This window comes from Mesorhizobium sp. M7A.F.Ca.MR.176.00.0.0, from assembly GCF_004023165.1.
Taxonomy (GTDB): Bacteria; Pseudomonadota; Alphaproteobacteria; order Rhizobiales; family Rhizobiaceae; genus Mesorhizobium.
The window spans coordinates 1-57671 of sequence record NZ_RZTC01000008.1; the positions used below are offsets into that span (position 1 = coordinate 1).

Below are 57671 nucleotides of genomic sequence, written 5' to 3' on the forward strand. Positions count from 1 at the left end.
TAAGACGTTGGCGTTCCCTAGAACACCCCTCATCCGTCGCCTTCGGCGACACCTTCTCCCACAAGGGGAGAAGGGAAGAGGCGCCCAGCCTCAATAAATATCGAAGTCGAAATATTTGGCCTGGATCTTCTTGTAGGTGCCGTCGGCAACGATCGCGTCGATGGCTGCGTTGAGCTTGTCGCGCAGGGCCGTGTCTTCCAGGCGCACGGCAATGCCGGCTTGCGTTTCGGTGCCCTTGACGTCGCCGACCAGCTTGCAGCAGCCGTCGCTTGCCTTCTTCAGCCAGTCCATCAGCACGAACTTGTCCGAGATCACGGCGTCAAGACGACCGTTGGTCAGGTCTGTGATCGCCTCTTCCTGGGTGGGATAGAGTTTTGCCTCCGCACCCGCCTTGCCATATTCATTCTGGGCATAGTCGGCCTGCGTGGTCGAAGCCTGGGCGCCGACCGTCTTGCCGGCCAGTGCCGATGGTTCGGTCGAGGTGAGATCGCTGTCCTTCGGCGCCACCAGAGCCAGCGGTGTCGTATAATATTTGTTGGTGAAGGCGACCTGCTTCTTGCGCTCCTCGGTGATGCTCATCGAGGCGATGATGGCGTCGAACTTCTTCGCCTGCAAAGCGGGAATGATGCCGTCCCAGTCCTGGGTGACGATTTCACACTCGACCTTCATCTGCGCGCATAGTGCATTGGCGATGTCGATGTCGAAGCCTTCGACCTTGCCGTCAGCCGTAATGGTGTTGAACGGCGGATAGGCGCCCTCCGTGCCGATCTTGATTTTCTCCTGCGCCTGCGAAAGCGAGCCGGCCGCCACCACCAGCATGGCAGCGCCTGCTGCCGATACGATCCATTTTGAAATCTGCATTTTCTTGGTTCCCCTTGCAGTGTTTCGTTTCAAGGTCAGCGTAACCAAGCATGGCGGGGCAGAGTCAGGCAAGCTGAGTCTGGTCGGGACCGAAGGCCATCAATCGATTAGGTCGATTTCAAATTCGGGTAGCCTTTGCCACTTGGCAAAAGGATTTGGATCACGCCGCCAATACTCCAGCACTTTGACTGGCTCAACACTCAGGTCGCCGTTCTCGGCATGCAAACCTGCTGGAGGCTCGCCCATTGCCAAAGTCTTCGACCGGGTCAGATGGTCGGCTCTCTCAAACTGGGCGGTGTGCCCGCATATCAACTGCAGGTATTCAGGACCACCGCGCGCCCGAGCCAATACAAGGAGGCATTCCGTTGGCCTACCATACGCGCCCATGCCTGGACGAAACGGAGCAAAGCGCGGCACGTCATGGACATCCCACCAAATCGGTTTGCTGTCGGTTAGCGATAAGATGTCGTCATAGGGGTCGTTCATTGAACTCACCGCTCTTCCAGTACGAACCATCTCCTGCCGAGTTTTCACAAGAGCTCCGCCGGATCAAGTATTCAGCGCGCGGCGCGGAAATGCTTGGACAGCTTCAGGCCCTGCGCCTGATAGTTGGAGCCGAGATCGGTGCCATAGAGGGCCTGCGGCCGCTTCAGCATATGCTCGTAGACCAGCCGGCCGACGATCTGGCCATGGTCGAGAATGAACGGCACTTCATGGCTGCGCACTTCCAGCACCGCCCGGCTGCCCGTGCCGCCAGACGCGGAGTGGCCGAAGCCCGGATCGAAGAAGCCGGCATAATGGACGCGGAATTCGCCGACCAGCGGATCGAAGGGCGTCATCTCGGCGGCGTAGAGCGGCGGCACGTGCACCGCCTCCTGGCTGACGAGGATGTAGAACTCGTCGGGATCGAGCACCAGTTCGCCGGCGCCGCTCTTGTGGATCGGCTCCCAGAAGTCGACGACTTCCTGCGCGGCGCGCTTGTCGACATCGACGAGGCCGGTGTGATGCTTGCCGCGGTAGCCGACCAGGCCGTTTTGGTCGCCGTTGAGGTCAATCGACAGGGCGATGCCGCCGCCGGAAATGTTCGGCGGCTCGGTAGCGACCAGCATCTCGGCGCGATGCAGGGCGTGCAGCTCGGCTTCCGAGAGCAGCGCATTGCCGGTGCGGAAGCGGATCTGCGACAGGCGCGAGCCGGTGCGCACGACGATCGGGAAGGTGCGGGGGCTGACTTCCAGAAAGAGCGGGCCATGATAGCCGGCAGCGATCTTGTCGAACTCGTGGCCGCGATCGGTCATGACGCGGGTGAAGATGTCGAGCCGCCCGGTCGAGCTCTTCGGATTGGCCGAGGCCGAAATGTCCGCCGGCAGCGCCAGGCTTTCAAGCAAGGGCACGATATAGACGCAGCCGGTCTCCAGCACCGCGCCCTCGGCAAGATTGATCTCGTGCAGCTGCAGCCGGTCGAGCTTTTCCGAGACCTTGTGGTTGGGGCCGGGCAGGAAGGAGGCCCGCACCCGCCAGGCCTTGTCGCCGAGCCTGAGATCGAGACTGGCCGGCTGGATCTGGTCGGCGTCGAGCGCACGCGCCGACTTCAGCGCGCCGGACTGGAACAGCGCCGATATGTCCTGATCGGGAAGAATGCCTGTCTGCCGCAAGGCTCCACTCCTGCTTGGTACAAACCTCTTAATGAAGCCGGCAATTGACGCAAGCGCGGTGCGGGTCTAAAGGGTCGTTATCCCGTGGTGATTTGGCCGGTCGGCTTGCAGCCACGTTAAACAAGTCGCTAAAGGACCGTCGGGCCGCAAGGCCGTATGGACCGGTTGCGACTTTCGCGGCCGGTTTTTTTGTGTCTGGAAGAAAAGCGATGAGCACCAAGAAGCACAACTGGAAGCCTCAGACGGCACTCGTGCACAGCGGAACGCTGCGTTCCGGTTTCGGCGAAACGTCGGAAGCGATTTACCTGACCCAGGGCTATGTCTACGAAACGGCACAGGCCGCCGAAGCCCGTTTCAAGGGCGAGGAGCCAGGCTTCATCTATTCGCGCTACGCCAATCCGACCGTCGACATGTTCGAGAAGCGCATGTGCGCGCTCGAAGGCGCCGAAGACGCCCGCGCCACCGCGTCCGGCATGGCAGCGGTGACGGCCGCCCTTCTGTGCAGCGCCAAGGCCGGCGACCATATCGTGGCGGCGCGTGCGCTGTTCGGCTCCTGCCGCTGGGTGGTCGAGACGCTGGCGCCGAGATACGGCATCGAGGCGACGCTGGTCGACGGCACCGACATCGCCAATTGGGAAAATGCGATCAAGCCGAACACCAAGCTGTTCTTCCTGGAAAGCCCGACCAATCCGACGCTGGAAGTGGTCGATATCGCCGCTGTCGCCTCGCTTGCCAATTCGATCGGCGCAAGGCTGATCGTCGACAATGTCTTCGCCACGCCCCTGCAGCAGAAGCCCTTGCAGCTCGGCGCCCATATCGTCGTCTATTCGGCGACCAAGCACATAGACGGCCAGGGGCGCTGTCTCGGCGGCGTCATCCTGTCGGACAAGAAGTGGATCGACGAGAACCTGCACGATTATTTCCGCCATACCGGTCCAAGCCTGTCGCCGTTCAACGCCTGGACGCTGCTGAAGGGCCTGGAGACGCTGCCGCTACGCGTGCGCCAGCAGACGGAAAGTGCCGGCCGGATCGCGGATTTCCTGGCCGAGCGGCCGGAAATCGCCCGCGTCATCTATCCCGGCCGCGCCGACCATCCGCAGGCCGACATCGTCAAGAAGCAGATGTCGGGCGGCTCGACACTGATCTGTCTCGACGTCAAGGGCGGCAAGCAGGCGGCCTTCGCCTTGCAGAACGCGCTCGACATCGTCTTGATCTCCAACAATCTCGGTGACGCCAAGAGCCTGATCACCCATCCGGCGACGACGACGCACAAGAATTTGAGCGACGAAGCGCGCGCCGAGCTCGGCATCGGGCCGGGCACGCTCAGACTTTCGGTTGGGCTGGAGGACACCGACGATCTGCTCGAGGACATCGCGCAGGCGCTGAAGGCCAGGTAGCGCGCGCGAGCGTCGTCACAGGATTACAGGCCGACCGCCTTGCGCAGCACTTCGTTCATGCGGGTCTGCCAGCCATCGCCAGCGGCCTTGAAGCGGTCGAGAACGTCGGCGTCGAGGCGTAGCTGTACGGCACGTTTGGGCCGGGCAAGCGGCGGCCGGCCAACCTTGCGGCGCGAAACGGCATCGGTTGGCTGCGCATCCGGATCGGCTTCGGCCGCAGCGGTGATCTTGGCATCTTCTTCGTCGGTCATCGCGGCAAGCGCCTTTTTGGCCAACGCCAAAGCGTCAGCACGTGACAGCTGGGGCGCAGCAGCCTCACGGCGTACGATCGTCTTAGAGGTTTTCGACATAGTCCGTAATTTCCTGCCTTGTGGCCTTGCGCAGCGAAATAACGCGGATGGCGTATCGTCGCTCGACATAAACCATCACATGGACGCCAGTTCCGATCAGACCGATGGCAACGAGGCGGTCCTCGCCAAAGTCCTCGCTGTCGTCGAGCCTGATAGCGGCGTTGGCGAAGTCGAAGGATGGTGCGATCGCAAAATCCACGCCATGCTTGGCCCTGTTCGTCCTGGCCTTGTTTTCATCCCACTCGAACTGCATCGCCGCCGGTGCGTTCCCATAAATTATGTATACACAAAAATAGAGCCTAACGCAACATTTCCGTATATACGATAATTATTCCAGCGGTCAAACCTAGCTGACGCCTTCAGGCGCCGGACGGCGTCTCTTCCAGCTCGGCCGTCTTGGTGCCGATGGTCATCGCATTGCCGCGCCAGTCGACGGCGCCGCCGAGCCAGCCGCGTCCCCACATCGCCGGCAGGATCAGGTCGCGCGCCATGATCGCGGCGACCATGCGTGGCGACAGGTACCAGCCCTTGGACCAGGCCAGGGCGCACTCCGGAAGGTAGAAGGCCGCCAGTACGGCAATGGCGGTTGCCCAGAGGCTGAAACCGGCACTGGCTGCGGCAATCAGCGCAAGCACCAGCGGCACCAAGGCGCCGGTCAGGATTTCGGGTGCGAAGAACAGCGGGAAAGTGACGCGGCGCAGGCGTGCCCAACGGGCCTGACGCGACCAGATCTCGTCAAACGAGCGCCGGCCAAGCGGCTGCTCGAAGGGGGCGGCGACGAGATTGACGCGCAAGCCGAGGCTGTTCACCAGCTTGGTCGCGGCGGCGTCCTCGGCGATCTCGGCGGCCAGCGCGCGGATGCCGCCATTGGCGTCGAGCATCGGCTTGTTCCAGAGCATGCTCTTGCCCTGGGCAAAGCCAAGGCCGAGCGCCTCGCCGGCATATTGCCAGCGCGCCTGCAGCGTGTTGAGGAAAGCGCATTCGACCTCGGCCCAGAAGCCGGCAGGCCGGGAGCCGATCGGCGTCGAGCAGACAAGGCCGGTGCCGGACCGCCAGGCAGCCATCAGGTGCTGGACGTAGTCTCTCGGCATCAGCACGTTGGAATCGGCCAGGACGACCCAGTCGTGCCGCGCCGCTTCCCAGCCCTTGACGCAATTGTTGAGTTTCGGATTGGCGCTGATGCGGTCGTCGCCGATAAGCAGCCGGGCTGGCACTTTCGGAAACCGGACGATCGTCCTGTTTATCAATTTGACCACCGGATCGTCGGCATGGGCAACGCAGAAAATCAACTCGTAGCGCGGCCAATCGAGCGAGAAGGCGCGTTCCAGCGTCTCCTGCGTGAACGGCTCGACGCCGCGCGACGGCACGACGATCGACACCGGCCGCGGCTTGGCGGCCGGCGGCCCAATGGTGTGGCGCCGTTTCAGACGCGAAGCGGCGAGCACGATGCTGGCGAGATTCGAGAGGATGAGGACAGTTGAAAGCGTGGCGGCTATGAGAGTGAGTTCCATCGAGATCCGGTCACTCCAGGAAAACCGGTCCACAAGATGGCCGGTTTCAACAGTTCAGCAGAGCGCCCGAGTCGCGCATCACCAGTCCGCGCACACCATCATTGTCATATGTCACTTAAATGACATTCTTTGTCGGCACCTGCCCGCGAGGTCGGCCAGAGGAGGCTTCGGTCGGTTGACCTAACCGCACAGAGCGCCGAAAGTTCCGCTGGAACCGTTTTTTGGAGCCGCTTATGTATAGCGCCGTCACGCGCAACATCGAAGTGCAGGTCAGGCCGTTCTATCTGGAGGACCGTTCGGATCCCTCGGAGAACCGCTATGTCTGGGGCTATCAAATAACGATCGACAATCAGTCGGACGACTTCGTGCAGCTTCTGTCGCGCTATTGGCATATCACCGACGGCACTGGCCGCGTCGAGGAAGTGCGCGGCCCCGGCGTCGTCGGCGACCAGCCCGAACTCAATCCCGGCGACAGCTACCAATACACGTCCGGTTGCCCGCTCTCGACACCATCCGGCATCATGGTCGGGCACTACACGATGCGCAACCAGCAGGGCGAGACGTTCGACATCGCCATTCCGGCGTTTTCGCTGGACCTGCCGGGGACGCGGCGGACGGTGAATTAGCGCCTTTCTCCCCGTTCTACGGGGAGAAATGCCCGGCAGGGCAATGAGGGGCGGCACCGAACTCGTGAGATTATCTCCCAAGCACGACAACGTCTGAGTGGACACACGCGGCCATTCGCCAAAGTTCGCGCTGCCCCCTCATCCGCCCTTCGGGCACCTTCTCCCCGTAAACGGGGAGAAGGAAAAACCCTGCTACTGAGCCGCGAATTCCGCCGGGTCGAAGTCATATTGCTTCGAGCAGAATTCGCAGGCGACGTGGATGCCACCATCCTCGGTGCTGTCCTTGATCTCCTGCGCGGAAAAACCCTCGAGGATGCCGCGGATCTTGTCCTTGGAGCACGAGCACTGGTCGGCGACCGGGACGCCGCCGAAGACGCGCACGCCATGCTCGTGGAACAGCCTGTAAAGCAGCCGCTCGGCACCGATCGTCGGGTCGATCAGTTCGGTCGGTTCGATCGTGCCGAGCAGCGCCAGCAACTCCTGCCAGGAATTGTCGACCGGGTCGTGGATCTCCTCGCGCGGATCGCCATCGCCACCCGGCAGGTCCGGGACGCGCATGCGCTCGGGCGACTGCGGCAGGAACTGCGCCAGGATACCACCGGCGCGCCACTGCTCGCGGGCACCGCCAGGACCGGGCGTCAAAAGCTTGGCCACCGACAGCCTGAGATCGGTCGGGATCTGTTCCGACTGGCGAAAATAGGTGCGTGCCGCATCTTCCAGCGTCTCGCCGTCGAGTTGGACGATGCCCTGGTAGCGCTGCGTGTGAGCGCCCTGGTCGATGGTCAGCGCCAGCACGCCGCTGCCGAGCAGCGTCTGCTGGGAAGTTTCGCCGGCCGCGACAAGCGCTTCCAGCCGGTCGGCGTCAAAACGCGCATAGGCGCGCAGCGCCGAGGGCGTGGAAAAATCCGCGACCAGCATGTCGACAGGCCCGTCGGTGCGGGTCTGCAGGATAAACTTGCCCTCGAACTTCAGCGAGGTGCCGAGCAGCACGGTCAGCACACAGGCCTCTGCCAGCAGGCGGGCGACCGGCTCGGGATAATCGTGGCGGCCGAGGATGGCGTCGAGCATCGGCCCGAGTTGGACGGTGCGGCCCCGCACATCGAGCGGGCCGACCTCGAACGGCACGACATGATCGTCGCCGGCATAGCCAAATTCGCCGAGTTTGGGGTGATGTTCAGTCACTTGATAGGTTTCCAACATGACAAAGCTCCAGGGCGCGGCCATGCCGCCCTCCGGGGCGCATGCGTCGAAACGCGCTTGATTTGCGTGATGCGGCGCAAATAGGCATCACACCCTCGCAGATCAAGCTCCCGGGGATCAAGCGCCCAGACACTTCAAGCGCCGAGACACTTCAAGCGCCGAGACACCAGGCAAGCACGGCCTTCTGGGCATGGAGCCGGTTCTCGGCCTCGTCGAAGACCACCGAATGCGGCCCGTCGATGACGTCGTCCGTCACTTCCTCGCCACGATGCGCCGGCAGGCAATGCATGAACAGCGCGTCCGGCTTGGCCTTGGCCATCAGCTTGGCGTTGACCTGATAGGGCGAGAACACATTGTGGCCGCGGGCGCGATGCTCCTGGCCCATCGACACCCAGCAATCGGTGACGATGCAGTCAGCCTGATCGACGGCTTCCTCGGGCGAGCGGGTGAAGTGCAGCTTGCCGCCATGCGCCTGCGACCAGTCGATATGCTTCTGCGCCGGCTCACTGCCCTCGGGCACGGCGACGTTGAGGTTGAAGCGGAACCGGGCCGAGGCCTCAAGTAAGGAATGCAGCACATTGTTGCCGTCGCCGGTCCAGGCGATGGTCTTGCCGGCGACCGGACCGCGATGTTCCTCGAAGGTCATGATATCGGCCATCAGCTGGCAGGGATGGGTGTCGTCGGTCAATCCATTGATCACCGGCACGGTGGCGTTCTCGGTCAATTCCAGCAGGCGCTCATGCGAGGTGGTGCGGATCATGATCGCATCGACATAGCGCGACAGCACCTTGGCGGTGTCGGCAATGGTCTCGGAGCGGCCGAGCTGCATCTCGGTGCCGGTCAGCATGATGGTCTCGCCGCCGAGCTGCCGCATGCCGACGTCGAAGGAGACGCGCGTGCGCGTCGACGGCTTGTCGAAGATCATTGCCAGCACCTTGCCTTCGAGCGGTTTGGTGCGTTCGCCGGCCTTGAGGCGCGCCTTTCGCACCACCGCATCGTCCAGCATCAAGCGCAGATCGCCTTCGGAAACGGTGGAAAGATCGGTGAAATGGCGAACTGACATCTGCAATGGTTCCGGGATTACTTCGCCGCGGCGGAAGCGATCGCCTCCGCCAGGCCCTTGGCGCCGGCGCGGATGCGGTTGAGCGCGTCATGGATCTCGGCGTCGGTGACGGTGAGCGGCGGCAACAGGCGAATGACGTTGTCGCCGGCCGGAACCGCCAGCAGGTGCTGGTCGCGCAAGGCCATGTTCACCTTGGTGTTGGGCATGGCGCATTTGAGGCCGAGCATCAGCCCGGCACCCCTGATGTCCTCGATGATTTCGGGAAACTCGTCGGCGACCGACGCCAGTCCCTGCTTCATCAGCAGCGCCTTGCGCTGGACATCTTCGAGGAAGCCGTCTTCCAGCACGACATCGAGCACGGCGTTGCCGACCGCCATGGCAAGCGGGTTGCCGCCGAAAGTGGTGCCGTGCACGCCAGCAGTCATGCCTACGGCCGCTTCATCCGTGGCAAGGCAGGCGCCCATCGGGAAGCCGCCGCCAATACCCTTGGCGATCGCCATGATGTCTGGCGTGACACCTGACCATTCATGCGCGAACAGCTTGCCGGTGCGGCCGATGCCGCACTGGACCTCGTCGTAGATCAACAGCAGGCCGTGCTGTTCGCACAATTGCCTGAGCCGCTTCAGCGACTGCGTCGGCACCGGGCGGATACCGCCCTCGCCCTGCACCGGCTCGATCAGGATCGCGGCCGTCTCCGGCGTGATCGCCTTTTCGGCGGCGTCGATATCGTCGAAGCCGACCTGATCGAAACCTTCGACCTTAGGGCCGAAGCCTTCGAGATATTTGTACTGGCCGCCAGCCGCGATGGTCGCCAGCGTGCGCCCATGGAAGGCGCCCTCAAAGGTGATGACGCGGAAGCGCTCGGGATTTCCTTTGACGAAATGGCAGCGCCGCGCCGTCTTGATCGCGCATTCCAGCGCCTCGGCGCCGGAATTGGTGAAGAACACCTTGTCGGCGAAGGTGGCGTCGGCCAGCCGCTCGCCAAGCCGGCTCTGCCCCGGAATCTCATAGAGGTTGGAAACATGCCAGAGCTTGGCGGCCTGCTCGGTGAGTGCGGCGACCAGATGCGGATGGCTGTGGCCCAGCGAATTGACGGCGATGCCGCCGGCGAAATCGAGATATCGCTCGCCCTTGTCGGTAACCAGCCAGGTGCCTTCCCCGTGGTCGAAGGCCAGGGGTGCGCGAGCAAAGGTCTCGTAAAGCGCCGAACCGCTCATTATATGCGTCTCCGGTACCGGAAAATCAAAAAAGCCGCCAAAGCGGCGGCCTGTGCGGCTTATCCCGTTTTTCGGCCATGAAGTCAACGAAAACGTCGCGTAGTGGCGCGCGGCAAGCCCTCCGACGGGACGCCGGCTCATCAGCGACCGGGCAAGTTGGGGAAAACCGAAAAAACCGATTCGTGTTGCACTTGGGACTCTTGTCACCGAGTCAGCGCATAGAGTAGTTGTAGTTGAGAAATAACTAGATTTCGTGCGGCGGACCTAATCACCAGATATATGTGGTGTCTGCCCTGGCAAATGTTGCCGGGTCGGGAGAAGGATTCCGATTGCCGCACGCTTAGAGGAGCGCGGTCTCATGAACTGGACTGACGAGCGGGTAGAACTCTTGAGAAAACTGTGGTCGGAGGGTCTGAGCGCAAGCCAGATTGCTGCGCAGCTTGGAGGGGTCAGCCGCAACGCGGTCATCGGGAAGGTGCATCGGCTGAAACTGTCGGGCCGCGGACGCTCGACCGCCACACCGGCACGCCAGAAGAAGGCAGCGCAAGGATCGACCGTCCAGAAATCGGTATCACGCGCTGCAACCACGGCACGCCATGTCACGACATCGATCGGCGCGACCGCCTTGCAGACGCAGTTCGACGCCGAACCCGTGGCACGCCATTACATCCGTCCGGTCGAGAATGTCGTGCTGCCGATCTCGCGGCATCTGCAGCTGGTCGAGCTGACCGAGCGAACCTGCAAATGGCCGAACGGTGACCCGCTTTCAGAGGACTTCCATTTCTGCGGCAACGAAGCCGCCGAAACCGGACCCTACTGCAAATATCACGCCCGCGTGGCGTTCCAGCCGGCATCGGAGCGGCGGCGGAGTCGCTGAGCGAATAGCGAATAGCGAATAGCGAATAGCGAATAGCGAATAGAAACGGCTTGCCTTCCGTAACAGGAAGCAAGCCGTTTTTGTGTTCGCTATTCGCTACTCCCTATTCGCTCTCTTCTCACAGCCAACCGTTCTTCCTGAACCGCCAGTAGAGAAACGTGCAGATGAGCGCGATAGCGCCCAGCACCACCGGATAGCCGTATTCCATCTTCAGTTCCGGCATACTGTCGAAGTTCATGCCGTAGATGCCGGCGAGCGCCGTGGGCACCGCCAGGATCGCGGCCCAGGAGGCGAGTTTCTTGGTGTTCGCCGTTTCCTGACTCTGGCCGACCAGGAGGCTGGCCTCGAAAGCGAACGCCAGCACTTCGCGCAGGCTGTCGATCTTCTCCTGGACGGTGCGGATGTGGTCGGTCACGTCGCGGAACAGCGGGTGCATGGCGGTATGTATCTGCGGCAGCTCGGCGCTGGTCAGCCGTCGGCAGACTTCGACCAGCGGAAGCGCGGCATTGCGCAGGCGCAGGAGATCGCGGCGCAGCATATAGAGCCGTTCGATGTCGGGAGCGGTCATTGGCTTCAGCAGAACCTTGTCCTCGATCGCCTCGACTTCGTCCTCGATCTGCTCGAGCACCGGCATGTAATTGTCGACGATGAAATCGAGAATGGCATAGAGGACGAAATCCTCACCCTTGGCCAGCGAATGCGGGCAGCTTTCCCAGTGCTGACGAACGGCGGCATAGGACGTCGAGGGACCGTGCCTGACGCTGACGATGTAGCCTGAGCCGACGAACAAATGGGTCTCGCCGAAGGTGACCCGGCCGTCGATCAGCTGTGCGGTGCGGGCGACGATGAACAAGGCGTCGCCATATTGCTCGATCTTCGGCCGCTGGTGCGGGTGCTCGGCATCCTCGATCGCCAGTTCATGCAGGTGAAACTGCGCCTGGACGCGCAGCAACAGGTTACGGTCGGGCTCCAGCAGGCCGATCCAGACGACATGGCCGGATTTTTTTGCCCATTCGCCGGCTTCCTCGATGGGAATGTCGGCGATGCGGCGCCCGGCCGTGTAAACGCCGCAAGCGACAATGCCGGATATCGACGCAGGCGCCGGGGTCAGGTTCCGAACATTTTCCATCACGACCTCCCGGAGCAAATCCACGGACGAGGATAGAGGCAAGGCCCGGAAAGCTTAGCGTAAATCGGATGGCGGTTCGAGAGGCGCGTTCACTTCACCGGCTGCGTCTCGGAAAGGCTGATCTTGTCGGTCTTGTCGCCCTTGGGCCGCTCAGCCGGCAACTGATCGCCGGTGACGATGTAGTAGATGGTCTCGGCTATGTTGGTGGCGTGATCACCGATACGCTCGATGTTCTTGGCGCAAAACAGCAGATGCGTGCAGGGCGTGATGTTGCGCGGATCTTCCATCATGTAGGTCAGCAATTCGCGAAACAGCGATGTGTACATGGCGTCGATCTGGTCGTCACGATCGCGCACGAAGCCGATTTTCTCCACCGAGCGAGACGCGTAGACGTCGAGCACTTCCTTGAGCTGGGTCAACGCCAGGTTGGACAGGGCCTCGAGGCCTCGGAAAAGGCTGGTCGGCTGGCGTCCGTCGGTGACGGCGACCACCCGCTTGGCAACGTTCTTGGCGAGATCGCCAACCCGTTCGAGGTCGGCGGAGATGCGAATGGTCCCGACGATCTCGCGCAAATCCGACGCCATCGGCTGACGCTTGGCGATGATGATGATCGCCTTGTCGTCGATTTCGCGCTGGCCCTCGTCCAGTACGGTATCGTCGCGGATGACCTTCTGGGCAAGGCCTGGGTCGGCATTGACGAGAGCGGTGACCGCCTGCTCGACCATGCGCTCGGCATGGCCTCCCATCGCGGCGATGCGCTTCGACAGATATTTCAACTCCTCGTCATAAGCGCTGACGATGTGCACGGACTGCATGGCAAAATGCCTTCCCACGGGGTGTTTTGATTTTGAGTCGTTTCCTCGAATCCCCGCTGATACGCTAGCCGGATGACAGAAAAAAGAAACAGTCCCCTTGAATTAGGGCGATATCAGTGCGTCGGCAAATGAACCGAGAATGCCGCGCCGTTGCCGACTTCGGACTTGATCGAAAGCCGGGCGTTGTGGCGCGTCAGTATATGCTTGACGATCGACAGGCCGAGGCCGGTACCCTTCTGGGTCCGGCTGGTCTCGACGTCGACGCGGTAGAAGCGCTCGGTAATGCGCGGAATGTGCTCCTCGGGAATGCCAGGGCCAAAGTCCCTGATCGTCACGTCGATGCCCGGTTCTGATCCGGCGTCGCTATGGGCTATGGATACAACCACGCGCCCACCCGACTGCCCGTATTTGCAGGCGTTTTCCAAGAGGTTCTCGAAAACCTGGAAAAGCTCATCGCGATCGCCAGGCACATGAAGCGGCCCATCGGCGTAGTGCCGCTCGATGGCAACGGCGTTTTCGCTGGCCAGCGGTCCGAGCGAGTCGATGACGCTGTCGACTGTCTGCCGCAGATCCACCTCGGTTCCCGGCTTCAGATAGGGTTTCATCTCGAGCCGCGACAGCGACAACAAATCGTCGATCAGACGCGCCATGCGACCGGTCTGGCTCTGCATGATCTGCAGAAACTGGTCGCGCGCCGCCGCGTCGTTGCGGGCTGGCCCGCGCAGCGTTTCGATAAAGCCGGCGATGGAGGCGAGCGGCGTGCGCAGTTCATGGCTGGCATTGGCAATGAAATCGGCGCGCATACGGTCGATCCTGCGTGCTTCGCTCTGGTCCTTGAACACCAGCACATAGAGATCGGTGGCGTGACCGACCGAGGACACACTCACCCGGTAGGCCCGTTCGACCGGCAGCTTCTCCATGTAGTCGACGACATCGGAGGCGATATCGCCTGATAGCACGCCGTCCAGCAGGGTCTGCATCTCCGGCGCCCGGAATTTCAACGACAGCGACATGCCTGGCGCGATGCCACCGAAGGCGGCGAAGGCGGCGGCGTTGGCATGGACGATGGTGGCGGTCCGATCGAAGATGATCAGCGGATCGGCGACGGCGGCGGCCAGATATTCACCAGAGAGCCGCTGCAGGCCGATGGCCTCGATGGCAGCGCCGCTGCCGGTGGATTGGCGCGCGCCAGTGGCCGGCAGTATGGCCGCTGCAAGCAGCAACAGCAGCGCCGCGAGGACGACATAGGCTGAAATCCCGGCCAAGGCATAGACGGCGACGACCGCGGTGACGCCGGCCGCAAGCAGCCAGCGGCTATGCCACAGCCGTGCGGCCATGGTTTGCGTCATGCCTCTCTGCTCTGTGTCCAGGTCAGCCATTCGCTCGTGGACCTGCCCCCATGTCTTCGCACCCGGTCGCACGGTGGCGGAAAACTTCCACTAGACCGCTTGCCGCATGACCCCGAAAATCGGGATCGATTTTCGGAAAGGATCATGCGCAAATCAAAAGTGCTACAGCGTCCTTTGCGCATCCAAACGGACGCGCGACGCTGTAGTGGCTCCCCATAGCATGAGTCCGGAAGCTGGAAAGGGTTCGTCTCGATGAAAAAAGCCAAAGAAAGTCCCGCCGCGCCAACTTCGGGGCCGCTGAAGATCAGGATCGGTGGCAAGGAGAGGGAGTTCGACATCGAGAATCCCGTGCTTCCCGACTGGGTCGAGGACAACAAGCTGACCGCTGGCGGCTATCCCTACGACAAGAAGATGAAAAGCGACGAGTATGACGAGATACTCGAGAAGCTGCAGATCGAGCTGGTCAAGGCGCAGGCTTGGCTGCAGTCGACCGGCAAACGGGTGATGGCGCTGTTCGAGGGCCGCGACGCTGCCGGCAAGGGCGGCACGATCTTCGTGGTGCGCCAGTACCTCAATCCGCGCACGGCACGCAACGTGGCGCTGACCAAGCCGACCCCGACCGAGCTTGGGCAATGGTACTACCAGCGCTATGTCGACCACTTCCCGACTTCAGGCGAATTCGTCACCTTCGACCGCTCCTGGTACAACCGCGCCGGTGTCGAGCCGGTGATGGGTTTCTGCACCCCGCAGCAGCACGAGCAGTTTCTCGACGAGACACCGCATTTCGAGCGGATGATCTCCAACGAGGGCATCCACTTCTTCAAATTCTGGCTGAACATCGGCCGGGAAACGCAGCTCGAGCGCTTCCATGACCGTCGCTACAGCCCGCTGAAGAGCTGGAAGTTTTCGCCCATCGACGTTGCAGGCATCACCAAGTGGGACGACTACACCAAGGTGCGCGACACCATGTTCGAGCGCACCCACAAGGAATTCGCGCCGTGGATCATCGTACGGGCCAATGACAAGCGGCGCGCGCGGCTGGCGATCATGCGGCGCATCCTGTCGTCTCTGCCCTATGAGGGGCGCGATCTCGAAATCATCGGCAAGGAAGATAAGAAGATCATCGGCGAAGGGCCGTCATTCCTCGGCAAGCAGGATTGACGCTTCCGCGCCGCGCGGCCTTGGCCGCGCGGCGCGGAACTTGAGGCTTTCGCTCAGGCCGCGAGCCGGGCGATGCGTTGCAATCGCCGCAGCGTGGTGTCGTCCTGCAGCGCCTGCTGGAAAAGCGAAATCTCCTGATCGATGCGGTCGCAGAGGGCCTCGGTGTTCCCTTTCAGCAGGCCGCGCGTCTGCAGCAAGGCGGCGACCGGCTTCTTGACGAGCTGTCTTGCCCGGCCGAGGGCCGCCTCCTCGACGGTGCCTCCCGGCACGATCTCCGCGACCAGGCCGAGCGCCCTGGCGTCCTCGGCGCGAAGCGTGTCGCCGAGGCAGAAGAAGCGGAAGGCACCGGCATAGCCGAGCTTCTGCGGCGCCAGGATGCTGGTCGCCGCGTCCGGCACCAGGCCGAAATCGACGAACGGCACCCTGAACGTGCTCTCATCGGACGCGATCACCATGTCGCAATGGAACAGGATGGTGCAGCCGACACCGACGGCATCGCCGTCGACGCAGGCAAGGATGGGCTTGGGAAACGTCGCCAGCGTGCGGAACAGGTCGGTGACGGCGGTAATCAGTTTCTGGTGCTTGGTGGCGTCGAGGAATTCGGAGAAGTCGCCGCCCAGACAGAAACAGCCTGCCAGGCCGCGCAGCACGACGACGCGAACCTCCTCATTGTCGGCGGCTTCATGGAAGGTCCTTGCCAGGCTTTCATAGGCTCTCCTGTCCAGCACCGGCCGGCCGTCGCTCGACGACACGGTGACGACCAGCGTGTGGTTGCGAAGTTCAGGTTGCGGGTGTGTGCTCATGGCTGTCTCCGATCTCATGACGCACGCCTTTGCCCGAGCATGTCAGGATATCCCCTGGCCAGCACGGGAGCAAAATGATTGCGGCGCGACCGCACCACATCGAGGGTGTGTTCGTTGAAGGTCAGCAAGGTGGCGACGACCTGCTGGTTGCCATAGGTGCGCTGATAGCCCAGCGGGGTCGCCAGGAAATGCAGTTGCAAGGCGCGCAGCACCCACATCGGCTCGAACTCGATGATCACCTTGTCGACGCCGCGCTTCAGCCCCCACTCGACGAAACCGGCAATCAGTTCGGTGCCGACGGTCGAAACGCCGCGACGGCCGTCACGAAAACCGGGAGCCACCGCGTAGCGGGTCAATTCCCAGATGTTTGGACCCGATGGCGGCGTTCCTTCGGAAAGATCGGTCAAGACCTCGGTCAGCAGATGTGGCCGCGTCGTCGGCAACATCCTCTGATAACCCGCCACTTCACCGCCCCTGATGACGATCTGATGGACCGCCTCGTCGTGATCGAACTGGTCAAGTTCGAGCCCGTCGGGACGCCTGAGGTCATCCCACCCCATCTCTTCGACGAATATCTTGTAGCGCAACCGATGGACGGCCTCCCAAAGGTCGGGACGTTCCATCAATTCCTGGGTTGTAAGGGAAAAAAGCATTCCGCCGTCTCCTGCGTTCAGAGGAAGATACGGCCGTGCTTTGATGAGAAAATTGCGTGATCGCGTAGGCAAAAATTCCAGGTCGGCACGGCCGACCTAACTAATGTAGCCGCGCCGTATCGCTTCCGCGACGGCCTGCACCCTGTTGACGGCACCTAGTTTGCTTTTGGCGTTAAGAAGATGTTTCTCCGAGGTGTGTTCGGAAATGCCGAGGATTTGCGAAATCTCCCATTCGGACTTGCCGACGGCGGCCCATTGCAGGCATTCGCGCTCGCGCGGCGTCAGCACGATATGATCGATGGTGTTGCTCGCCATGGTGTGGAGTTGCATGGCGCGGCCAACCGCATAGGTCGAGACCAGCGACACCTGGCCAAATTCGGCGGCGGACAATTCCACAGCCTCGCCGCCGAGCGACACCATGACGATCTGGCCGTCAAGCGTGATCAACGGAAAGGCCAACCCATCACGCAATTTGAAGGCGCCGGCATCGCCCATCACCTCGCCGCTGCTCTTGTCTATGCGGATGCCCTGCGACGCCTCGTGCCACTGGAAGGGCGCCTGCAACTGTTTCATGTGGCTGACGACCGGGTCGTGGTCGACATAGTTGCGCGCGACATAGCGCTCCAGCCACTCGCCCGGCCAATCGCAGAGAAGCACATGCTGCTTTTGCTGGCCGGCCGGCGTGCCTGGCTGCGGTACAGTTCCCGCCATCAGTGCGGTGAGGCCGAAATCCGATGTTATGCCCAGCAGCCTTTCACAGACCGCCGCCGCCGTCGCGGCGTGCTGCAGTTGGTCTATGTATTCCAGCGTGCGATCGAACTGACCCATCGCAACATCAACCCCATGTTGCCTCGTGCATTGCGGCCAATGATGCGTGCCTGATTTACACTTCGCCACCGACCACGGATTGCAAATCGCATACTTATTTTGTGGCTCCCTCTCACGAGGCGACCGAAGCTGATTTGCAAACCGGCTAAATCATATCCTGAAATCGGCGGGTTGAAATCAAAAACCATTGTGCCTGTACCATTTTCGTACCAAAACCGGTGCGAGCACGACTGTGGCGGAGTTTTATCTTGGCGTTCCGGTGGAGGTCCTTCGCCCTTGCGATGCTGATCGGCTTGCTGTCGTTCGCCGACGGCGCGCGCGCCGCGGCGCCTCAGGTTCCGGTGCTGTGGGATGCCAAGGAGCGGCTGCCCAAGCCAGACCTTTCGACGCTGCCCCGGCTGAGGTTCCTGACCACCACGGACTTCCCGCCCTTCAACTTCCTTGACGGCGCGGGAAAGCTGTCCGGCTTCCATATCGATCTGGCACGCGCCATCTGCGCCGAGCTTGGCATTGTCGAAAAATGCCAGATCCAGGCCCTGCCCTGGGCCGAGCTGGAAGGCGCACTGCGGAAAGGCGAAGGCGAGGCGATCATCGCCGGCATCGCCGCAACACCGGAATCGCGCGCGACCTACGCCTTCTCACGCTCCTATCTGCAGTTTCCAGCGCGCTTCATCATGCCGAAAGGCAAGGCGCTGACCGAGCCCATCTTTGACAAATTGCACGGCAAGCGTGTCGGCGTAATATCAGGCTCGGCGCATGGACGCATGCTGCGCGACTATTTCAACACGGTTCAGGTCGTCCCTTTCGACAGGCCGGAGGACCTCTATGCCGATCTCAAGGCCGGCAAGGTCGACGCCGCCTTCGGCGACGGCATGCGCCTGGCCTTCTGGCTGGGCGGCTCGGACGCGGCGGGCTGCTGCCGCTTTGCCGGCGGGCCCTATCTGGCGCCTGAATATCTGGGCTCGGGCATGGCCATTGCCACCAAAGCGGACAATCCGGCGCTGGCCGCCGCGATCGATTACGCGCTGCAGGAGATGTCGATGAAAGGCACGTTCGCCGAATTTTATCTGCGCTATTTCCCGGTCAGCTTTTTTTGATCCGGTTCCGGTCAGCTTTGCCGGCCTGACCTGAATCTCAACAGCGTCCGGCCAAGGACTTCAGGTCAGCGTGCGCAGCCTCGCCTTGGCCGCGCGGCCGATGGCAGCAACCGTCAGCGTGTCGAGATCGAGCTGACGCCGGATCAGCTGCAGCACCCGTACCTCTTCCATGCGCATTTCGAGGTCAACGGCGGCAACCTCGAAGGCAGCGGCATAGGCGGTGTCGCGCAGCCGCTCAGGCAAGACCTCGGCGACTTCAGCCAGCACACCCTCCAGCCCGTCCTTTTCGTGCAGGCGCTTCTGGCAGTCCTGGGCAACGCCGACCAGCCTGTCGTGGTTGAAGTCCTCGAACACCGGCCAGGAGCGGACGACCTCGCCGATCCGCGCCAGTTCGACATCGGTCATGTCGCGGTCGGAGGCCGAGGTGATGACCATCAGATAGATCAGGGCTTCATGGGGTGTCGGCAATTTTTTCTCCTTGAACCGGGCCTCGAAGTTAGGAACGCCCATTCTGCACCGCAAGGAAAAAGCGCCGCACGCGTTGACGCTCCGGCGCTGCACGCCTAGAGACCGGTTGAAAAAGCCTTGCCGCGGCCCGTCTTCGGGCCGGCAAATGATTTGGAAAACTGTGACATGACGGGATCAAACATCATCGATCTCAACCCCGAGCTGCTGGCGGCTGCGACCGAAAGCAAGGCGTGGCCGTTCGAAGAGGCCAAAAAGATCATCGAGCGCTACAAAAGCGCCGACTTCCCGCAAACAATCCTGTTCGAGACCGGTTACGGACCGTCCGGCCTGCCGCATATCGGCACGTTCGGCGAGGTGGCGCGCACCTCGATGGTGCGCCATGCCTTCCGTGTCCTGACGCAGGATAAGGTCGCGACCAAGCTGCTGTGCTTTTCCGACGATATGGACGGCATGCGCAAGATACCCGACAGCGTGCCGGACCGCGCCGCACTCGAGCCGCATCTGCACAAGCCGCTGTCGTCGGTCCCCAACCCCTTCGGCGGCGACTATGCCAGCTTCGCCGACCACAACAACGCGATGCTTTGCCGCTTCCTCGACACGTTCGGCTTCGACTACGAGTTCGCCAGCGCGACGCAATACTACAAGTCCGGCCGTTTCGATGCGATGCTCAAGCGCGCCGCCGAACGCTATGAGCAGATCATGGCGGTGATGCTGCCGACGCTCGGGCCTGAGCGGCAGGCGACCTACAGCCCGTTCCTGCCGATCTCGCCGAAGAGCGGCCGCGTGCTTTACGTGCCGATGAAGCATGTCGACGCCAAGGCCGGCACCATCACCTTCGACGACGAGGGCACCGAGACCACGCTTTCGATCACCGGCGGCCGCGTGAAGCTGCAGTGGAAGCCGGATTTCGGCATGCGCTGGGCAGCGCTTGGCGTCGATTTCGAAATGTTCGGCAAGGACCACCAGACCAATGCGGTGGTCTACGACCGCATCTGCAACATTCTGGGCGGACGGGCGCCGGAGCATTTCGTCTACGAACTGTTCCTCGATGAGAACGGCCAGAAGATTTCGAAGTCGAAAGGCAACGGGCTGACCATCGACGAGTGGCTGACCTATGCGCCGACCGAAAGCCTGGGGCTCTACATGTACCAGCGGCCGCGGCAGGCCAAGAAGCTGTATTTCGACGTCATCCCACGGGCCGTGGACGAATACTATACGTTCCTCGCCGCCTATCCCCGGCAGGACTGGAAGGAACGGCTGGGCAACCCGGTCTGGCATATGCATGACGGCAACCCGCCCGCGATCGACATGCCGGTGCCGTTCTCGCTGCTGCTCAATCTGGTCAGCGCCTCCAACGCGCAGAACAAGGATGTGCTGTGGGGGTTCATTTCACGTCATACGCAAGGCGTGACGCCAAAGACGCATCCCGAGCTCGACCGGCTGGTCGGCCATGCGATCCGCTATTTCGACGATTTCGTGAAGCCGACGAAAACCTTCCGGCCTGCCGACGAGGTCGAGCGCGAGGCGCTGGCAGCCCTCGACGAAGCGCTTGGGGCGCTGCCGGCCGACGCCAACGGCGAAGCGATCCAGAACGCCTCGCTCAACGTCGCGCGCAGGATCGAGCGCTATCAGGATCATTCCAAGCAGAGCCCGGAGGGTGGCCCCGGCGTATCGGGCGCCTTCTTCCAGATGATCTATCAGGTGCTGATCGGCCAGGAGCGCGGCCCGCGCTTCGGCTCGTTCGCAGCGCTCTACGGCGTTGCCGAGACACGTGCGCTCATTGAGCGGGCGCTGGCTGGTCAGCTGGCTTGAGCACGCCGTCGACCTCTTCCAGGATCGAACCCGGCGCCTGAGGCGCCTGGCGTGGCGCGGCCGGCATCGCCGGCATGCCGGACAGATCGGGCGCCGATCCGAAAATGCCCTTCTTCGCCGTGCGTGCCATGTCGCCGGCCTCGACATAGGGTCCGCCCTTGGCGGCGCGCGCCCAGCCATTTTCGACCAGCCACTGACCGACATCCTGCTTGCCGATCCGGCACTCGGCTGCGATCAGGTCGCGGCCACCCTCCGGCGGCACGGTGCAGACCACCGCGCGGCCGCGCAGGAAGGCGCGGAACGCCGTCCGCGCCCGGACGCCGCACGGCCAGGGCTTGCCGTCCTCGCTGCAGGTCTCGTCCTGCCTGACGATATCGATGCCGGAAACCGCGACCGAGTAGCCCTTCGCCTCGATCAGGCCGGCGGCCGGCGCAACCGGCTGGAACAGCTTTGTGCCGTTCCAGTCGTCGGGCATTTTCGGCTTGGGCGGCACGGCCAGCGCGAGCTTGCTCAACGGTTCGCGCGGCTCGACCCGTTCAAGCCCCTCGGCGGGCAGTTCCGGTGACGCGACGATTTGGGGATCGATCGCCCTCGAATGCAGCACCGGCTTTGGCGGCTGCGGGGCTGCTATGGCCGATGTGGCCGGCTCCTGCGGCACCGTCCCGGCAGCCTGCTGCGCCATCGTGTCGGCGCCCGGATCAAGCTGGTCCACCGTGATGACGCTTTCACTTCCTTTCAACGTGCGACCGCCAGTGACGACCATGGCCGCCATCACAGGCACCATCAGAACCGCCAGCGCATGATGGAGAAGCCGCACCAGCCGGACCTATTGGCTTGCCCAGACAATCCGCGCCACCCATTCGACATCGCGCATGGGAATATCGCGGTCGGGATGATCGGGATTGAGCGAGACCAGCGCAATCGACTTGACGGTCTGGCGCTCGAGCACCTTGGCCATCACCTCGCCTGATGTGGTCTTGACGACGACGCGATCGCCCTTGCGGGTGACGGCGCCCGGTTCGACGATGAGGACGTCGCCATTGCGGTAGAGCGGCAGCATGGAATCGCCTTGCACCTGCAGCGCGTAGGAACTCTCGGTCGATTGCGCCGGCAGTTCGATCAGATCCCAACCCTGCCCGACTGGAAAGCCGGCATCGTCGAAGAAGCCGCCGGCGCCGGCTTGGGCAAAGCCGAGCAACGGCACGGAGCTTCTGCGGGCGACCGAAGCGGCATGGCTGGTCGAAGCACCATTGCTGATCCCGGGCCGGCCTTCGATCAGACCGGTGAATTCGTCGAGTGAGGCGCCCGTCGCCTCGATGATCTTGGCCAGCGATTCGGTCGAGGGCCAGCGTGGTCGGCCATCCGACGACAAACGCTTCGACTTGTTGAAGGCAGTGGAATCGAGCCCCGCACGCTTGGCCAAACCCGAGGCCGAAAGCGAATAACGCTTGGCAAGAGCATCGATGGCAGCCCAGACTCGGTCGTGCGAGAGCATGCTCGCTCTCCTTCGGTGCAGGAAAAAATACCTTTCCCTTCTAGTCTTGGAATGTCGTTTTGTCCACCGGTCGTGGAGTGGTTGCAAACGTTTCCGTCGATCGCGGAAAGTCCGACTACCGGGATCGATCGACGCCCTTGGCCAAGCTGCGCAGACCCTGGTGCGATGTCATGAAAATCCGCTCCGTTTGCGTCGGTGGCCGCGGGTTCACGGCACGACCAAGTGCCGCAACGACCTCGTCAATCTCAAGAAAGTTGCGAGCCTTGCGATCGTAGACGCCGGCTGTCGTCAGGATCAACGCGGCCGTCTCGCCATTGTCGAGGACGAAGCGGTGCTTGCCTACAACCTGGGTGCCTTCCCAGGTCTCGATCGAGGACACCACTTCGAAGCGGCGCCACAGCCTGATCTCGCGTGCATAGACCGCTTGCAGTCCGCCCATCATCGGCGCCCAGCCATTCTTCCTTGCCAGCGTGATGAGGCCTGCACGAACAAACAGGTCGATGCGGCCGAGATCGGCCAGCATCATGTAGCGCGCATTGTTGAGATGGATGTTGAAATCGATGTCGGTCGGCAGGCAGCGGAAAGCCCGCCGGCCTTCGCCGCCCATCGCATAGGGGCCACGGCTGCGTGCCGTGGCCATCATGCGCACCATGCGCGCCCAGACATACATTACAGCGCCCCATGTCCTCTTGGACGCGCGAAGGTCGCTGCAAGACGCTTGATTTTACCCATGCGTCAGGCTGCCTGCTTCACGTCGCCTTTCGCATAGGGATCGAAGCGCTGGTAGAAGGTCTCGCCCTTCTCGGCCATGTCGAGCAGCAGCTTGGGTGCCTTGAACTCGGCGCCGTATTTCTTCTGCAGGTTCTTGGCGATCTTCACGAACGCCTTGGCGCCGATGCCGTCGATGTAGGACAGCGCACCGCCGGTGTAGGGCGCGAAGCCGAAAGCGAGGATCGAGCCGACATCGGCCTCGCGCGGGTCGGTGACGATGCCTTCTTCCATCACCCGCGCCGCTTCCAGCGCGATGGTGACCAGCAGCCGCTGCTGCAGTTCCTCATAATCGACCTTCTCGGGTGCAAGCTGCGGATAGAGCTCCCTAAGGCCCGGCCACAACTTCTTCTTGGCCGGCTTTGCCGGGTAATCGTAAAAACCCTTGCCGTTCTTGCGGCCGAAGCGGCCGTGATCGTCGACCATGGCGTTGATCAGCGCCATCTGCTTGGGATCGACCGCCTTGTCGCCCAGATCCCTGATGGTCTGCTTCATGATCTTCTGGGCAAGGTCGATGGCCGTCTCGTCGGTCAGCGCCAGGGGGCCGACCGGCATGCCGGCCGCCTTCGCTGCATTCTCGATCATCGGCGCGGGAACGCCCTCGATCAGCATCTTGTAGGCTTCCGACATGTAGCGCAGCACGCAGCGATTGACGTAGAAGCCGCGCGTGTCGTTGACGACGATCGGCGTCTTCTTGATGGCGCGAACGAAGTCGATGGCGGTGGCCAGCGCCTTGTCGCCGGTCTTCTTGCCCAAGATGATCTCGACCAGCATCATCTTGTCGACCGGCGAGAAGAAATGGATGCCGATGAAATTCTTCGGCCGCGCAGAATTCTTCGCCAGGCCGGTGATCGGAATGGTCGAGGTGTTCGACGCGAAGATCGCCGATGGCTTCAGCACGGCTTCCGCCTGTTCGGTGGCGCTCTTCTTCACGCTCGAATCCTCGAAAACGGCCTCGACCACCAGATCGCAGCCGGCAAGGTCGGCATAGTCCGCCGTCGGCGTGATCAGCGACAGCAGTTTGTCCTTGTCCTCCGGCTTGGCGCGGCCCTTCTTGACCTGATCCGAGATCAGGCCGTCGGAATGCGCCTTGCCCTTGGCAGCCGACTCCAGATCACGGTCGAGCAGCACCACCGGGATGCCGGCCTTGGCGGTGACATAGGCGATGCCCGCGCCCATGAAGCCGGCGCCGAGAATGCCGATCTTCTTGAACTTGGTTTCGGGCACGCCGGCTGGGCGGCGGGCGCCCTTGTTCAGTTCCTGCAGCGACACAAACAACGAGCGGATCATCGCCGCCGCTTCCCTGGTCTGCATGATCTCGGTGAAATAGCGCTGCTCGATGCGCAAACCGGTGTCGAACGGCACCAGCAGGCCTTCATAGACGCATTTGAGGATCGCGGCGGCGGCCGGATAGTTGCCGTAAGTCTCGCGACGCAGGATGGCGATGGCCGGCGGCCACAGATTGAAGCCGGCGGGCGAATAGATCTGGCCGCCGGGCAGCTTGAAACCTTTCTCGTCCCATGGCGCCACCGGCTTCAGGCCATTCCTGATCATCGCCTTGGCGGTCTCGACGAGCCTGGCCGGCTCGGCGATCTCATGGATCAGGCCCATAGACTTGGCCTTCTGCGGCGACAGTGTCTGGCCCGAGGTCAGCATCTGCAGCGCTTGCTGCTGATCGGTCAGCCGCGGCACGCGCTGGGTGCCGCCTGCGCCCGGGAAGATGCCGATCTTCACCTCGGGAAGCGCCATCTTCACCTTGTCGCTGTCGGCGGCGACACGGCCGTGGCAGGCGAGCGACAATTCGAAGGCGCCGCCCATGCAGGTGCCTTTGATCGCCGACACCCACGGCTTTCCGCAAGTTTCCAGCTTGCGGAACAGGCCGGTCATCATGCCGGCATTGTCGAACAGCGCCTTGGTCGCCCTTTCGGCGTCCTTGCCTTTTTCCGCGGCGAAGGTCGTCAGCATCTTCTGCAGCAGGGTGATGTCGGCACCGCCGGAGAAGGTGTCCTTGCCGGAGGTGATCACTGCGCCCTTGATGGCGGCGTCACCAGCCACCTTGTCGACAATGGCGTTCAATTCCCGCATCGCCTCTTCGGTGAAGACGTTCATCGAGCGGCCAGGCATGTCCCAGGTGACCAGCGCAATGCCGTCGGCGTCGATGTCGAGGGTGAAATTGGTGTAGCTCATCGTTTCTCTCCCCGTCAGACGCGTTCGATGATGGTTGCGGTCCCCATGCCGGCGCCGATGCACAGCGTCACCAGAGCCGTGTTGAGATCGCGGCGCTCGAGTTCGTCCAGCACCGTGCCGAAGATCATCGCGCCGGTGGCGCCGAGCGGATGACCCATGGCGATAGCGCCGCCATTGACGTTGATCCTGTCGTGATCGATGTCGAACGCCTGCATGTAGCGCAGCACCACCGAAGCGAAGGCTTCGTTGAGCTCGAACAGGTCGATGTCCGAGAGCTTCATCTTGGCGCGCTTCAACAGCTTCTCGGTGACGTCGACCGGGCCGGTCAGCATCAGCACCGGCTCGGAGCCGATGTTGGCGAAGGTGCGAATTCGCGCGCGCGGCTTCAGCCCCATCGCCTTGCCCGCCTTCTTCGAACCGAGCAGCACGGCGGCGGCGCCGTCGACGATGCCGGACGAATTGCCGGCATGATGGACGTGATTGACCTCTTCCACCTCAGGGTGCTTCTGCACTGCGACGGCATCGAAGCCGCCCATTTCGCCTGGCATGACGAAGGACGGGTTGAGCGAGGCCAGCGACTGCATGTCGGTCGATGGGCGCATATGTTCGTCATGGTCGAGGATGGTCAGGCCGTTCTGGTCCTTGATCGGGATGACGGAGTTCTTGAACCGGCCATCGGCCCAGGATTTGGCGGCGCGCTTCTGGCTCTCGACCGCATAGGCGTCGACGTCGTCTCTGCTGAAGCCGTATTTGGTGGCGATCAGGTCGGCCGAGATGCCTTGCGGCACGAACCAGCCGGGCAGGCCTACGGACGGATCCATGAACCAGGCACCGCCGGAGGCGCCCATGCCGACACGCGACATCGATTCGACGCCGCCGGCAATGACGATCTCATCGGCGCCCTGCGCGATCTTGGCGGCGCCGAAATTGATGGCGTCGAGCCCGGAAGCGCAGAAGCGTGAGATCTGCATGCCGGGCGCCTTAGTGTCGTAGCCGGCCTCGAAGGCGGCGGCGCGCGGAATGACCGAGCCGGCTTCGCCGACCGGATCGACGCAGCCGAAGATGATGTCATCGACATTGCCGGTATCCAGCCCATTGCGATCGCGCAGCGCTTCAAGCGTCTTGGCGGCAAGCCGCACCGCCGGCACCTCGTGCAGCGATCCGTCCTTCTTGCCCTTGCCACGCGGTGTGCGCACGGCGTCATAGACATAAGCTTCAGCCATTTGCTTGCTCCTTGGGTTTGCCTGATGTCGCTCTCAGAGAGAGCGGCCGATCAGCAATTTCATGATCTCGTTGGTGCCGCCGTAGATGCGCTGGACGCGGGCGTCGCGGAACATGCGGGCGATCGGGTATTCATTCATGTAGCCATAGCCGCCATGCAGTTGAAGGCATTCGTCGACGACTTTTCCCTGCAGGTCGCTGAGCCAGTACTTGGCCATCGACGCGGTCACAGCATCGAGGCCGCCGGCGATGTGGCGGGTGACGCAATCATTGTAGAAGACGCGGCCGACGGTGGCCTCGGTCTTGAGTTCGGCCAGCTTGAACTGGGTGTTCTGGAAATCGATGATCGCCTTGCCGAACGCCTTGCGTTCCTTGACATAATCAATGGTCAGCGCCAGCGCCCGCTCGATCATGGCAATGGCGCCGGTGCCGATCTGCAGCCGCTCCTGCGGCAATTGCTGCATCAGTTGGACGAAGCCCTGCCCTTCCTCGTGGCCGAGCAGGTTGGAGGTCGGCACGCGCATGTCGTTGAAGAACAACTCCGACGTGTCGTTGGCCTTGAGCCCGATCTTGTCGAGGTTGCGGCCGCGCTGAAAACCTTCGACCTCGTCGGTCTCGACGACGATCAGCGAGGTGCCCTTGGCGCCCTTCTCCGGATCGGTCTTGGTGACGACGATGATGAAGTTCGCAAGCTGGCCGTTGGTGATGAAGGTCTTGGAACCATTGATCTTGTATTGGTTACCATCCTTCTGCGCCCGCGTCTTGACGCCCTGCAGGTCGGACCCGGCGCCAGGCTCGGTCATGGCGATGGCGCCGATCAGCTCGCCGGTCGCCAGCTTCGGCAGCCATTTCTTCTTCTGCTCCTCGGAGCCATAGTGGAGGATGTAAGGGGCGACGATCGAATTGTGCAGGCCGATGCCGAAACCGTCGACGCCGACATGGCCGATGGCCTCGATGATGGCGCTCTCATGCGCGAAGGTGCCGCCGGAGCCGCCATATTCCTCCGGCATAGAGGCGCAGAGCAGGCCGGCGGAGCCTGCCTTCAGCCAACTCTCGCGATCGACCATCTCGTTCTTCTCGAACTCGTCGTAGCGCGGCGCGATCTCCTCCGACATGAAGCGATGCGCCATGTCGTAGAGCATGCCGACCTCGTCCGCCGCCCAAGCGGGCTTCGGAAGGCCAAGGATTTCAGCTGGGTTGGTCATGCTGGTATGATACTCCTCCCGACATGCATCATCGAAACTGAGGCCGGCGCACTGCCGCAGCGACCCCTCCCGACCCTTCGGGCCACCCTCCCCTCAAGGGGGAGGAGGACGCCGATCATCTTTAGAACGCTTCCGCCGGCAGTGCCATCAATGTGTCGGCGCCGCTCGAAATGCGGGCGAGATGCGCCGACGTCTCCGGCATGATCCGCTCCATGAAGAAGCGCCCCGTCACGACCTTGTTGTCGTAAAAAGATTGCGCGCCATTGGCGTCCGTCTTGCCAAGTGCCACCTTGGCCATCTGCGCCCACATATAGCCCAGAGCGACCAGGCCGAAGAGATGCATGTAGTCGGTCGAGGCGGCACCGGCATTGTCGGGCTTGGCCATGCCGTTCTGCACCAGCCACATGGTGGCGGCCTGCAAATCGTTGAGACCTTTCTTCAGCGCCTTGGTGAATGGCGCCATCTTCTCGTCGGAGCGGTTCTCCTCGCAGAACTCACCGACCTCCTTGAAGAAGGCCTGCACGGCGCGGCCGCCATTCAGGCCGAGTTTGCGGCCGACGAGGTCGAGCGCCTGGATGCCGTTGGCGCCTTCATAGATCATGGCGATGCGGGCATCGCGCACGAACTGGCTCATGCCGTGCTCTTCGATATAACCGTGACCGCCGAACACCTGCTGCGCCATGACGGCGTGGTCGAAGCCCTTGTCCGTGAGCACGCCCTTGACCACCGGTGTCATCAGGCCGGTGTAATCGTCGGCGGCCTGGCGGTCCTTGTCGTCGCCGGAGCGGTGGGCAATGTCGGACTTGATCGCCGTCCACAGCGCCAGCGCGCGGCCGGCCTCGTTGAAGGCTTTCATGGTCATCAGGCTGCGGCGGATGTCGGGATGGACGATGATCGGGTCGGCCTTCTTGTCCGGCGCCCTCGGCCCCGACAATGAGCGGCCCTGCAAACGGTCCTTGGCGTAGCCGACAGCGTTCTGATAGGCGATCTCCGACAGCGACAGCCCCTGCAGTCCCACACCAAGGCGCGCCTCGTTCATCATCGTGAACATCGCCTTCAGGCCGCCATTGGCCTCGCCGAGCAGCGTGCCCTCAGCCTCGTCATAGTTCATGACGCAGGTCGAATTGCCATGGATGCCCATCTTCTCCTCGATCGAGCCGCAGGAGACGGTGTTCCTGGTGCCCGGATTGCCCGACGGGTCGAGCTTGAGCTTCGGCACGATGAACAGCGAGATGCCCTTGACGCCTTCCGGCGCACCCTCGATGCGGGCCAGAACCAGATGGACGATGTTGTCCGACATGTCGTGTTCGCCGGCCGAGATGAAGATCTTCTGGCCTGAAATTTTATAGGTGCCATCGCCGTTCGGCACCGCCTTGGTCCGCAACAGGCCCAGATCCGTGCCGCAATGCGGCTCGGTCAGGTTCATGGTGCCGGTCCAGGCACCCTCGATCATCCTCGGCAACCATGTTGACTTCTGCTCGTCGGTGCCGTGGGTGATGATCGCGGCGATCGCGCCTTGCGTCAGGCCCGGATACATCATCAAGGACATATTGGCCGAGACCATATATTCGGCGACGGCGGTATGCACGGCATAGGGCAGGCCCTGGCCGCCGAACTCGACTGGTGCGGCCAACCCCATCCAGCCGCCTTCGCGATACTGGTCGAAGGCCTCCTTGAAGCCTTTCGGCGTGGTCACCGAGCCATCGTCGTGACGCACACAGCCTTCCATGTCGCCGACACGGTTCAGCGGATGCATGACGTTTTCGGCGAGCTTGGCGCCTTCGGCCAGGATCGCCTCGAGCACATCGGGCGTGGCGTCGGCAAATCCGGGAAGGTTCGAATAACGCTGATAACCCAGAACCTCGTTGAGCACGAACAGCGTGTCCTGGACCGGAGCCCTGTATGTCGGCATGCTTTTTCTCCACCCTGCAAACCCGGTCCGAATGCCCCGAAGACAAGCCAGGGGCGGCATGCGGACCCATATTGGGAGCGGGATAGCAAAAATTGACGTTTGCGTAAACGTCAATTTTTTCGATGCGACAAGATTCCCCGCCCACTGGAGCAATGAGCGTAGCGGCGCGACGTTGCGCAAGCCAGCGCCGAAAGGCCATGAGAGTGGGCCAGGACAACGAAAAGCCGCGTGGCAGGCCACGCGGCTCGACAGAACTCAGACAATCAGCAGACGACTTGGTCTGCCGCAAATCCGAACGGTTGTTTTAGCTGGCGGCGCTCGCCTGCGGCGCCGAACGCTCGCTCAGCATCTGGCGCACCGCCGACATCGAGCCGCTCAGCTCGTTGATGGCGTCGTCGATCAGCGCCCTTTGCTTCTGCAGGCGGGCAAGCTGCTTTTCTGACTTGTCCAGCGCGAGCTTGAGCTGCTTGGTGTTTGAACCGGTCGGATCGTAGAGATCCATCATCTGCTTGACGTCACGCAGCGAGAACCCGACCTTGCGGCCGAGCAGGATCAGCTTGAGGCGGGCCTTGTCGCGGCGCGTGTAGAGACGGGTCGACCCGTCACGCTGCGGGTTGAGCAGGCCTTTGTCTTCGTAGAAACGCAGCGTGCGCAGCGTCACTCCATATTTTTTCGCCATCTCGCCGATGCGGACGAGGTCCTCGCCGGCTTCGGCAGATATATTGGTATTGGCCGCGGTCTCGCCGGCCGAGATAAGCTTCATGGTCACTGGCTTTCCCCGTCTGGTGGCGTCGCGGTCTCGGACCGTGCGTCGCCTGACTGGAAGCGGGGGCCTGCTTCCAGTCGTGGTTTCAACAAACAAATCGCAAACATGCGCCCAATGCGCCTTTTACGTTTACGTCAATTCTATACCGATTGCCGCATGATGACGCAAGGGCGTTCTGCGCGCCGCCCTTTATGCCGCACCGTCAGGCCGGCAGCCGGCATCCTTTCAATTTCTTAAGTTTGGTTAACGCGTTGTTTACCACGTTGGGGGAAATGTGGGCGCGTCGGCTACCCGTGTTTATCCTGTATCGAATTTTTCACGGTTTTTCGGAGCGCGGGCGAGAGCCCGGGAAGCTCGTCTTCCGCCGCGGCATCGCCGCCGGTCGCCTTCGTTCCGATAGGGACCTGGGGGAACTGGCCGCGAGCCAGCCATTCTGAAAGACGGACGCACCGATGAACAGCAAGCGGTCCTATCTCGACACACTCAATGCCGGCAGGCAGCGCAGGCCGCAGACCACGCTCGAGCAGTTGAACCAGTCGCTGGAGACACTGGAGCAGCGGCTGGAGCGGACGCGCGAGGATCCGGTGGCACGTCCCGAACTCCGCCAACCCGATCCACGCCAATATGGTGCCGATGCGCGCTATCCCGCAGCCCGGCCCGCTGGCCAGCAGCGCTGGTACGAGGACCCGCAGCCCGCGTTGCGTCCGAAGAGCCCGATTCAGGGAGCCGCCGCTTTCGAGCAGAACTATCAGGCCATTGCCCGCGACATTGATCGCGTGCGCGGCCAGGAGGACGGCGTTGCCATGGTCGGCAAGATCGCCGGCGAATTGCGCGGCATGCGCGAGGAATTGCGCCACCAGATGACCGCAGGCCTGCAGCGGGAATTCGAAGCGCTGCGCAAGGACATCGAGCGGGCTTTCCAGTCAGGGGCAAGGCCCGGTGCTTCGGCCAAGGGCAGTGCTGAACTCGGTCTTGAGTTCGAGCGGCTTTCGGGCGCCATCCAGACACTGGCCGAGAAGAGCGACGACAGAAGCGTCAACATGCTGCGGCTCGAACTCGAACAGGTCAAAGCCGCACTCGAAACGCTGGCACGCGAAGAGAGCGTGCAGAAGGTCGACCGCCGCTGGGACGATTTCGATCGCCGCTGGACGGCGTTCGAAGACCGCGTCGACGCCGACCAGCGCAAGCGGTCGGACGACCCGGGCCTGTCTGCTCTGACCGCCCGGCTGGAGCAGATCAGCAATGCCGTCAACAATTTGCCGGAATCGTTGTCGCTGCGATCGCTGGAGGAGAAGGTGCGCACGCTTGCCGGCGCTGTCGACCATTTCGCCAGCCACCAGGACAATCGCGGCAGCGACACGCTTGGCATGATCGACGAGCGGCTGGATGAGATTTCCCGCGCCATCGTCGCATCCACGGTCGCCGCGCAAGCCAATTCATTCGACCACGAGGCTTTCGAGCGCATCGAGAGGCGGATCGACTCGCTTGCCAGCCAGATCGAGGAAGTGGCGCAGGATCGTCCAGGCAACGCAGTCATGGACCGGCTGAGCACGCTGTCCGGTCGGGTCGACGAACTCGCCGGTCGCGCCAATCTGCCGGAGCAGGCGATGGAGCGCCTGGCCAAGCAGATCGCACTCATCGCCGACAAGATCGACCAGGCACCAGCCATGCCTGACGCCGACTACATCTTCCATGGGCTGGAGCAGCGCTTCGACGTGCTGTCGAGCATGATGGAACGCCGCCAGGGTGACGCCATCGAACAGGGCAACATGCTGTTCCGCGATCTCGAGCGCAGGCTGGATGAGGTTGCCGACAGGCTCGACCAACGCATGCCGCAGATCGACAGCGCCGGCATCATGGACGCCATCGATGCCCGCTTTACGGCGCTCGCCAAGCGTATGGAAACGCGTGTACCGGATCCCGCGGGCGAAGCCGCAATCCGCGGCCTGGAGAGCCGGCTCGAAGACATTTCAAGCCGGCTGGATGCGTCGGCCGCGCAGGTGGCCGGCATCGATCCGGCGCTGATCCGCAGCCTGGAAGCACAGGTTGCCGGCCTGTCCGCCCATCTTTCCAGGCCCAGCACCCCGCTGCCGGAATTCGAGGACATCAGCCCGCGTCTCAACGAAATTGAAAAGTCGCTCGCAGGAACCCGCGATTCCATCCTTGGCGCAGCGCGCGAAGCCGCCGAGAACGCAGTCCAATCGCTGGCCGGTTCGAGCGCCAATACGACCGCGGTTTCCGGCCTCGCCCAGGATTTGAAGACGCTTGAAACGCTTACGCGGCGCTCCGACGAGCGCAATTCGAGAACGTTCGAGGCCATCCACGACACGTTGCTCAAGATCGTCGACCGGCTGGGCTCGCTCGAACCCGGCGAGCCGGTCGAGGCGATGAGCGAATTGCTGGACGCGGCACCGGTCGAGCCGAGCAACTGGCGCGGCGCGCGGCGACCCAAGATGGCCGTGGACGCGCCATCGATGGATATCGATCAGCCCCTGCCATTGACTGGGGACTTGGCCGATCGCGATGGCCGTGCCGCCGCCATCCTGCGCAACGAGCCGGGTGCTCGTAGCGATCTGGGCGGCCTGGGTATGGGAACGCGCACGCCGGCCGAAGCCGCAGCGGCTGCGGCCATGGCTGCTCTCGGCTCCGACACAATTGTCGAGAAGAACGAACAGTCGGGCGGCCGCAGGTCGATGTTCGGCGGACTGGCCCGCGCCTTCAAGGGCAAGAAGGAGGCGGACATCCCGCCACTGGCCGGCTCGGCGCCGAGTGCCCCGATCCCGAGCGTCGATCTCGACGAACCGCTCGATCCGAAAATGGCCAACCGGCCGCTGGAGCCCGGTTCCGGCGCACCTGACCTCAACGCCATCATGAAGCGCGTGCGCGACGAGCGCGGCCAGCCGGCCAAGCCCAGCGACACCGACGCCGCGAAGTCGGATTTCATCGCCGCTGCCCGGCGCGCGGCGCAGGCCGCGGCCGCCGAGGCCGATGCGCTGAAGCGCCAGTCGACGGTGACCGGACCGGTGAAGGCACTGCGGATCGGCGACCTGCTCAAGGCACGGCGCAAGCCGATCCTGATGGGGACAACCGCGATCCTGCTGGCGCTGGGCGCCCTGCAACTGGGCAAGGCCTTCTTCGCCGATCCGGCCCAGGTGGCGAGCAACGATGTTGCGCCGATCGTCGCCTCACAGCCGGTGCAGACCGCCTCGCTCGATCCCGCCGGCCAACCTAAGATGGACGCGCAGCCCGCGGCAGTGGAAAGTGCGCCTGACCACACCGTCAGGCAGGCCGAGCCGTCCGCACCGGCAACCAAGGACGACATGGCCGCGCAAAGCATGATTGCCACGCCGCCAGGCGCCGAGCCGTCGATGAGTGCCGCGCCGACCGCAGAGCCGGTTCCCGCGCCCGTCGCCTCGGTTACATCGGCTGATGCGAACCAAGCGGTGTCTGGGGAGACAGCCTCGGCTGCGCCGGCCTCGACCGTTCCGGTCGCCGCGGAAGCTGCCGACACCGGCGCCCAGCCTATGGCGGCTGAGCCGATCACCGCCAAGGACACCACGGGCGCGGTCCCCCCAGCGGACGCCTCGCCGGCGATGACGACGAAGTTCGACATTCCCGCTGACGCCGGCCCGGCCGCCTTGCGCGATGCCGCCGCCAGCGGCGACGCCAAGGCGCTGTTCGAAATCGGCTCGCGCTATGCCGAGTCACGCGGCGTCAAGGAAGACATGGCGGCAGCCGCCAAATGGTACGAGAAATCGGCGGAACTCGGCTTCGCGCCGGCCGAATACCGCATCGGAAACTTCTACGAAAAGGGCATCGGCGTCGCGCGCGACATCAAGAAGGCGAAGACCTGGTACCAGCTTTCCGCAGCACAGGGCAACGCCAGCGGCATGCACAATCTGGCCGTATTGTTCGCCATGGCGGCAGACGGCGTGACCGACAATGAATCGGCCGCGCACTGGTTCCAGGCGGCCGCCGACGTCGGCGTCAAGGACAGCCAGTTCAATCTCGGCATCCTCGCCGCCAAGGGCGTCGGCATGAAGCAGAACCTCGAGGAATCCTACAAATGGTTCGCGCTCGTCGCCAAGACCGGCGACAAGGATGCCGCTGCCAAGCGTGACGAGATCGCCAATGCGCTGCGGCCCGAGCAGCTCGAACGCGCCCGCGCCGCGACCGAACTGTGGAAGGCCAAGCCGCTGGATGCAGCGGCCAATTCGGCCGACATTCCCGAGTCCTGGCAGGACGGCACACCGCAGACGACAGCCAGCATCGACATGAAGAAAGCCGTCCAGAACATCCAGCGCATTCTCAACAAGAACGGCTACGACGCCGGCGGCGCCGACGGCAAGATGGGCCAGAAGACGAAGACCGCGATCATGGCTTTCCAGACCGACAACAAGATGCCGGCGACCGGCGAAGTCGATGAAAAACTGGTCAAGGCACTGCTGGCGCGCAAATAACGGCAGAGGCGTCGTTTCCACGACGCCCTTGCCACACATTCGCCTGTTAACTGATTGAGATGTTTTTTGTTTCGGTGGCGTAGCGCGGTTTGACTTCGCAGCACCTCCGGCGCAAGAACGAATTGGCTTGTCGGGCCAAGATGCCCGCAACGGTTGCATTCGCCGACAGGCAGAACTGATCGAGACTGACGGGTGGGCATCTATCTCCCGATCGCGGAAATTTCCGTCAATATCTTCGTCCTGCTGGCCATGGGCGCGGCGGTGGGTTTCCTGTCGGGCATGTTCGGCGTCGGCGGTGGCTTCCTCATCACGCCGCTGCTGATCTTCTACAACATACCCCCGGCGATCGCGGTCGCCACGGGCGCCAACCAGGTCATCGCCTCCTCCGTCTCCGGCGTCCTTTCGCACATGAAGCGAGGGACGCTCGACTTCAAGCTCGGCGGGGTATTGCTGGCCGGCGGCATTGTCGGTTCCACCGGCGGCATCTACGTCTTCGCCTTCCTGCGCAGGCTCGGCCAGCTCGACCTGTTCATCTCGTTGCTCTACGTCGTGCTGCTCGGCACCGTCGGCGGGCTGATGCTGGTCGAAAGCGTCAATGCGCTGCGCGCCACGCGCAGCGGTGCGGCGCCGGTGCTGAAGAAATCCGGCCAGCACAACTGGATCCACCGCTTGCCGCTGAAGATGCGCTTCAGGGCCTCAAAACTGTTCGTCAGCGTCATCCCCGTCCTTGGACTTGGCGCCGGCATCGGCTTCCTGTCGTCGATAATGGGCGTCGGCGGCGGCTTCATCATGGTGCCGGCACTGATCTATCTGCTGAAAGTGCCGACCAACGTCGTCATCGGCACCTCGCTGTTCCAGATCATCTTCACCTCCGCCTATACGACGCTGGTCCACGCCACCACCAACCAGACGGTCGACGTCGTGCTGGCCTTCCTGCTGATGGCGGGCGGCGTCGCCGGTGCGCAGTACGGCGCCAAGGCAGGCCAGCGGCTGCGCGGCGAGCAACTCAGGGCCTTGCTCGCGCTGCTGGTGCTGGCGGTGGCGATACGATTGGCGATCGATCTTTTCGTCACCCCGCCCAACCTCTATTCGCTGTCTGCCGCGGGCCTCAACTGATGAGAGCTCGCAACACATTCGCAACCGCCATTGTCCTGTCGCTGATTGCGGCCGCCGCGCCGGCGAAGGCGCAGGTCCCGCTGACCGAAGGCATCCAGATCGGGCTCTCCACCGACAACGTCTCGATCACCGCCGGCTTTTCCGGGGCCGACCTGACCATTTTCGGTTCGCTGGAAAACCCGGATCCACTTGTCGCGCGCCAAGGCCGTTACGACGTCATCGTCGTGCTCGAAGGTCCGCCCAAACCGGTGGTGGTGCGCCGCAAGGACCGGGTGCTAGGCGTCTGGGTCAATCTGGATTCCGAGACCTTCGAGAACGTGCCGGTCTCCTATTCGGTGGCGACGACGCGACCGCTGCAGGACATCACTGAACCCAACAGCTACAAGCAGCTGTCGCTCGGCGCCTCCAACCTCTACATGCAGCCCGCCGATGCCGGCGACAGCCCGGCGACGATCGAGGAATTCACGGCCGCACTGCGGGAGCGCAAGTCGGCGACCGGCCTCTACAGCGAGAATGTCGGCGGCGTGCAATTCCTGTCGCAGAACCTGTTCCGCGCCACAGTGAGGCTGGCGCCAAATGTGCCAGTTGGAACCCATAAAGCCCGCGCGTTCCTGTTCAAGAGCGGCCTGTTCATCAAGGAAAGCTCGGCCCAGCTCGAAATCCGCAAATCCGGTTTCGAACAGTCGATCTTCCGTGTCGCCCACAATTATTCCTTCCTCTACGGCGTCTTCGCGATATCGCTGGCCATGCTGACAGGCTGGCTCGGAAGGCTGATCTTCCGGCGGGATTAATGCATGTCGCCCAAAAGTGGCCCCGGTTTTGGGAGAAAGACATGCATCGAATCAAGAGCTGAAGTGCGTCGCGTGAATCCGCTCAAACGCGACGCACTTCAGAACTTTCCCCGAAAAGTGGTTTCCCTTTGCCGGGGCATGCGGTAGACCGCGCTCCCCAGCCAAATGGCAGACACAAACAATTCGGTTCGGCAGAGCAGCCCGTCCCCGGGCAGCGCGCGATTTCTCGGCGCCTGTCGGCTCGCCGACGACAAATACAGGAACTTGTCATGCGACCAGCCTTCGGCGGCATCGACTTCGGCACTTCGAACTCCACCGTTGGCGTGGTCCGCAACGGGCAGCCGCGCCTCGTCGCCCTGGAGGACGGCCAGGTGACACTGCCCAGTGCCGTGTTCTTCAACTTCGAGGACAACCGCACCTGCTTTGGCCGTCACGCCATCGCCAACTACACCGACAGCATCGAAGGCCGGCTGATGCGTTCGCTGAAGAGCGTGCTCGGCAGTTCGCTGGCCCATGAAAAGACCCGCATCAAATCGCGGTCGATCGGCTTCATGGACATCGTCGGCATGTTCCTCGGACATCTCAAGATGAGGCTGGAAGCAGATGCCGGCGATACGGTCGAGACCGTCGTTCTTGGCCGGCCGGTGCAATTCGTCGACGACGACGCCGAGGCCGACGCGAAGGCGCAAAGCGAACTCGAGAACGCCGCCCGTGGCCAGGGCTTCAAGCACATCGCTTTCCAGTTCGAGCCGATCGCGGCGGCGCTCGACTACGAACAGAAGGTGACACGCGAGGAACTGGCGCTGATCATCGATATGGGCGGCGGCACTTCGGATTTCTCGATCGTGCGCGTCTCGCCGCAGCGCTCCCGTTCGCTCGACCGCAAGGACGACATCCTGGCCAGCCGGGGCGTCCATATCGGCGGTACGGATTTCGACCGGCTGCTGAGCATCGCCCATGTGATGCCGCAACTCGGCTATTTGACGCCGACCAAGGACGGCAAGCGCAATCTGCCGGCAAGCTACTTCATCGACCTCGCGACATGGCAGCGCATCAACCTGGTCTACACCGCCAAGGCGATGACGCATCTGCGCCAGATCCGCTACGAGGCCGAGCGTGCCGACCTGGTCGACCGTTTCATCCACATCGTCGAACACCGCTTTGGACACGCGCTGGCCGCACTTGTCGAAAAAGCCAAGATAGAGCTGACCGACAGGTCATCCTCGGAGGTCGTGGTGAAGCTGCCGGGTGCGGAGTTCGCCGCCGAAATCACGCGCAACGGGCTGGATGCCACGATTGCCAGGGACATCGAGCGGGTCACAGCGACGGTGGCGCAGACCATCCGGGACGCTGAGGTGAAGCCATCCGACATCACTGCGGTATTCCTGACCGGCGGATCGACCGCGATCCCGCTGGCAAGGCGAGAAATCCTGTCGCTGGTGCCGCAGGCATCTGTCATCGAAGGCGACATGTTCGGCTCGGTCGGACTTGGCCTGGCGCTGGATGCGCAGCGAAAGTTCGGTTGACCGGGTCCATTGATATTCAGGTGATGCCGGCCTGCAAATGGCTGATACCTGCTTCCGGTGCTCACGTACTTTAAGTACGCTCCGCTCCGGTTCTCGGCATCAGCCATTTTCGACTCGGCCTGACCTGAATCTCAGCGAACCCTCACCGTTGATCCGACGTACCCAGATGCGCCTTGAGCGCCATCTGGGCCAGGCTTGCCTGGCGATCGCGATGGGTGATCATGGCGAAGTCGCGTTTCGGCAGTTGGAGCGGCACCGACCTCAGACTGCCTTCGGCCACGGCGCGTGCCACGACAAGCTCGGAAATGATGGTGGCGCCGGCCCCCGCCTCGACGGCCTGGCGAATAGCTTCATTGCTCGGCAGCACCAGGAATATCTGGAGGTCGGCGAGCGAAATCCCTTCGTGGCGCGCCAGATCCTCCAGCACCTCGCGCGTGCCCGAACCACCCTCACGGATGATCCAGCGCAGGCCCTTGATGTCAGGGCGGCCGGGCGCGACTTCGGGGATCTCCGGATGCGCGCTGGCAACCACCAGGATCAGCCTGTCGACGTCGACCTTGGTGCGGCGCAATATGTCGGACTCGGTGCGCCCCTCCACCAGGCCGAGATCCGCCGCGCCATCGAGGACATTGGCCTCGACCTGCCTGGTGTTGCCGATGGAGACGCTCAGCCTGACGGCCGGATAGGCTTCGTGGAAGGAAGCCAGCCGGCGCGGCAGCCAGTAGCTGGCGATGGTCTGGCTGGCTGCGATCGAGAGGCTGCCGGTGACGGTCTGCGAGACATGCTCCAGCACATTGCGCGCGGCGGCGGCCCGCTCGAGCACGGCCTTGGCCTCGGGCAGGAACCGGTGGCCGGTCTGGGCAAGCTCGATGTTGCGGCCGACGCGGTTGAACAGGTGGACGCCGTGCTGTTCTTCAAGCGCCCGGATGGCGGCCGATGCGGCCGACTGCGAAATGCCCAGCAATTCAGCCGCCTTGGTCATATGGCCGCGCTCGGCGACGGCGACGAAAATGCGCAACTGGTCCAGGGTCATGTCTGTATTAAGAACCAATATCGATCGAATTTACAAGAACAACTGATTAGACGGATCGATAGCTTTATTCTAAGTTTCCTCGTGAAGTTAGAAAAAATTCGCCGAGAGATCGCAGAGAGCAGAATGATCGGGCGGTTCAGATCCCTGCTTGCGCATTGGACCCGCGGCATAAGACGGCGGCTGGCCGGCGATCGCTACCACCCGGAAGAGCATTACATGCGCGGCCCCGGACCGAAGACGCGGGCCAAATCCATGGGCCGTACAGGCGCCACCGGATCATGATGCAGGGACCGCCGCGCGGCGCGAATTCGGCACCATCGCAACGCCCGCTTGCCGACACGCGGGCGCCTGACGAAGGCGACGGCGTCGACACCTCGCCTGATGTTTCCGACAGCATCGCCAAGACGACCTGCTACATGTGCGCCTGCCGCTGCGGCATCGACGTGCACATCAAGGATGGCAAGGTCCGCTACATCAACGGCAACAAGGACCATCCGGTCAATCGCGGCGTGATCTGCGGCAAAGGCAGCTCCGGCATCATGCAGCACTACAGTCCGGCAAGGCTGAAGAAGCCCTTGCTGCGCAGCGGGCCGCGCGGCTCCGGCGAGTTCCGCGAGATCGCGTGGGAAGAGGCGTTTTCGATCGCGACGGAACGGCTCTCGGCCATCCGCCGGACCGATCCCAGGAAGCTGGCCTTCTTCACCGGCCGCGATCAATCCCAATCCTTGACCGGCTGGTGGGCGAGCCAGTTCGGCACGCCGAACTTTGCCGCCCATGGCGGCTTCTGTTCGGTCAACATGGCGGCCGGTGGTCTCTATACGATCGGCGGTTCGTTCTGGGAGTTCGGTGAGCCCGACTGGGACAACACCCGGTATTTCATGCTGTTCGGGGTCGCCGAGGATCACGATTCCAACCCGATCAAGATCGGCCTCGGCAAACTCAAGGCGCGCGGCGCCAAGGTCGTCTCGATCAACCCGTGCCGCACCGGCTACAATGCCATTGCAGACGACTGGATCGGCATTCGGCCCGGCACCGATGGGCTGTTCGTGTTCGCCCTCATTCACGAATTGCTCAAGGCGGGCCGCGTCGATCTCGACTATCTGCTGCGCTACACCAATGCCCATGTTCTCGTCGTGCAGGAGCCGGGTGCCGCCGATGACGGGCTGTTCGTGCGCGACGCCGACGGAAATCCGCTGGCCTGGGACAGGGTGGCGAAGACGCCTGTCGGCGCCACCGATGCCGGTGCGAAGCCGGCACTGACGGGCAGCTTCACGATCGGCGGGCGCCACAGCGTCCCGGTGTTCCAGCTCATCGCCGACCGCTACCTCGATGAGAGCTATGCGCCGGACGCGGTCGCCGAGCGCTGCGGCATTGCCGCCGATACGATCCGCAGGATCGCCGCCGAACTTGCGCATGTCGCCTTCGAACAGACGATCGAGTTGCCGATCGCGTGGACCGATTGGGCCGGGCGCCGGCACGAGACGATCAAGGGGCGGCCTGTCTCGATGCACGCCATGCGCGGCATCTCGGCCCATTCGAACGGCTTTCACACCTGCCGCGCCATCCATCTCCTCCAGGTGTTGCTGGGCACGGTGGATGTCCCTGGCGGCTTCCGTTTCAAGCCGCCCTACCCCCGCTCCGCTCCGCCCGGTCCCAAGCCAGCCGGCAAGACCGTCAAGCCGATGACGCCGCTTGACGGCATGCCGCTCGGTTTCGTCTGTGGGCCGGACGATCTTTTGGTCGATGAGGCCGGCACGCCGCTTCGCATCGACAAGGCCTATTCCTGGGACGCACCGCTGGCGGCACACGGCCTGATGCACACCGTCATCCGCAATGCCTGGGACGGCGACCCGTACCCGATCGATACACTGATGATGTATATGTCGAACATGGCGTGGAATTCCTCGATGAACACCGTCGAGACAATCGCCATGCTGACCGACCATGACGATGCGGGCAACTACAAGATCCCCTTCATCATCTATTCCGATGCCTATTATTCCGAGACCGTGCCGTTCGCCGACCTCGTGCTGCCCGACACCACCTATCTTGAGCGGCATGACTGCATCAGCCTGCTCGACCGGCCGATCAGCCATGCCGACGGACCCGGCGACGCCATCCGCCATCCCGTCGTCGAACCTGATCGCGACGTCCGGCCGTTCCAGTCGGTGCTGATCGAACTCGGCGCGCGGCTCGGCCTGCCCGGTTTCATCAATGAGGACGGCGCGGCCCAGTACCGCGATTATGCCGACTACATCGTCAACCATGAGCGCACGCCCGGCATCGGCCCGCTCGCCGGCTGGCGCGGCAAGGATGGGACCTCGACCGGCAGGGGCGAGGCCAACCCGGACCAGCTGCAGCGCTACATCGACAATGGCGGCTTCTGGCACCACGATTTCGCCGACGACCAGCGCTACTACAAGATGGCCAACCGCTCTTATCTCGATTTTGCGGTGCAGATGGGCTTTATCCCCAAGGCCGAGCCGATCGTCTTCCAGCTCTATTCCGAGCCGCTGCAGCGTTTCCGTCTGGCCGCGCGTGGGCACGGTCGCGTCTTGCCGCCGGCGGCTGATCGCCAGCGCATCGAGACCTTTATGGACCCGCTGCCGTTCTGGTACATGCCCTTCGAGGAAGCGGTCGTCGACCTTGGAAAATATCCGCTGCATGCGCTGACGCAGCGGCCGATGCATATGTACCATTCCTGGGGATCGCAGAATGCGTGGCTGCGGCAAATCACCAGCCAGAATCGGCTGTTCGTGCATCACCGGACGGCAGCTGGCCTCGGCTTGGTCGATGACGACTGGGTGTGGATCGAGAGCATCAACGGCAAAGTGAAGGGGCAGATCAAGCTGATCGACGGGGTGAACGAAAGCACGGTCTGGACCTGGAACGCCATCGGCAAAAGGCGCGGCAGCTGGGGGCTGAAGGACGATGCGGCGGAATCCAACCGCGGCTTCCTGCTCAACCACATCATCGGCGACCAGACCTCGGCCGACGCTCAGGGCAAACGCTATTCGAATTCCGATCCGGTCACCGGCCAGGCGGCGTGGTTCGATTTACGCGTGCGCATCGTCAAATGCGCAGCGGAAGAAGCCGGCTTCACCGAGCCGCAGTTCGAACGTTTCCAGCAGCCGCCGCATTTCGAACCGTCGCCCGACAGACTGACTTTCGGCGCTGAATTCCGCCGGGCAAGAGAGGCGGCAAAATGACATGTCTGCCAAGTCAAAGCGGCAAGAAGCTCGGCCTCGTCATCGATCTCGATACCTGCGTCGGCTGCCAGGCCTGTGTCACCGCCTGCAAGGAATGGAACACCGGCGGCCACATGGCGCCGCTGACCGACATCGACCCCTATGGCGGCCATGTCGACGGCGTCTGGTTCAACCGCGTGCACGCTTACGAGCACACCACCGAGATGGGCGGACGGACGGTGAACTTCCCGCGCTCCTGCCTGCATTGCGAGACGCCGGCCTGCGTCACCGTCTGCCCGACCGGCGCCTCCTACAAGCGGGCCTCGGACGGCATCGTGCTGATCGACGAGGACAAGTGCATCGGCTGCAAATTGTGCAGCTGGGCCTGTCCTTACGGTGCACGCGAATTCGACACCGATGTCAGGGTGATGAAGAAGTGCACGCTGTGCGTCGACCGCATCTACAATGACAATCTGGCCGAGGAAGACCGCGTGCCGGCCTGCGTCGCCGCTTGCCCGACCAGCGCCCGGCATTTCGGCGACCTAGGCGATCCCCTGTCGGCTGTCTCGCAACTGGTGGCGGAGCGTGGCGGCGTCGACCTGATGCCTGAGCTCGGCTATCGCCCAACCAACAAATATCTGCCGCCGCGCGCCCACAGCAAGCGCGCCGCATCGGTGGCCGCGCCGGCATTGGAACCGGTGCGGGCCGAAGGCGGTTTCCTCGGCTGGGTCGACCGCATGCTTTCGAACTAGCCCATGCATCCGGCCTTCTCCGTCGTGTTCTTCACCACCGCCACCGGTGCGGGCTACGGCCTGCTCGCGCTGCTGGGCGTGCTCGGAGGCTTCCAGTTCATCCCCCCCGATTTCTGGCTGGGCTTCATCGGCATGGGGCTGGCACTCGGCCTGATCGTGGCCGGCCTGTTGTCCTCAACGGGTCATCTCGGCCGCCCCGAACGCGCCTGGCGGGCGTTCTCGCAGTGGCGCAGCTCATGGCTGTCGCGCGAAGGCGTCGCCTCGGTCATCACTTTCATTCCGGCGGGACTGTTCGGCATCGGTTGGATATTCTTCGGTAAGACCGATGGCTGGGCCGGCATCGCCGGATCTCTGGCCGCCATCGGCGCAATCATCACCGTCTGCACCACCGGCATGATCTATGCGTCGCTGAAGCCGATCGCCCAATGGCACAGCCACTTCACCCTGCCCGGCTACCTCATCTTTTCGGCGATGACCGGCAGCGTGCTGCTGAACGCGCTGCTGCAGGGCTTTGCGCTTGGTTCGAAGGTGCAGCTGGCGGCTTGCCTGCTGCTGACCTTGTTCGGCTGGGGCTGGAAGCTGGCGACCTGGCGCCACAACGACCAACTGGAAATCCCGACCACCGCCAACACCGCGACGGGGCTGGTCGGCGGCACGGTGCGGTCGCTGGAATGGCCGCATACCGAGGAGAATTATCTGCTCAAGGAAATGGGCTTTCGCATCGCGCGCAAGCACGGCGCGCGGCTGCGCCAGATCACGCAGCTTCTGGCCTTCGCGTTGCCCTTGGGGGTGCTCGCCATTGTGTTCGCCCTGCCATGGCCGCTGGCAGCGTTGCTGTCGGTACTTGCTGCTGCAATCCAGTTCGCCGGCATGCTGGTCGAACGTTGGCTGTTCTTCGCCGAGGCGAAGCACACGGTTACGCTCTACTATGGCAGGTAAGGCTGTTTAGCCCGGCCGCAGCATCGAGCCGGAAATGGCAAAGATGCGTTGGGCGCCCAGCATATAAGCCATCAGCGTGTCCAGCCGGAACAGCCCGGCATAGGCGCGGTCGAGCACGTTGAGCGAACCGGTATAGGCGCCGAAGGCCGGCATGATCATGCGGCCGCCATCGCCGGCAAAGCAGCGCCGCCTCACCGAGCGTCCCTGCTGGACTATGCGGGCGCAGGGATGCAGATGGCCCGCTATTTCGCCTTCGACACGCTGCTTCGACGGCTCATGCCGGAACAGCAGCGAGCCTATAGCAAGTTCACGCACCGTTTCGCCGGGGAGATCGGCTGGCGCTTCCGGGTCATGGTTGCCGGCGACCCAGAACCAGTCTCGGCCTGATATCAGCGCTTCCAGCCGCTCGCGGAAGCTTGCATGCATACGCTGGGCGCCGCCGCCATCGTGAAAGCTGTCGCCCAGGCTGATGACGATCGACGGCTGGTAGTCTGATATCACGGCCTGAAGCCGCAACAAGGTCGCGCCGCTGTCGTAGGGCGGGATCAGCGTGCCGCGGCGTGCCAGCGACGAACCCTTTTCCAGATGCAGGTCGGACACGGCCAGAAGCCGCAGATCCGGAAAATAAAGCACGCCGCGCGGGTCGCAGACGGCGCGCTCGCCTGATATGCCGACAAGGTCGGCCTCGGCAATCAGCGATGTGCGCGCCAGCGAAAAATTCATTCCTCAGCCATTTCCGGCCCCATGGCCTCCTCGACCAAAGTCGCCGCATCCATCAAAAGCGTTTCATCGGCTTCGCCATGGACCGGCATCTTGCCGATCTCGAGCATGATCGGCACGGCGAGCGGCGATATCTGTTCGAGTGCCTTATGCACGATTCGACCCTGGATGCGCGAGAGCATGTCGGCAAGTCTGCTGACATCGAGCAGGCCGGTGGCCGCATCGGCACGTGTCGCCTGAAGCAGGATGTGGTCCGGTTCATGGCTGCGCAGCACGTCGTAGATCAGGTCGGTCGAGACCGTGACCTGGCGACCACTCTTTTCCTGGCCCGGATGGCGTTTCTCGATCAACCCCGAAATCAGCGCGCAATTGCGGAAGGTGCGTTTGAGAAGCCAGCTGTCGGCCAGCCAGGCTTCGAGGTCATCGCCCAGCATATCCTGGTCGAAAAGGGCGCCAAGCGAGGGCTTCCTTGCTTTGAACATCGCGCCCATGTCGCCCAATGACCATATCGCCAGCGCATAGTCGGTGGCGACAAAGCCGAGCGGCCTGGCTCCTGCCCTGTCGAGACGGCGGGTGAGCAGCATGCCGAGCGTCTGGTGCGCCAGCCTGCCCTCGAACGGATAAGCCACCAGATAATGGCGGTTGCCTCGTGGAAAGGTCTCGATCAGCAGGTCATCGCGTTTGGGCAGCACCGATTTGTCGGCCTGGAATCGCAGCCAGTCGGCGACCTGCTCGGGCAGCTTCTTCCATCGCTGCGGGTCGTCCAGCATGATGCGGACCTGTTCGGCGAGATAGGTCGAAAGCGGGAACTTGCCGCCACCATAGTAAGGCACCTTGGCATCGCTGCCGGGCGCGTTCGAGACGAAGCATTCATTCTCGCGGATGCCTTCGAAGCGGAGAACCTTGCCGGCGAACATGAAGGTGTCGCCATGCGTTAGCGTTTCGAGGAAGGCCTCCTCGATCTTGCCGAGAACCCTGCCGCCGCGCGACGCCGCGCCCTTGCTGCCCGCTTGCACATAGCGCACGTTAAGCGCCGGCACCTCGATGATGGTGCCGACATTCAGCCGGTATTGCTGGGCGATACGAGGATTGGACACCCGCCAGAACCCATCCTTGTTCAGGCGTATGCGGGCGTAGCGCTCGTAATTCTTGAGCGCATAGCCGCCGGTGGCGACGAAATCGATGACGCGGTCGAATGTCGTCCGGTCGAGGCTGACATAGGGCGCAGCCGTACGCACTTCCTCGAACAGGTCATCGGCACGGAATGGCGCGCCGCAGGCGCAGCCGAGCACATGCTGGGCCAGCACATCGAGCCCGCCATCGATCAAGGGAGGCGTGTCCTGCGCGCCGAGATAGTTGGCGTCGAGGGCGGCCCGGCATTCCAGCACCTCGAAGCGATTGGCGGGAATGAGGATCGCCTTGGACGGCTCGTCCATGCGGTGGTTGGCGCGGCCGATGCGCTGCGCCAGCCGGCTCGCCCCCTTCGGCGCACCGACATGCACAACCAGATCGACATCGCCCCAGTCGATGCCGAGGTCGAGCGTCGAGGTGGCGACGATGGCGCGCAGTGCGTTTTCCCCCATCGCCTTTTCGGCGCGCCGGCGCTGGGCGACGTCGAGCGAACCGTGGTGCAGCGCGATCGGCAAAGTGTCCTCGTTGACCCGCCACAATTCCTGGAACAGCAACTCCGCCTGGCTGCGCGTGTTCACGAACAGCAGGGTCGTCTTGTGGCGCTTGATCTCGCGATAGATTTCCGGCGTGGCGTAGCGCGCGGAATGTCCCGCCCAAGGCACGCGCTCTTCGGAATCGAGGATGGAAATCTCCGGTTTAGCTCCCCCGGTGACGACGATCAGTTCGGCCATGCTATGGCCGGTCGGACCCTTGGGCGGATTCTGGCTGACCAGCCAGCGCCGCAACTCGTCCGGTTCGGCCACCGTCGCTGACAGGCCGATCGTCTGCAGGCCGGGGACAAAGCTGCGCAGCCGCGCCAGGCCGAGCGCCAGCAGATGCCCGCGTTTCGACGTCACCAGCGAGTGCAACTCGTCGAGCACGACGTAGCGCAGATCCTCGAAGAAGCGTCTTGCATCGCCTGCCGCAATCAGCAGCGCCAGTTGCTCGGGCGTGGTCAGCAGGATGTCGGGCGGCACCAGCTTCTGGCGCTGGCGCTTGTGGGCGGGAGTGTCGCCGGTGCGCGTCTCGATGGTGACGGGAAGGCCGATTTCCTCCACCGGCCTGCCGAGATTGCGCTCAATATCGACGGCAAGCGCCTTCAGCGGCGAGATGTAGAGCGTGTGGATACCGCGACGCGCCTGGCCCGGCTTTCTCTTGGGCCGGTTGGCCAGTTCAGTGAGCGAAGGCAGGAACCCGGCCAGCGTCTTGCCGGCACCGGTCGGCGCAATCAGCAGGACTGATTGCCCGGCCTGGGCTTTCGCCAGAAGTTCGATCTGATGGGCGCGCGGCGACCAGCCTTTCTCGCCAAACCATCTGAGGAATGGTTCGGGCAGGGCCACGGCGGCATTCTGTTCGGCAAGGCGCGGCTGCTCTGTCACCCGCCAGAGGTAGCGCGACGGCACGCGAACGCCAAGGAAAATCGGAACAAAAGGTGATCGAGGTGAGCTTTCCTCGCCCCGTTTACGGGGAGAGGATGCCGGCAGGCAGGTGAGGGGCAGCGCGAACCTTCAAATGCTGGCACTGCCCCTCATCCGCCCTTCGGGCACCTTCTCCCCGTGAACGGGGCGAAGGAAGAAAGGCTACGGCCTCCTGAACCCGGTCGGACCGCCGTAAAGATATCCGATGCGGACGACGGCGTCCTTCAGTCCTTCGCGCGACACCAGCATGGTGTGGCCGTTGGCGTGGATCATCGTGTCGGCGTCGGTCATGACGGCGACATGGCCCTTCCAGAACACCAGATCGCCGCGTCGCAACCCGGAGAAATCAGGTCCCGGTTCGAGCGGCTCGCCAAGTGTCGCCGCCTGCATGTCGGAATCGCGCAGCACGTCTCTGCCGGCCATGCGCATCGCCAATTGCACCAGACCCGAACAGTCGATGCCGAAACCGGAAGTGCCACCCCAGAGATAGGGCGTGCCGAGAAACGCTTCGGCAACTGCGACATAGTCGGAGGCAGCTTCACTGAGCGGCCGCAGATGACCTGCAATCAGCGTCTCCCCGGAAGGCAGGACCGCATAGTGCGTACCGCGTGTCTCGGCGGCCTCCGTCACCGTCACCGTCGATCCCATCGACAATTGTCCGGCGATTGGAAAGCGCAGATCCGGCCCGGGGTAGAGGAAGGTGCGCGGCACGCAGACGATGTGCGTCGGCGCATGGTCCCGTTTGCCCAGCATCGTGTCGGCGACGTAGCCGACATAGCCGTCGCGTTCGGCCTGGACCCACGCCCAGCCCTCAGCGACATCGAAGACCAGGACATCGTCGCCGAACAGCGCTTGCGTGTTGACGCCGGCGTCCGGCCGCGGCGCCTTGCGCATATCGGCCACTGACGCGGTGACCCGCGCCGGCCGGCCGGCGACGAAGCGCTCGGCGGTGACCTCGCCCTTCAGCCTTGCATCGGCGAGGTCGGAGCGAAAAGCGTGAAGGCGGGCATCCCTGGCAGTCAAATCGAACACTCTGTTGAAAAGGTAATGCGCTCACATCGGCAGTTCGAGCGCCTTGGCGATGATACCATCGCCGAAGCGCTCGACAAAGAGCGCGCCCTCGACCGTGCGCCTGATCAGCACATTGCGCTTGTCGAGTTCATCGCGGTGACGCGAAACGAGTTTCAAAGCGCCCATCGTGTCCAGGGCGCGGGTGATCACCGGCTTGGTGACATTGAGGCGCGCGGCGAGCCCGCGCACGGTGTGTGGTGGCGGGTCGAGATAGATGGTGAACAGGATCGCCGTCTGGCGCATGGTCAGATCGGGCGCGTCGTCGCGCACCTGTGACAGCATCACTTGCTGCCACAGTCGCAAGGCCTGGCTCGGGCGCATAGCAATCGACATCGCGCCAGCATGACGGCAAATTGTTTCGGTTCCGTTTCAGTGAGGCAATTTTGCCGGCTCCGCCTGCAACCGTCAGCCGTAGCGTTTCGCAATGATCCGCTCCAAGGCGCGGATGCCTTGTGCCTCGCCGCCGGCGGGGCCATGCGGGCGATCGGCCGGGTTCCAGGCGAAGATGTCGAAATGCGCCCAGCCCGCGGTCTTTTCGACGAAGCGCTTGAGGAACAGCGCCGCCGTGATCGAGCCGGCGAAACCATCCGGAGTGACATTGTTGATGTCGGCGATCTTCGACGACAGTTTTGCATCGTAGGGCCGCCACAGCGGCATGCGCCACAGAGGGTCCTCGGCCGCGACGGAAGCCGCCGCAAGGTCGGATGCCAGCGTTTCGTCGCCGGTATAGAACGGTGGCAGATCGGGGCCGAGCGCGACACGAGCAGCCCCGGTCAGCGTCGCCATGTCGACCAGAAGCTGCGGCTCCTCCTCGTCGGCCAGCGCCAGCGCATCGGCCAGCACCAGCCGCCCCTCGGCATCCGTATTGCCGATCTCGACAGTGATGCCCTTGCGGCTCGCAAGCACATCTCCGGGCCGGAAGGCGTTGCCGGCAATCGAATTCTCAACCGCGGGAATGAGCACGCGCAGCCGCACATTCAGCCCGGCAGCCATGATCATCGAGGCGAGGCCAAGGACATTGGCAGCACCGCCCATGTCCTTTTTCATCAGCAGCATCCCGGACGATGGCTTGATGTCGAGACCGCCCGTGTCGAAGCAGACGCCCTTGCCGACCAGGGTCACCTTCGGCGCCCCTTGCTGCCCCCATCGCATATCGATCAAGCGCGGCGCGCCGGCCGACGCACGGCCGACAGCATGGATCATCGGGAAATTCCGGTCGAGGAGATCGTCACCCTTGACCACCGAGACTTCGGCCTTGTGCCTGGCGGCCAGGGTCCGCACCGCCTGCTCCAAATCTTCTGGACCCATATCGCTGGTCGGCGTGTTGACCAGATCGCGTGTCAGGAAGACGCCACCGGCGATGCGGCCTACGCGCCCGCCATCGACGCCTGCCGGCAGACCGAAGCGCAGCGCCTTGCCTGGCTTCTTGCCGTAACGGGTGAAGACATAGCCGCCGAGCAGCAGCGCGGTCGCCGCGAGGTCCGGCTCGGCCGGCGCCGAGGCGAAATGCCAGTCGCCTTCCGGCAAGGCTTTCGACAGCGCGCCAAAGGCGAGCGCGCCTTCGCCATCGCCGATACCAAACAAGGCGCCGCCGAGCGCCCCGTTTTCGCCGGGCACGACCAGCGTCCTGCCTGCCTCGCCGGAAAAGCCGTTGGCCCTGGCCCAGACGACAGCGGCCGGCGCAAGGCCGGCCGCGTCCAGACCGTCCCTGGCGACCAGATGGACCGGCAGCGCGCCCGGCAATGTCTTCCCGACGAGTTCGACAGGCATGCGATGTTCTCCGTGTGAGTCGCCGTTCTTAACCGTCCGTTAGGGTTAACAGAATATTTCTGCGGGAGGGAAGACGGCCACGCAATGGCCGCGCATGAATGGAGGCTTAGGTGGCCATGCCGACCAACCGCAGGATCAACGCCAGGGGAAAACGGCTCATCACCACGGCCCTTGTGCTGGCGCTGGCGGCGGGCGTCGCCGGCTGCGGAACCGACAAGATCTCCACCGGCTCTATCGCACGCACCAGCGGCAAACCGCTGGAAAGCATGTCGGCCGGGGAACTGCACAATGCCACCGGCGCACTCGGCCAATCCTACGCGAAGAACCCCAACGACAAGCGGATCGCGACGAATTATGCGGCGGCATTGCAGATGGATGGCGACGCCGATCAGTCGCTGGCCGTGATGCGCAAGCTCGCCATCGCTTTGCCCAAGGATCGTGACGTTCTTGCCTCCTACGGCAAGGCGCTGGCCGCCAATGGCCAGTTCGAGGCGGCACTCGACGCCGTGCGCCGCGCTCAAACACCGGAATATCCCGACTGGAAGCTGGTGTCGGCCGAAGCGGCCATCCTCGACCAGACCGGCCAGAAGGACGATGCGCGCCAGCTTTACCGCAAGGCGCTCGACCTCAAGCCGAACGAGCCTTCCGTGCTCTCCAATCTTGGCATGTCGTATGTGCTGGAAGGTGACCTGCGCACCGCCGAAACCTATATGCGCTCGGCCGCGCAGCAGCCGAATGCGGACAGCCGCGTCCGCCAGAACCTGGCACTGGTCGTCGGCCTGCAAGGCCGTTTCGACGAGGCCGAGAAGATCGCCTCGCAGGAACTGTCGCCCGAACAGGCGCAGGCAAATGTCGCCTATCTCAGGCAGATGCTGGCCCAGCAGAATGCCTGGAGCCAGCTCAAGGACCAGGACAAGCCGAAATCCGCGACCAACTGAGACCACAATCCCACCAACCTCAAACGAAGAAGCCGCGCTGCATGCGCGGCTTCTTCGTTTGAGGGAATGCAGGAATTTGCCTTACCGCTACTGGGCGTTTGTTGCCGGCGCCGCATGATCGCCGAAGATACCGCGCTGGCTGACCTGAATGCCGGCGGGACCCAGGATGATGGCGAAGAGCACCGGCAGGAAAAACAGGATCATCGGCACTGTGAGCTTTGGCGGCAGGGCGGCCGCCTTCTTCTCGGCCGCATTCATGCGCATGTCGCGGCTTTCGGCGGCAAGCACGCGCAGTGCATGCGCCACCGGCGTGCCGTAACGCTCGGCCTGGACGAGCGCCTGCGACACCGACTTGACCGAATCCAGCCCGGTGCGGCTTGCCAGGTTCTCGTAGGCCTGCTTGCGCTCCGGCAGATAGGAAAGCTCGGCGTTGGTGAGGATGAACTCTTCCGCCAGCGCCACCGATTGCGCGCCGATCTCGTCGGCGACCTTGCGCAGTGCCGCTTCCACCGACATGCCCGATTCGACGCAGATCAGCATCAGATCGAGCCCATCCGGCCATGCCATCTGGATCGACTGCTTGCGCTTGGTGGCGCGGTTGTTGACGTAGATGACTGGCGCGTAGAAGCCGCCGTAAGCAACGAGGACGCAGACGAACAGCCTGATGACCAATGGCTTGTCGGGCAGTCCTCCGAGCGCGAAGATGTAGATTGCGGCCAGCGCGAAACCGACGAAAGGAAGTACGAGACGGAAGAAAAGAAACCGCGTCAGCGGATTCTGTCCACGAAAGCCGGCCACCTTGAGTTTCTGCAAGGTGCCTTCATCGGCGAGCGCGCGTCTCAGATCCAGCCGGTCGACAATGTTGCGCATGCCGACCGACTGTTCCTCGCGCAAGCCCTTGCGACGGCGGTCGGCCTCGACCGCAAGCCGGGCGCGCTGTTGCGCACGCAGTTCGTCGCGTTCCAGCGCAACGGATTTCATGCGTGATTTGAGCTGGTTTCCGCCAAACGCCGGAAGCAAGGTGAAGACGGTCGCAAACACCGCTATCGCGACCAGCATCGCGATCAGGAAGCTCGGATCCGTCAGGGTCTTGATGACTTGCTCGGTCATGCCAGCATCCTAGACTTCGAAGTTCATCATCTTGCGCATCACCAGGATGCCGATCGACATCCAGACCGCAGAGCAACCAAGGATCAGGTTTCCGACGCTGGTGTTGAAGAGCGGCATCAGGTAGGCCGGGCTCGACAGGTAGACGAGAAAGGCGACGATGAAGGGCAGCGCACCAATGATCGCGGCGGACGCCTTCGCTTCCATCGACAGCGCCGCGACCTTGGCTTTCATCTTCTTGCGATCGCGAAGCACGCGCGAAAGATTGCCCAGCGCCTCGGAGAGATTGCCGCCGGCCTGCGACTGTATCTGGATAACGATGCCGAAGAAGCTTGCCTCGGTGCAAGGCATGGTTTCAGGCATGCGCAAGGTCGCGTCGGGGATAGAGAGGCCCATCTGCTGTGAATCGACGATGCGGCGAAACTCGGTCTTCACGGGTTCGGGCGATTCGTTGGCGATCAGGCGCACGGCGTCGTTCAGCGGCAGGCCGGATTTGACCGCGCGCACGATGATGTCGAGCGCGTTTGGAAATTCGTTGAGGAATGCCTTGACCCGGCGGGCGCGACGAAACGTGACGAACCAGCGCGGCAGGCCCAGCCCCCCGGCCAACAGCACGCCCGGCAAGGCGATCAGCGGGGCTCCGGCCACAAAGGCGACAATCGTCAAAACGATGCCGCATACGGCGGAGTATATATAGAAACGCTCGATGGTGGTCTTGAGGCCGGCTTGGCGAAGCTGGGCTTTCAGCGGCGGTTTCTTGACGCGGCTGTCCTTGGTTTTCTGCTTGGCGTCGAGTTCGTTGAGCGAATCCTGAACCGATTTGCGCCGCTTGACGGCTTCCGCCACGCGGTCACGCGAGGCCTTGACGACGGAGCGATCCGTCTCGGCGGTCCTGATCGTTTCGAGCCGCTTGCCGACCTGTTTCTCGTTGCTGATCCGGGTGAACAGAAATGCATAGGCGACGGCGCCGGCGCTGAAGCCGGCGAGCACGACAAACGCCAGTACTGTGCCGTCAATTCCAAACATTGGCCCGAACCCTTACACCCCAGCATGCGTCAGTCAGCGCGTTTCTCCATCGCCTCAAGCGCAATGGCGAGACGCTGCTCCTCGCCGTAATAGCGTGCACGCTCCCAGAAATGCGGACGGCCGATGCCCGTCGATACGTGCTCACCCAACAGCCTGCCGTTGGCGTCCTCACCCTTGATGTTGTAAAGGACGATATCCTGCGTGATGATGACGTCGCCTTCCATCCCGATCACCTCGGTGATGTGGGTGATGCGGCGCGATCCGTCGCGCAGGCGCGCCGCCTGGATGATCACGTCGATGGAACCGACGACGATTTCGCGCACTGTCTTCTGCGGCAGCGAATAGCCGCCCATGGCAATCATGGATTCGATACGGTTCAGGCATTCGCGCGGGCTGTTCGAGTGGATCGTGCCCATCGAGCCGTCATGGCCGGTGTTCATCGCCTGCAGAAGATCGAACACCTCGGGTCCGCGCACTTCGCCGACGATGATGCGCTCTGGCCGCATGCGCAGACAGTTCTTGACCAGGTCGCGCATCGTCACCTCACCCTCGCCCTCCAGATTGGGCGGGCGGGTTTCGAGGCGCACCACATGCGGCTGCTGCAATTGCAGCTCGGCCGAGTCTTCGCAGGTGATGACGCGCTCCTCGCGGTCGATATAGTTGGTCAGGCAATTGAGCAGCGTGGTCTTGCCCGAACCGGTGCCGCCCGAGATCACGATGTTGCAGCGAACACGACTGATGATCTTGAGAACTTCGGCGCCCTGCGGCGAGATGGCGCCGAACTTGACCAGCTGATCGAGCGTCAGCTTGTCCTTCTTGAATTTGCGGATGGTGAGCGTGGCGCCATCGATGGAGAGTGGCGGCGCGATGACGTTGACGCGGGAGCCGTCGGGAAGGCGCGCGTCGCAGATCGGGCTGGATTCGTCGACGCGGCGGCCAACCTGGCTGACGATACGCTGGCAGATGTTGAGGAGCTGCTGGTTGTCACGAAAGCGGATACCGGTCTGTTCGACCTTGCCGTTGACTTCGATGTAGACGTTCCTGGAGCCGTTGACCATGATGTCGGCGATGTCGTCACGGGCGAGCAGCGGCTCGAGCGGCCCATAGCCGAGCACGTCGTTGCAGATGTCCTCGAGCAGCTCTTCCTGCTCGGCGATCGTCATTGCGAAGTTCTTGATCGCGATGATGTCGTTGACGATATCGCGGATTTCCTCGCGCGCGCTTTCAGGGTCAAGCTTGGAAAGCTGCGACAGATCGATGGTGTCGATGAGCGCGGAGAAGACCTGGCTCTTGGTATCGTAATAAGTTTCGCTCTTTTCGCGCTGTGCCCGCTTCGGCTCAGGCGCCAATGGCGGTGCCTCGACCGCACGGCGCGCCGGCGGCGTGACAGGCGCGCTTGGCGCCGCGGGCCGGGTCAGAACCGCCGTGTCCATGGAACTTGCAGCCGGCGGCGCAACAGGCGCCGGTGCTGGCTGGCGAAATTCCGGCGTGAACCGGTTGCCGTCGTCGCTGCCTCTTTTACCAAACATGATCGACTACCGATTCCACTGCTGAAGCGTCACTTCTTGTTGCGCGAGAGCTTGCCGAGCAGGCTGCCGAGCCCGGCCTTCTTCTTGGCCTTGATTTCGCTGCGCCCGGTCAGCACATGCGCCATTTCGTTGATCATCGCGACAACCGGGTTCTTCGCATCCATTTCGCCAAGCATGCGTCCGTTGTTGGCGGCATTGCCGAACAGCAACGGATCAAAAGCAATGACCGACATCGGCGACAGGCCGAGCGGCTCGGCGAAATCGGACGGCGAAATCTCCGGGCGCTTCGGCACGCCGGCCTGGTTGATGATCAGCTTGGGCGGCGGATCATTGGGACGAAGCCGCTTGAGCATATCGACGAGGTTCTTGGTGTTGCGCAGATTGGCGAGTTCCGGTGTCGCGGTGATGACGATCTCGTCGGCCTTGACCAGGGTGTTCTTGGTCCAGCCCGTCCAGGCATGCGGGACGTCGAGCACCAGAAGCGGCACGCTGCGCTGGGCGGTGTCGATGAGCTGCGCGAAGGCCTCGGGATCGAAATCATAGACCCGTTCGAGCGTCGAAGGCGCGGCGAGCAGCGACAGATGCTCGGCGCACTGGGTCAGCAGCCGGTCGAGATAGACTTCATCGATGCGTTCCGGTGAAAACACCGCCTCGGCGATGCCTTGCGCCGGATCCTGGTCGAAATTGATGTTGGCGGTGCCGAAAGCCAGATCGAGATCGGCGACGACCACTTCGGATTTGAACAGGGAGGACATCGCCCAAGCCACATTGTGGGCGATCGTCGAGGAGCCGACACCGCCCTTGGCGCCGACGAAGGCGATCGAGCGGCCGAGCGGCTCGGCTTCCGGATCGATGAAAATCGACGACACCACACTGACGATGTCGGCCATCGAGACCGGAGCGATCACATATTCGGAAATGCCGTTGCGGATGAGTTCCCGGTAGAGGCCGACATCATTGTAGTGGCCGATCACCACCACCTTCGACGTCGGATCGCAATATTCCGAAAGCTGGGCGAGTTGTTCCAGCAATTGCTTGGGCTCGCTGCGCGATTCCAGCAGGATCAGGTTGGGCGTCGGCGCCGATTGGTAGAATTCGATGGCAGTGGGGACGCCGCCCATATGGACCTTGAGATGCGCCTTCGTCATGCGGCGGTCCTCGCCGGCGCGCTCGACCGGGTTGGCAACACCCTCGGTCTCGCAGAATGCCTGGATCGAAATGCGCGGGATCGGCCGCAACGCCTGCATCGCGGCGATGTCCTGCTGCGAGGTATCGCTGCCGTCTACAGGAGTGTCATAGGCCAGATTGTTCATGTTCGTGTACTCCGAACTGCGATCGTTAGTAGCTAACTTCGCCTTCTGCTTCCCAATCAAAGAAGGGTTGATTTCGGTACCCATCGATGACTTTCCCACGCTGCTCGGCGTCGATAGGTGCCTGCTTGCGCGGTCCGAGCAGGTCGGCCGGATTGGCCATCTGGGCGGCGAGGTTGTTCTGATACGAGCAGCCGAAATCGGCGTAGTGCTTGTTTTCCGAGGTCTCCACCAGATCTTCGGGCCAACGCCCGCATTTGTCGGTCTGAGCTTTCACCGAGATATAGGCGACGCGAATCGGGGCCGAGGCTTCGGCGGAAGCGGACTGATAAGAGGTCATGACAATCCGGTTGCGCTTGATGCCGCTGGCAACCGCCAGCCTGACAAAATCGCGGCTGGCAGCGGCCGCCGCGATCTCGTTGGCCGAACCGACAGGGATAGCGATCGTCAGCGCCGGAGCGGCGCTCCTGTCGTAGCCGTCGAGAAAGCCCGAAAGCGTGTCACGCTGAGAGCCCGTCATGCCACGGTCACCGGCGCCCACCGGCAGGTCTATCTTCTGGTTCTTCTCGGCGATCACGATCGGATGGTTGGTGCGATAATCGTCCGGGATGGCGCCCACCGTGATGCTGTCGCGCTGGGCGCAGCCGGCGAGCAGCGCCGCCACCGCAACCGCCAGGACAGGAACGAACCGCCGGTAGACCCGCGAGCGGCCAAAGCGCATCGGTGCGGCGATGGTGCTTGCCTTCAATGCTGACTGAGACATGTCCGCTTCCCCGCTCACTTGTAGATGAAGCCGACGACGCCGTGGTAGCGGCCGTTGGGCTTGTCGGTCTGCATGGTGCCGTAGACGCGATTGACTCGGCCAAGGAACATGGCAGCGCCATCGCTGGCGGCGTTGAAATTGTCGTCCGGCTTGGCAAGGTCATTGCGCGCCACCGGCTTCACCAGATAGGGCGTGATGATGATGACGAGTTCGGTCTCGTTGCGCACGAAATCCCTGCTGCGGAAGAGCGCGCCGAGCACCGGGATCTTTGTCAGTCCGGGCAACCCGTTGACGGCTTGCCTGACATCGTCGCGAACCAGGCCGGCGATCATCATGGAGCCGCCCGAGGGCAGTTCAACGGTCGTATCGGCAAGACGTTTGCGAAGCGACAGTGCATTCATGCCGGGGCTCGTCACGCCTGAGGAGAGCGATACGGACCCCTCGGTTGTCGGCTCGGAAACCGACGTCCTGACTTTCAAACTTATGCGACCGGGAGACAACACCACCGGCTGGAATTCCAGGCCGATGCCGTACTCGATCTTTTCGATGGTATAGGTTTTCAGGCCGGTCTGGTTGTCCTGCGATACGTTTGCTGAGACACCTGAAACCATATTGTATTCA

Annotated in this window: 50 protein-coding genes and 1 riboswitch (1 of these 51 running past the window's edge); of the genes, 14 read left to right on the plus strand and 36 right to left on the minus strand. The window is 63.1% G+C overall.

Features of this window, described 5'->3' with window-relative positions; translation table 11 throughout:
- Nucleotides 1–90 precede the first annotated feature (90 nt).
- The 3 genes from EOB59_RS04830 to EOB59_RS04840 form a co-directional block, all read right to left on the minus strand.
- On the minus strand, nt 91–861 hold the full coding sequence (locus tag EOB59_RS04830) for an ABC transporter substrate-binding protein (protein ID WP_128287793.1): 771 nt from the start codon (nt 859–861) through the stop codon (nt 91–93).
- Nucleotides 862–960: 99 nt separating this feature from the next.
- Nucleotides 961–1347: a hypothetical protein gene (locus tag EOB59_RS04835; protein WP_128287794.1), complete on the minus strand. Its 387-nt coding sequence runs from the start codon at nt 1345–1347 to the stop codon at nt 961–963.
- A gap of 71 nt (nt 1348–1418) precedes the next feature.
- A complete protein-coding gene (locus EOB59_RS04840; RefSeq protein ID WP_127381594.1) occupies nt 1419–2513 on the minus strand; it encodes a 2'-deoxycytidine 5'-triphosphate deaminase in 1095 nt (364 codons plus the stop codon).
- 74 nt (nt 2514–2587) lie between these two features.
- A riboswitch (SAM riboswitch) is annotated at nt 2588–2665 on the plus strand.
- 57 nt (nt 2666–2722) lie between these two features.
- Here EOB59_RS04840 and EOB59_RS04845 point away from each other — a divergent pair.
- Nucleotides 2723–3910, plus strand: coding sequence for an O-succinylhomoserine sulfhydrylase (locus EOB59_RS04845; protein WP_128287795.1), 1188 nt, complete (start codon nt 2723–2725; stop codon nt 3908–3910).
- A 23-nt stretch (nt 3911–3933) separates the two neighbouring features.
- Here EOB59_RS04845 and EOB59_RS04850 read toward each other — a convergent pair whose 3' ends face one another.
- The 3 genes from EOB59_RS04850 to EOB59_RS04860 form a co-directional block, all read right to left on the minus strand.
- Complete coding sequence (locus tag EOB59_RS04850) at nt 3934–4260, minus strand: BrnA antitoxin family protein (protein ID WP_236383388.1); 327 nt, start codon at nt 4258–4260, stop codon at nt 3934–3936.
- The gene (locus tag EOB59_RS04855) at nt 4244–4513 is read right to left on the minus strand and encodes a BrnT family toxin (RefSeq protein ID WP_127399269.1); all 270 of its coding nucleotides are present in this window, start codon (nt 4511–4513) and stop codon (nt 4244–4246) included. The genes EOB59_RS04850 and EOB59_RS04855 overlap by 17 nt, the downstream gene beginning before the upstream one ends.
- Before the next feature lie 106 nt (nt 4514–4619).
- On the minus strand, nt 4620–5771 hold the full coding sequence (locus tag EOB59_RS04860; protein ID WP_127276809.1) for a ceramide glucosyltransferase: 1152 nt from the start codon (nt 5769–5771) through the stop codon (nt 4620–4622).
- Between the two features lie 233 nt (nt 5772–6004).
- Between EOB59_RS04860 and apaG the strand changes: the two genes are divergently transcribed.
- Complete coding sequence (gene apaG, locus EOB59_RS04865) at nt 6005–6397, plus strand: Co2+/Mg2+ efflux protein ApaG (RefSeq protein ID WP_127319328.1); 393 nt, start codon at nt 6005–6007, stop codon at nt 6395–6397.
- A gap of 192 nt (nt 6398–6589) precedes the next feature.
- Here apaG and EOB59_RS04870 read toward each other — a convergent pair whose 3' ends face one another.
- From EOB59_RS04870 to EOB59_RS04880, 3 genes are all read right to left on the minus strand, one after another.
- The gene (locus EOB59_RS04870; protein WP_127807930.1) at nt 6590–7621 is read right to left on the minus strand and encodes an Hsp33 family molecular chaperone; all 1032 of its coding nucleotides are present in this window, start codon (nt 7619–7621) and stop codon (nt 6590–6592) included.
- Nucleotides 7622–7748: 127 nt separating this feature from the next.
- On the minus strand, nt 7749–8660 hold the full coding sequence (gene argF / locus EOB59_RS04875) for an ornithine carbamoyltransferase (RefSeq protein ID WP_127807931.1): 912 nt from the start codon (nt 8658–8660) through the stop codon (nt 7749–7751).
- Between the two features lie 17 nt (nt 8661–8677).
- Nucleotides 8678–9877 (minus strand): aspartate aminotransferase family protein, encoded by a 1200-nt coding sequence (locus EOB59_RS04880; RefSeq protein ID WP_127807932.1) that lies wholly within the window; start codon nt 9875–9877, stop codon nt 8678–8680.
- Between the two features lie 358 nt (nt 9878–10235).
- On the opposite strand from EOB59_RS04880, the gene EOB59_RS04885 reads away from it, so the two are divergent.
- A complete protein-coding gene (locus tag EOB59_RS04885) occupies nt 10236–10754 on the plus strand; it encodes a GcrA family cell cycle regulator (protein ID WP_127267146.1) in 519 nt (172 codons plus the stop codon).
- A 118-nt stretch (nt 10755–10872) separates the two neighbouring features.
- Here the strand turns inward: EOB59_RS04885 and EOB59_RS04890 are convergent, their stop codons facing one another.
- The 3 genes from EOB59_RS04890 to EOB59_RS04900 all read right to left on the minus strand — a co-directional run bounded on the left by EOB59_RS04890 (nt 10873) and on the right by EOB59_RS04900 (nt 14077).
- Nucleotides 10873–11883 carry a magnesium and cobalt transport protein CorA gene (locus EOB59_RS04890; RefSeq protein WP_127807933.1) on the minus strand — a complete coding sequence of 337 codons (1011 nt, stop codon included), beginning with the start codon at nt 11881–11883 and terminating at the stop codon, nt 10873–10875.
- Between the two features lie 89 nt (nt 11884–11972).
- Complete coding sequence (gene phoU / locus EOB59_RS04895; protein ID WP_127807934.1) at nt 11973–12698, minus strand: phosphate signaling complex protein PhoU; 726 nt, start codon at nt 12696–12698, stop codon at nt 11973–11975.
- Between the two features lie 113 nt (nt 12699–12811).
- Nucleotides 12812–14077, minus strand: a complete 1266-nt coding sequence (locus tag EOB59_RS04900) for an ATP-binding protein (RefSeq protein ID WP_128287796.1) — start codon at nt 14075–14077, stop codon at nt 12812–12814.
- Nucleotides 14078–14299: 222 nt separating this feature from the next.
- Between EOB59_RS04900 and ppk2 the strand changes: the two genes are divergently transcribed.
- Nucleotides 14300–15208, plus strand: a complete 909-nt coding sequence (gene ppk2 / locus EOB59_RS04905; RefSeq protein ID WP_127807936.1) for a polyphosphate kinase 2 — start codon at nt 14300–14302, stop codon at nt 15206–15208.
- Nucleotides 15209–15261: 53 nt separating this feature from the next.
- On the opposite strand, the gene EOB59_RS04910 is transcribed toward ppk2, so the two are convergent.
- The 3 genes from EOB59_RS04910 to EOB59_RS04920 form a co-directional block, all read right to left on the minus strand.
- Entirely contained in the window at nt 15262–16011 is a 750-nt protein-coding gene (locus EOB59_RS04910) for an enoyl-CoA hydratase-related protein (RefSeq protein WP_128287797.1), read from the minus strand.
- Between the two features lie 14 nt (nt 16012–16025).
- Complete coding sequence (locus tag EOB59_RS04915; RefSeq protein ID WP_013533650.1) at nt 16026–16664, minus strand: acyl-homoserine-lactone synthase; 639 nt, start codon at nt 16662–16664, stop codon at nt 16026–16028.
- Nucleotides 16665–16760: 96 nt separating this feature from the next.
- Nucleotides 16761–17492 carry a LuxR family transcriptional regulator gene (locus tag EOB59_RS04920; protein WP_127267150.1) on the minus strand — a complete coding sequence of 244 codons (732 nt, stop codon included), beginning with the start codon at nt 17490–17492 and terminating at the stop codon, nt 16761–16763.
- A 248-nt stretch (nt 17493–17740) separates the two neighbouring features.
- Here EOB59_RS04920 and EOB59_RS04925 point away from each other — a divergent pair, with 248 nt between their 5' ends.
- Nucleotides 17741–18589 carry a transporter substrate-binding domain-containing protein gene (locus EOB59_RS04925; RefSeq protein ID WP_128287798.1) on the plus strand — a complete coding sequence of 283 codons (849 nt, stop codon included), beginning with the start codon at nt 17741–17743 and terminating at the stop codon, nt 18587–18589.
- 60 nt (nt 18590–18649) lie between these two features.
- Here the strand turns inward: EOB59_RS04925 and EOB59_RS04930 are convergent, their stop codons facing one another.
- A complete protein-coding gene (locus tag EOB59_RS04930; protein WP_013533653.1) occupies nt 18650–19057 on the minus strand; it encodes a tellurite resistance TerB family protein in 408 nt (135 codons plus the stop codon).
- 165 nt (nt 19058–19222) lie between these two features.
- Here EOB59_RS04930 and EOB59_RS04935 point away from each other — a divergent pair, with 165 nt between their 5' ends.
- Complete coding sequence (locus EOB59_RS04935) at nt 19223–20869, plus strand: lysine--tRNA ligase (protein WP_128287799.1); 1647 nt, start codon at nt 19223–19225, stop codon at nt 20867–20869.
- Here EOB59_RS04935 and EOB59_RS04940 read toward each other — a convergent pair.
- The 8 genes from EOB59_RS04940 to EOB59_RS04975 form a co-directional block, all read right to left on the minus strand.
- Nucleotides 20835–21686: a thermonuclease family protein gene (locus EOB59_RS04940; protein WP_348629400.1), complete on the minus strand. Its 852-nt coding sequence runs from the start codon at nt 21684–21686 to the stop codon at nt 20835–20837. The two genes, EOB59_RS04935 and EOB59_RS04940, sit on opposite strands and share 35 nt — an antisense overlap.
- Before the next feature lie 9 nt (nt 21687–21695).
- Nucleotides 21696–22364, minus strand: coding sequence for a helix-turn-helix transcriptional regulator (locus tag EOB59_RS04945; protein WP_127268614.1), 669 nt, complete (start codon nt 22362–22364; stop codon nt 21696–21698).
- A 115-nt stretch (nt 22365–22479) separates the two neighbouring features.
- A complete protein-coding gene (locus tag EOB59_RS04950; RefSeq protein WP_128287800.1) occupies nt 22480–23034 on the minus strand; it encodes a thioesterase family protein in 555 nt (184 codons plus the stop codon).
- Between the two features lie 65 nt (nt 23035–23099).
- Nucleotides 23100–25319, minus strand: a complete 2220-nt coding sequence (locus EOB59_RS04955) for a 3-hydroxyacyl-CoA dehydrogenase NAD-binding domain-containing protein (protein ID WP_128287801.1) — start codon at nt 25317–25319, stop codon at nt 23100–23102.
- A gap of 14 nt (nt 25320–25333) precedes the next feature.
- Complete coding sequence (locus EOB59_RS04960; protein WP_128287802.1) at nt 25334–26542, minus strand: acetyl-CoA C-acetyltransferase; 1209 nt, start codon at nt 26540–26542, stop codon at nt 25334–25336.
- Between the two features lie 33 nt (nt 26543–26575).
- Complete coding sequence (locus EOB59_RS04965; protein ID WP_128287803.1) at nt 26576–27745, minus strand: acyl-CoA dehydrogenase family protein; 1170 nt, start codon at nt 27743–27745, stop codon at nt 26576–26578.
- Nucleotides 27746–27866: 121 nt separating this feature from the next.
- Entirely contained in the window at nt 27867–29657 is a 1791-nt protein-coding gene (locus EOB59_RS04970; protein ID WP_127807944.1) for an acyl-CoA dehydrogenase, read from the minus strand.
- A gap of 304 nt (nt 29658–29961) precedes the next feature.
- Nucleotides 29962–30420 carry a MerR family DNA-binding transcriptional regulator gene (locus EOB59_RS04975; RefSeq protein ID WP_127811260.1) on the minus strand — a complete coding sequence of 153 codons (459 nt, stop codon included), beginning with the start codon at nt 30418–30420 and terminating at the stop codon, nt 29962–29964.
- 455 nt (nt 30421–30875) lie between these two features.
- Here EOB59_RS04975 and EOB59_RS04980 point away from each other — a divergent pair, with 455 nt between their 5' ends.
- From EOB59_RS04980 to EOB59_RS04995, 4 genes are all read left to right on the plus strand, one after another.
- Entirely contained in the window at nt 30876–34883 is a 4008-nt protein-coding gene (locus EOB59_RS04980; protein ID WP_127807945.1) for a peptidoglycan-binding protein, read from the plus strand.
- A 192-nt stretch (nt 34884–35075) separates the two neighbouring features.
- Nucleotides 35076–35999: a sulfite exporter TauE/SafE family protein gene (locus EOB59_RS04985; protein WP_023811359.1), complete on the plus strand. Its 924-nt coding sequence runs from the start codon at nt 35076–35078 to the stop codon at nt 35997–35999.
- Nucleotides 35999–36790, plus strand: a complete 792-nt coding sequence (locus EOB59_RS04990; protein WP_128287804.1) for a TIGR02186 family protein — start codon at nt 35999–36001, stop codon at nt 36788–36790. Before EOB59_RS04985 ends, EOB59_RS04990 begins: the two co-directional genes overlap by 1 nt.
- Before the next feature lie 269 nt (nt 36791–37059).
- Nucleotides 37060–38316, plus strand: a complete 1257-nt coding sequence (locus tag EOB59_RS04995) for an Hsp70 family protein (RefSeq protein WP_128287805.1) — start codon at nt 37060–37062, stop codon at nt 38314–38316.
- 142 nt (nt 38317–38458) lie between these two features.
- Here EOB59_RS04995 and EOB59_RS05000 read toward each other — a convergent pair whose 3' ends face one another.
- Nucleotides 38459–39349, minus strand: coding sequence for a LysR family transcriptional regulator (locus EOB59_RS05000; protein WP_128287806.1), 891 nt, complete (start codon nt 39347–39349; stop codon nt 38459–38461).
- Between the two features lie 278 nt (nt 39350–39627).
- Between EOB59_RS05000 and EOB59_RS05005 the strand changes: the two genes are divergently transcribed.
- From EOB59_RS05005 to EOB59_RS05015, 3 genes are read left to right on the plus strand one after another with little or no spacing between them, the layout of a single operon-like run.
- Nucleotides 39628–42558 (plus strand): molybdopterin oxidoreductase family protein, encoded by a 2931-nt coding sequence (locus EOB59_RS05005; RefSeq protein WP_164895581.1) that lies wholly within the window; start codon nt 39628–39630, stop codon nt 42556–42558.
- Entirely contained in the window at nt 42555–43289 is a 735-nt protein-coding gene (locus tag EOB59_RS05010) for a 4Fe-4S dicluster domain-containing protein (protein ID WP_127807947.1), read from the plus strand. Before EOB59_RS05005 ends, EOB59_RS05010 begins: the two co-directional genes overlap by 4 nt.
- Before the next feature lie 3 nt (nt 43290–43292).
- Nucleotides 43293–44228 carry a DmsC/YnfH family molybdoenzyme membrane anchor subunit gene (locus tag EOB59_RS05015; protein WP_128287807.1) on the plus strand — a complete coding sequence of 312 codons (936 nt, stop codon included), beginning with the start codon at nt 43293–43295 and terminating at the stop codon, nt 44226–44228.
- Between the two features lie 6 nt (nt 44229–44234).
- On the opposite strand, the gene pdeM is transcribed toward EOB59_RS05015, so the two are convergent.
- From pdeM to EOB59_RS05040, 5 genes are all read right to left on the minus strand, one after another.
- Nucleotides 44235–44951: a ligase-associated DNA damage response endonuclease PdeM gene (gene pdeM / locus EOB59_RS05020; protein WP_128287808.1), complete on the minus strand. Its 717-nt coding sequence runs from the start codon at nt 44949–44951 to the stop codon at nt 44235–44237.
- A complete protein-coding gene (locus EOB59_RS05025) occupies nt 44948–47497 on the minus strand; it encodes a ligase-associated DNA damage response DEXH box helicase (RefSeq protein ID WP_128287832.1) in 2550 nt (849 codons plus the stop codon). Before EOB59_RS05025 ends, pdeM begins: the two co-directional genes overlap by 4 nt.
- A gap of 201 nt (nt 47498–47698) precedes the next feature.
- Entirely contained in the window at nt 47699–48559 is an 861-nt protein-coding gene (locus EOB59_RS05030) for an NlpC/P60 family protein (protein WP_128287809.1), read from the minus strand.
- Nucleotides 48560–48589: 30 nt separating this feature from the next.
- On the minus strand, nt 48590–48940 hold the full coding sequence (locus EOB59_RS05035) for a MarR family winged helix-turn-helix transcriptional regulator (RefSeq protein WP_013533675.1): 351 nt from the start codon (nt 48938–48940) through the stop codon (nt 48590–48592).
- A gap of 72 nt (nt 48941–49012) precedes the next feature.
- Nucleotides 49013–50377 carry a M17 family metallopeptidase gene (locus EOB59_RS05040; protein WP_128287810.1) on the minus strand — a complete coding sequence of 455 codons (1365 nt, stop codon included), beginning with the start codon at nt 50375–50377 and terminating at the stop codon, nt 49013–49015.
- A gap of 116 nt (nt 50378–50493) precedes the next feature.
- Between EOB59_RS05040 and EOB59_RS05045 the strand changes: the two genes are divergently transcribed.
- Nucleotides 50494–51315, plus strand: a complete 822-nt coding sequence (locus EOB59_RS05045; RefSeq protein ID WP_127327785.1) for a tetratricopeptide repeat protein — start codon at nt 50494–50496, stop codon at nt 51313–51315.
- Between the two features lie 87 nt (nt 51316–51402).
- On the opposite strand, the gene EOB59_RS05050 is transcribed toward EOB59_RS05045, so the two are convergent.
- The 6 genes in view from EOB59_RS05050 to EOB59_RS05075 are tightly spaced (at most 29 nt apart) and all read right to left on the minus strand, a layout consistent with a single transcriptional unit that may run on beyond the window.
- Nucleotides 51403–52425: a type II secretion system F family protein gene (locus EOB59_RS05050; protein ID WP_127807951.1), complete on the minus strand. Its 1023-nt coding sequence runs from the start codon at nt 52423–52425 to the stop codon at nt 51403–51405.
- A gap of 9 nt (nt 52426–52434) precedes the next feature.
- On the minus strand, nt 52435–53448 hold the full coding sequence (locus EOB59_RS05055) for a type II secretion system F family protein (protein ID WP_127807952.1): 1014 nt from the start codon (nt 53446–53448) through the stop codon (nt 52435–52437).
- 29 nt (nt 53449–53477) lie between these two features.
- On the minus strand, nt 53478–54977 hold the full coding sequence (locus EOB59_RS05060; RefSeq protein WP_128287811.1) for a CpaF family protein: 1500 nt from the start codon (nt 54975–54977) through the stop codon (nt 53478–53480).
- 29 nt (nt 54978–55006) lie between these two features.
- Entirely contained in the window at nt 55007–56290 is a 1284-nt protein-coding gene (locus EOB59_RS05065) for a CpaE family protein (RefSeq protein WP_128287812.1), read from the minus strand.
- 25 nt (nt 56291–56315) lie between these two features.
- A complete protein-coding gene (locus tag EOB59_RS05070; RefSeq protein WP_128287813.1) occupies nt 56316–57050 on the minus strand; it encodes a CpaD family pilus assembly protein in 735 nt (244 codons plus the stop codon).
- Nucleotides 57051–57064: 14 nt separating this feature from the next.
- Nucleotides 57065–57671, minus strand: partial view of a type II and III secretion system protein family protein gene (locus tag EOB59_RS05075; protein ID WP_128287814.1) — the final stretch only. Its footprint extends 914 nt past the window's final position; 607 of the gene's 1521 nt are visible here — the last part of the coding sequence; the start codon falls outside the window, past its right edge; the stop codon is at nt 57065–57067.

Excerpts from the sequence above, each read along its gene's own strand:
- EOB59_RS04830 (WP_128287793.1), bottom strand. The coding sequence starts at position 861 with ATGCAGATTTCAAAATGGATCGTATCGGCAGCAGGCGCTGCCATGCTG.
- EOB59_RS04835 (WP_128287794.1), bottom strand. The coding sequence starts at position 1,347 with ATGAACGACCCCTATGACGACATCTTATCGCTAACCGACAGCAAACCG.
- EOB59_RS04845 (WP_128287795.1), top strand. The coding sequence starts at position 2,723 with ATGAGCACCAAGAAGCACAACTGGAAGCCTCAGACGGCACTCGTGCAC.
- EOB59_RS04850 (WP_236383388.1), bottom strand. The coding sequence starts at position 4,260 with ATGTCGAAAACCTCTAAGACGATCGTACGCCGTGAGGCTGCTGCGCCC.
- EOB59_RS04855 (WP_127399269.1), bottom strand. The coding sequence starts at position 4,513 with ATGCAGTTCGAGTGGGATGAAAACAAGGCCAGGACGAACAGGGCCAAG.
- EOB59_RS04860 (WP_127276809.1), bottom strand. The coding sequence starts at position 5,771 with ATGGAACTCACTCTCATAGCCGCCACGCTTTCAACTGTCCTCATCCTC.
- apaG (WP_127319328.1), top strand. The coding sequence starts at position 6,005 with ATGTATAGCGCCGTCACGCGCAACATCGAAGTGCAGGTCAGGCCGTTC.
- EOB59_RS04870 (WP_127807930.1), bottom strand. The coding sequence starts at position 7,621 with ATGGCCGCGCCCTGGAGCTTTGTCATGTTGGAAACCTATCAAGTGACT.
- argF (WP_127807931.1), bottom strand. The coding sequence starts at position 8,660 with ATGTCAGTTCGCCATTTCACCGATCTTTCCACCGTTTCCGAAGGCGAT.
- EOB59_RS04880 (WP_127807932.1), bottom strand. The coding sequence starts at position 9,877 with ATGAGCGGTTCGGCGCTTTACGAGACCTTTGCTCGCGCACCCCTGGCC.
- EOB59_RS04885 (WP_127267146.1), top strand. The coding sequence starts at position 10,236 with ATGAACTGGACTGACGAGCGGGTAGAACTCTTGAGAAAACTGTGGTCG.
- EOB59_RS04890 (WP_127807933.1), bottom strand. The coding sequence starts at position 11,883 with ATGGAAAATGTTCGGAACCTGACCCCGGCGCCTGCGTCGATATCCGGC.
- phoU (WP_127807934.1), bottom strand. The coding sequence starts at position 12,698 with ATGCAGTCCGTGCACATCGTCAGCGCTTATGACGAGGAGTTGAAATAT.
- EOB59_RS04900 (WP_128287796.1), bottom strand. The coding sequence starts at position 14,077 with ATGGCTGACCTGGACACAGAGCAGAGAGGCATGACGCAAACCATGGCC.
- ppk2 (WP_127807936.1), top strand. The coding sequence starts at position 14,300 with ATGAAAAAAGCCAAAGAAAGTCCCGCCGCGCCAACTTCGGGGCCGCTG.
- EOB59_RS04910 (WP_128287797.1), bottom strand. The coding sequence starts at position 16,011 with ATGAGCACACACCCGCAACCTGAACTTCGCAACCACACGCTGGTCGTC.
- EOB59_RS04915 (WP_013533650.1), bottom strand. The coding sequence starts at position 16,664 with ATGCTTTTTTCCCTTACAACCCAGGAATTGATGGAACGTCCCGACCTT.
- EOB59_RS04920 (WP_127267150.1), bottom strand. The coding sequence starts at position 17,492 with ATGGGTCAGTTCGATCGCACGCTGGAATACATAGACCAACTGCAGCAC.
- EOB59_RS04935 (WP_128287799.1), top strand. The coding sequence starts at position 19,223 with ATGACGGGATCAAACATCATCGATCTCAACCCCGAGCTGCTGGCGGCT.
- EOB59_RS04945 (WP_127268614.1), bottom strand. The coding sequence starts at position 22,364 with ATGCTCTCGCACGACCGAGTCTGGGCTGCCATCGATGCTCTTGCCAAG.
- EOB59_RS04950 (WP_128287800.1), bottom strand. The coding sequence starts at position 23,034 with ATGTATGTCTGGGCGCGCATGGTGCGCATGATGGCCACGGCACGCAGC.
- EOB59_RS04955 (WP_128287801.1), bottom strand. The coding sequence starts at position 25,319 with ATGAGCTACACCAATTTCACCCTCGACATCGACGCCGACGGCATTGCG.
- EOB59_RS04960 (WP_128287802.1), bottom strand. The coding sequence starts at position 26,542 with ATGGCTGAAGCTTATGTCTATGACGCCGTGCGCACACCGCGTGGCAAG.
- EOB59_RS04965 (WP_128287803.1), bottom strand. The coding sequence starts at position 27,745 with ATGACCAACCCAGCTGAAATCCTTGGCCTTCCGAAGCCCGCTTGGGCG.
- EOB59_RS04970 (WP_127807944.1), bottom strand. The coding sequence starts at position 29,657 with ATGCCGACATACAGGGCTCCGGTCCAGGACACGCTGTTCGTGCTCAAC.
- EOB59_RS04975 (WP_127811260.1), bottom strand. The coding sequence starts at position 30,420 with ATGAAGCTTATCTCGGCCGGCGAGACCGCGGCCAATACCAATATATCT.
- EOB59_RS04980 (WP_127807945.1), top strand. The coding sequence starts at position 30,876 with ATGAACAGCAAGCGGTCCTATCTCGACACACTCAATGCCGGCAGGCAG.
- EOB59_RS04990 (WP_128287804.1), top strand. The coding sequence starts at position 35,999 with ATGAGAGCTCGCAACACATTCGCAACCGCCATTGTCCTGTCGCTGATT.
- EOB59_RS04995 (WP_128287805.1), top strand. The coding sequence starts at position 37,060 with ATGCGACCAGCCTTCGGCGGCATCGACTTCGGCACTTCGAACTCCACC.
- EOB59_RS05000 (WP_128287806.1), bottom strand. The coding sequence starts at position 39,349 with ATGACCCTGGACCAGTTGCGCATTTTCGTCGCCGTCGCCGAGCGCGGC.
- EOB59_RS05005 (WP_164895581.1), top strand. The coding sequence starts at position 39,628 with ATGATGCAGGGACCGCCGCGCGGCGCGAATTCGGCACCATCGCAACGC.
- EOB59_RS05010 (WP_127807947.1), top strand. The coding sequence starts at position 42,555 with ATGACATGTCTGCCAAGTCAAAGCGGCAAGAAGCTCGGCCTCGTCATC.
- EOB59_RS05015 (WP_128287807.1), top strand. The coding sequence starts at position 43,293 with ATGCATCCGGCCTTCTCCGTCGTGTTCTTCACCACCGCCACCGGTGCG.
- pdeM (WP_128287808.1), bottom strand. The coding sequence starts at position 44,951 with ATGAATTTTTCGCTGGCGCGCACATCGCTGATTGCCGAGGCCGACCTT.
- EOB59_RS05035 (WP_013533675.1), bottom strand. The coding sequence starts at position 48,940 with ATGTCGATTGCTATGCGCCCGAGCCAGGCCTTGCGACTGTGGCAGCAA.
- EOB59_RS05040 (WP_128287810.1), bottom strand. The coding sequence starts at position 50,377 with ATGCCTGTCGAACTCGTCGGGAAGACATTGCCGGGCGCGCTGCCGGTC.
- EOB59_RS05045 (WP_127327785.1), top strand. The coding sequence starts at position 50,494 with ATGCCGACCAACCGCAGGATCAACGCCAGGGGAAAACGGCTCATCACC.
- EOB59_RS05050 (WP_127807951.1), bottom strand. The coding sequence starts at position 52,425 with ATGACCGAGCAAGTCATCAAGACCCTGACGGATCCGAGCTTCCTGATC.
- EOB59_RS05055 (WP_127807952.1), bottom strand. The coding sequence starts at position 53,448 with ATGTTTGGAATTGACGGCACAGTACTGGCGTTTGTCGTGCTCGCCGGC.
- EOB59_RS05060 (WP_128287811.1), bottom strand. The coding sequence starts at position 54,977 with ATGTTTGGTAAAAGAGGCAGCGACGACGGCAACCGGTTCACGCCGGAA.
- EOB59_RS05065 (WP_128287812.1), bottom strand. The coding sequence starts at position 56,290 with ATGAACAATCTGGCCTATGACACTCCTGTAGACGGCAGCGATACCTCG.
- EOB59_RS05070 (WP_128287813.1), bottom strand. The coding sequence starts at position 57,050 with ATGTCTCAGTCAGCATTGAAGGCAAGCACCATCGCCGCACCGATGCGC.